The sequence below is a fragment of the Winslowiella toletana genome, from assembly GCF_032164335.1.
In the GTDB taxonomy this organism is placed as follows: domain Bacteria; phylum Pseudomonadota; class Gammaproteobacteria; order Enterobacterales; family Enterobacteriaceae; genus Erwinia; species Erwinia toletana_A.
Window position 1 is genome coordinate 922747 of the sequence record NZ_CP134152.1, and the last position, 57671, is coordinate 980417.

Annotated in this window: 52 protein-coding genes (2 of these 52 only partly in view); 20 read left to right on the forward strand and 32 right to left on the reverse strand. The window is 52.9% G+C overall.

Going from position 1 to position 57671, the window contains the following annotated elements; genetic code table 11:
• The 3 genes from gspE to nadC all read right to left on the reverse strand — a co-directional run.
• Positions 1-939 carry the 5' portion of a type II secretion system protein GspE gene (gene gspE, locus RIN69_RS04210; RefSeq protein ID WP_313855782.1) on the reverse strand. The gene continues 480 nt to the left of window position 1, outside the view, so the window shows 939 of its 1419 coding nt (coding positions 1-939); the start codon lies at positions 937-939; the stop codon falls past the left edge of the window.
• A complete protein-coding gene (ppdD, locus tag RIN69_RS04215) occupies positions 939-1385 on the reverse strand; it encodes a prepilin peptidase-dependent pilin (RefSeq protein WP_313855783.1) in 447 nt (148 codons plus the stop codon). Before ppdD ends, gspE begins: the two co-directional genes overlap by 1 nt.
• A 212-nt stretch (positions 1386-1597) precedes the next feature.
• Positions 1598-2497 carry a carboxylating nicotinate-nucleotide diphosphorylase gene (gene nadC / locus RIN69_RS04220; RefSeq protein ID WP_313855785.1) on the reverse strand — a complete coding sequence of 300 codons (900 nt, stop codon included), beginning with the start codon at positions 2495-2497 and terminating at the stop codon, positions 1598-1600.
• A 187-nt stretch (positions 2498-2684) separates the two neighbouring features.
• Between nadC and RIN69_RS04225 the strand changes: the two genes are divergently transcribed.
• From RIN69_RS04225 to ampE, 3 genes are read left to right on the forward strand one after another with little or no spacing between them, the layout of a single operon-like run.
• Positions 2685-3884 (forward strand): amino acid deaminase, encoded by a 1200-nt coding sequence (locus RIN69_RS04225; RefSeq protein ID WP_313855788.1) that lies wholly within the window; start codon positions 2685-2687, stop codon positions 3882-3884.
• A 59-nt stretch (positions 3885-3943) separates the two neighbouring features.
• Complete coding sequence (ampD, locus tag RIN69_RS04230; RefSeq protein WP_313855790.1) at positions 3944-4522, forward strand: 1,6-anhydro-N-acetylmuramyl-L-alanine amidase AmpD; 579 nt, start codon at positions 3944-3946, stop codon at positions 4520-4522.
• Positions 4519-5373: a beta-lactamase regulator AmpE gene (ampE, locus tag RIN69_RS04235; protein WP_313855792.1), complete on the forward strand. Its 855-nt coding sequence runs from the start codon at positions 4519-4521 to the stop codon at positions 5371-5373. Before ampD ends, ampE begins: the two co-directional genes overlap by 4 nt.
• Here ampE and RIN69_RS04240 read toward each other — a convergent pair whose 3' ends face one another.
• The 3 genes from RIN69_RS04240 to aroP form a co-directional block, all read right to left on the reverse strand.
• On the reverse strand, positions 5374-6324 hold the full coding sequence (locus RIN69_RS04240) for a glycoside hydrolase family 43 protein (RefSeq protein ID WP_313855793.1): 951 nt from the start codon (positions 6322-6324) through the stop codon (positions 5374-5376).
• A complete protein-coding gene (locus RIN69_RS04245; RefSeq protein ID WP_313855794.1) occupies positions 6324-7736 on the reverse strand; it encodes an MFS transporter in 1413 nt (470 codons plus the stop codon). Before RIN69_RS04245 ends, RIN69_RS04240 begins: the two co-directional genes overlap by 1 nt.
• Before the next feature lie 191 nt (positions 7737-7927).
• Positions 7928-9283, reverse strand: coding sequence for an aromatic amino acid transporter AroP (gene aroP / locus RIN69_RS04250; RefSeq protein WP_313855796.1), 1356 nt, complete (start codon positions 9281-9283; stop codon positions 7928-7930).
• Positions 9284-9807: 524 nt separating this feature from the next.
• On the opposite strand from aroP, the gene pdhR reads away from it, so the two are divergent.
• The 4 genes from pdhR to lpdA all read left to right on the forward strand — a co-directional run bounded on the left by pdhR (position 9808) and on the right by lpdA (position 16892).
• Entirely contained in the window at positions 9808-10572 is a 765-nt protein-coding gene (gene pdhR, locus RIN69_RS04255) for a pyruvate dehydrogenase complex transcriptional repressor PdhR (RefSeq protein WP_313857591.1), read from the forward strand.
• 183 nt (positions 10573-10755) lie between these two features.
• Positions 10756-13419, forward strand: a complete 2664-nt coding sequence (gene aceE, locus RIN69_RS04260; protein WP_313855797.1) for a pyruvate dehydrogenase (acetyl-transferring), homodimeric type — start codon at positions 10756-10758, stop codon at positions 13417-13419.
• A 13-nt stretch (positions 13420-13432) separates the two neighbouring features.
• Positions 13433-15328, forward strand: coding sequence for a pyruvate dehydrogenase complex dihydrolipoyllysine-residue acetyltransferase (aceF, locus tag RIN69_RS04265; protein WP_313855798.1), 1896 nt, complete (start codon positions 13433-13435; stop codon positions 15326-15328).
• 139 nt (positions 15329-15467) lie between these two features.
• A complete protein-coding gene (lpdA, locus tag RIN69_RS04270) occupies positions 15468-16892 on the forward strand; it encodes a dihydrolipoyl dehydrogenase (RefSeq protein ID WP_313857593.1) in 1425 nt (474 codons plus the stop codon).
• Between the two features lie 47 nt (positions 16893-16939).
• Here the strand turns inward: lpdA and RIN69_RS04275 are convergent, their stop codons facing one another.
• The 4 genes from RIN69_RS04275 to RIN69_RS04290 form a co-directional block, all read right to left on the reverse strand.
• Positions 16940-17338, reverse strand: coding sequence for a putative T6SS immunity periplasmic lipoprotein (locus tag RIN69_RS04275; RefSeq protein WP_313855801.1), 399 nt, complete (start codon positions 17336-17338; stop codon positions 16940-16942).
• Entirely contained in the window at positions 17335-17877 is a 543-nt protein-coding gene (locus RIN69_RS04280) for a hypothetical protein (protein WP_313855802.1), read from the reverse strand. Before RIN69_RS04280 ends, RIN69_RS04275 begins: the two co-directional genes overlap by 4 nt.
• Positions 17878-18065: 188 nt before the next feature.
• On the reverse strand, positions 18066-20750 hold the full coding sequence (gene mgtA / locus RIN69_RS04285) for a magnesium-translocating P-type ATPase (RefSeq protein ID WP_313857594.1): 2685 nt from the start codon (positions 20748-20750) through the stop codon (positions 18066-18068).
• A gap of 569 nt (positions 20751-21319) precedes the next feature.
• Positions 21320-21721 carry a hypothetical protein gene (locus tag RIN69_RS04290; protein ID WP_313855803.1) on the reverse strand — a complete coding sequence of 134 codons (402 nt, stop codon included), beginning with the start codon at positions 21719-21721 and terminating at the stop codon, positions 21320-21322.
• A gap of 429 nt (positions 21722-22150) precedes the next feature.
• Between RIN69_RS04290 and acnB the strand changes: the two genes are divergently transcribed.
• The gene (acnB, locus tag RIN69_RS04295) at positions 22151-24748 is read left to right on the forward strand and encodes a bifunctional aconitate hydratase 2/2-methylisocitrate dehydratase (protein ID WP_313855804.1); all 2598 of its coding nucleotides are present in this window, start codon (positions 22151-22153) and stop codon (positions 24746-24748) included.
• Between the two features lie 200 nt (positions 24749-24948).
• Positions 24949-25311, forward strand: a complete 363-nt coding sequence (gene yacL, locus RIN69_RS04300) for a protein YacL (protein ID WP_313855805.1) — start codon at positions 24949-24951, stop codon at positions 25309-25311.
• Between the two features lie 77 nt (positions 25312-25388).
• Here yacL and RIN69_RS04305 read toward each other — a convergent pair whose 3' ends face one another.
• The 6 genes from RIN69_RS04305 to RIN69_RS04330 all read right to left on the reverse strand — a co-directional run bounded on the left by RIN69_RS04305 (position 25389) and on the right by RIN69_RS04330 (position 31327).
• Positions 25389-26066, reverse strand: coding sequence for an SDR family NAD(P)-dependent oxidoreductase (locus RIN69_RS04305; RefSeq protein ID WP_313855806.1), 678 nt, complete (start codon positions 26064-26066; stop codon positions 25389-25391).
• Entirely contained in the window at positions 26063-26545 is a 483-nt protein-coding gene (locus RIN69_RS04310) for a YhcH/YjgK/YiaL family protein (protein ID WP_313855807.1), read from the reverse strand. The genes RIN69_RS04305 and RIN69_RS04310 overlap by 4 nt, the downstream gene beginning before the upstream one ends.
• Positions 26546-26595: 50 nt before the next feature.
• Positions 26596-27774 carry a sialidase family protein gene (locus RIN69_RS04315; RefSeq protein WP_313855808.1) on the reverse strand — a complete coding sequence of 393 codons (1179 nt, stop codon included), beginning with the start codon at positions 27772-27774 and terminating at the stop codon, positions 26596-26598.
• A 1-nt stretch (position 27775) separates the two neighbouring features.
• Positions 27776-29191 (reverse strand): sodium:solute symporter family protein, encoded by a 1416-nt coding sequence (locus RIN69_RS04320; protein ID WP_313855809.1) that lies wholly within the window; start codon positions 29189-29191, stop codon positions 27776-27778.
• Positions 29192-29278: 87 nt separating this feature from the next.
• On the reverse strand, positions 29279-30163 hold the full coding sequence (locus RIN69_RS04325; RefSeq protein ID WP_313855810.1) for a dihydrodipicolinate synthase family protein: 885 nt from the start codon (positions 30161-30163) through the stop codon (positions 29279-29281).
• A gap of 15 nt (positions 30164-30178) precedes the next feature.
• Positions 30179-31327 (reverse strand): iron-containing alcohol dehydrogenase, encoded by a 1149-nt coding sequence (locus RIN69_RS04330; protein ID WP_313855811.1) that lies wholly within the window; start codon positions 31325-31327, stop codon positions 30179-30181.
• Between the two features lie 182 nt (positions 31328-31509).
• Between RIN69_RS04330 and dtnK the strand changes: the two genes are divergently transcribed.
• The 3 genes from dtnK to RIN69_RS04345 are packed head-to-tail and all read left to right on the forward strand — an operon-like array spanning position 31510 to position 34567.
• Positions 31510-32826 carry a D-threonate kinase gene (dtnK, locus tag RIN69_RS04335; protein ID WP_390902497.1) on the forward strand — a complete coding sequence of 439 codons (1317 nt, stop codon included), beginning with the start codon at positions 31510-31512 and terminating at the stop codon, positions 32824-32826.
• Entirely contained in the window at positions 32819-33799 is a 981-nt protein-coding gene (locus tag RIN69_RS04340) for a D-threonate 4-phosphate dehydrogenase (protein WP_313855812.1), read from the forward strand. The genes dtnK and RIN69_RS04340 overlap by 8 nt, the downstream gene beginning before the upstream one ends.
• Before the next feature lie 6 nt (positions 33800-33805).
• Positions 33806-34567 carry a DeoR/GlpR family DNA-binding transcription regulator gene (locus RIN69_RS04345; RefSeq protein WP_313855813.1) on the forward strand — a complete coding sequence of 254 codons (762 nt, stop codon included), beginning with the start codon at positions 33806-33808 and terminating at the stop codon, positions 34565-34567.
• A gap of 50 nt (positions 34568-34617) precedes the next feature.
• Here the strand turns inward: RIN69_RS04345 and RIN69_RS04350 are convergent, their stop codons facing one another.
• Complete coding sequence (locus tag RIN69_RS04350) at positions 34618-35310, reverse strand: helix-turn-helix transcriptional regulator (protein WP_313855814.1); 693 nt, start codon at positions 35308-35310, stop codon at positions 34618-34620.
• Between the two features lie 41 nt (positions 35311-35351).
• Positions 35352-35657, reverse strand: coding sequence for a helix-turn-helix domain-containing protein (locus RIN69_RS04355; RefSeq protein ID WP_313855815.1), 306 nt, complete (start codon positions 35655-35657; stop codon positions 35352-35354).
• Between the two features lie 183 nt (positions 35658-35840).
• On the opposite strand from RIN69_RS04355, the gene RIN69_RS04360 reads away from it, so the two are divergent.
• Positions 35841-36227, forward strand: a complete 387-nt coding sequence (locus RIN69_RS04360; protein ID WP_313855816.1) for a cupin domain-containing protein — start codon at positions 35841-35843, stop codon at positions 36225-36227.
• Between the two features lie 62 nt (positions 36228-36289).
• Here the strand turns inward: RIN69_RS04360 and speD are convergent, their stop codons facing one another.
• The 3 genes from speD to RIN69_RS04375 form a co-directional block, all read right to left on the reverse strand.
• Complete coding sequence (gene speD, locus RIN69_RS04365; protein ID WP_313855817.1) at positions 36290-37099, reverse strand: adenosylmethionine decarboxylase; 810 nt, start codon at positions 37097-37099, stop codon at positions 36290-36292.
• 28 nt (positions 37100-37127) lie between these two features.
• Entirely contained in the window at positions 37128-37991 is an 864-nt protein-coding gene (speE, locus tag RIN69_RS04370; RefSeq protein ID WP_313855819.1) for a polyamine aminopropyltransferase, read from the reverse strand.
• 106 nt (positions 37992-38097) lie between these two features.
• Positions 38098-38445: a YacC family pilotin-like protein gene (locus RIN69_RS04375; protein WP_313855822.1), complete on the reverse strand. Its 348-nt coding sequence runs from the start codon at positions 38443-38445 to the stop codon at positions 38098-38100.
• Between the two features lie 196 nt (positions 38446-38641).
• On the opposite strand from RIN69_RS04375, the gene cueO reads away from it, so the two are divergent.
• Positions 38642-40231, forward strand: coding sequence for a multicopper oxidase CueO (gene cueO / locus RIN69_RS04380; RefSeq protein ID WP_313857596.1), 1590 nt, complete (start codon positions 38642-38644; stop codon positions 40229-40231).
• Between the two features lie 351 nt (positions 40232-40582).
• A complete protein-coding gene (locus tag RIN69_RS04385; RefSeq protein ID WP_390902528.1) occupies positions 40583-41206 on the forward strand; it encodes a hypothetical protein in 624 nt (207 codons plus the stop codon).
• A gap of 63 nt (positions 41207-41269) precedes the next feature.
• Here RIN69_RS04385 and RIN69_RS04390 read toward each other — a convergent pair whose 3' ends face one another.
• Positions 41270-42553 (reverse strand): cystathionine gamma-synthase family protein, encoded by a 1284-nt coding sequence (locus RIN69_RS04390; RefSeq protein ID WP_313855823.1) that lies wholly within the window; start codon positions 42551-42553, stop codon positions 41270-41272.
• A 262-nt stretch (positions 42554-42815) separates the two neighbouring features.
• On the opposite strand from RIN69_RS04390, the gene hpt reads away from it, so the two are divergent.
• Positions 42816-43352 carry a hypoxanthine phosphoribosyltransferase gene (hpt, locus tag RIN69_RS04395; RefSeq protein WP_313855824.1) on the forward strand — a complete coding sequence of 179 codons (537 nt, stop codon included), beginning with the start codon at positions 42816-42818 and terminating at the stop codon, positions 43350-43352.
• A 111-nt stretch (positions 43353-43463) separates the two neighbouring features.
• Here hpt and can read toward each other — a convergent pair whose 3' ends face one another.
• Positions 43464-44126: a carbonate dehydratase gene (gene can / locus RIN69_RS04400; protein ID WP_313855825.1), complete on the reverse strand. Its 663-nt coding sequence runs from the start codon at positions 44124-44126 to the stop codon at positions 43464-43466.
• 111 nt (positions 44127-44237) lie between these two features.
• Here can and RIN69_RS04405 point away from each other — a divergent pair, with 111 nt between their 5' ends.
• The gene (locus tag RIN69_RS04405) at positions 44238-45164 is read left to right on the forward strand and encodes an ABC transporter ATP-binding protein (RefSeq protein ID WP_313855827.1); all 927 of its coding nucleotides are present in this window, start codon (positions 44238-44240) and stop codon (positions 45162-45164) included.
• Positions 45161-45931, forward strand: coding sequence for an ABC transporter permease (locus RIN69_RS04410; protein ID WP_313855828.1), 771 nt, complete (start codon positions 45161-45163; stop codon positions 45929-45931). The genes RIN69_RS04405 and RIN69_RS04410 overlap by 4 nt, the downstream gene beginning before the upstream one ends.
• A gap of 48 nt (positions 45932-45979) precedes the next feature.
• Here the strand turns inward: RIN69_RS04410 and panD are convergent, their stop codons facing one another.
• From panD to thpR, 9 genes are all read right to left on the reverse strand, one after another.
• Complete coding sequence (gene panD / locus RIN69_RS04415; RefSeq protein ID WP_052901019.1) at positions 45980-46360, reverse strand: aspartate 1-decarboxylase; 381 nt, start codon at positions 46358-46360, stop codon at positions 45980-45982.
• A 67-nt stretch (positions 46361-46427) separates the two neighbouring features.
• The gene (gene panC, locus RIN69_RS04420; RefSeq protein WP_313855829.1) at positions 46428-47282 is read right to left on the reverse strand and encodes a pantoate--beta-alanine ligase; all 855 of its coding nucleotides are present in this window, start codon (positions 47280-47282) and stop codon (positions 46428-46430) included.
• Between the two features lie 15 nt (positions 47283-47297).
• Positions 47298-48092, reverse strand: a complete 795-nt coding sequence (gene panB, locus RIN69_RS04425) for a 3-methyl-2-oxobutanoate hydroxymethyltransferase (RefSeq protein ID WP_313855830.1) — start codon at positions 48090-48092, stop codon at positions 47298-47300.
• A 119-nt stretch (positions 48093-48211) separates the two neighbouring features.
• Positions 48212-48691 (reverse strand): 2-amino-4-hydroxy-6-hydroxymethyldihydropteridine diphosphokinase, encoded by a 480-nt coding sequence (gene folK / locus RIN69_RS04430; RefSeq protein ID WP_313855831.1) that lies wholly within the window; start codon positions 48689-48691, stop codon positions 48212-48214.
• Positions 48688-50109 (reverse strand): polynucleotide adenylyltransferase PcnB, encoded by a 1422-nt coding sequence (gene pcnB / locus RIN69_RS04435; RefSeq protein WP_313857598.1) that lies wholly within the window; start codon positions 50107-50109, stop codon positions 48688-48690. The genes folK and pcnB overlap by 4 nt, the downstream gene beginning before the upstream one ends.
• Before the next feature lie 58 nt (positions 50110-50167).
• Positions 50168-51076, reverse strand: a complete 909-nt coding sequence (gene gluQRS / locus RIN69_RS04440; RefSeq protein ID WP_313857599.1) for a tRNA glutamyl-Q(34) synthetase GluQRS — start codon at positions 51074-51076, stop codon at positions 50168-50170.
• Positions 51077-51149: 73 nt separating this feature from the next.
• The gene (gene dksA / locus RIN69_RS04445; protein ID WP_017800386.1) at positions 51150-51605 is read right to left on the reverse strand and encodes an RNA polymerase-binding protein DksA; all 456 of its coding nucleotides are present in this window, start codon (positions 51603-51605) and stop codon (positions 51150-51152) included.
• 181 nt (positions 51606-51786) lie between these two features.
• Positions 51787-52491 (reverse strand): DNA/RNA nuclease SfsA, encoded by a 705-nt coding sequence (gene sfsA / locus RIN69_RS04450; RefSeq protein WP_313855832.1) that lies wholly within the window; start codon positions 52489-52491, stop codon positions 51787-51789.
• A gap of 12 nt (positions 52492-52503) precedes the next feature.
• Complete coding sequence (gene thpR, locus RIN69_RS04455) at positions 52504-53031, reverse strand: RNA 2',3'-cyclic phosphodiesterase (protein WP_313855833.1); 528 nt, start codon at positions 53029-53031, stop codon at positions 52504-52506.
• Between the two features lie 114 nt (positions 53032-53145).
• Here thpR and hrpB point away from each other — a divergent pair, with 114 nt between their 5' ends.
• Both hrpB and mrcB read left to right on the forward strand, forming a co-directional pair.
• Positions 53146-55590, forward strand: coding sequence for an ATP-dependent helicase HrpB (hrpB, locus tag RIN69_RS04460; RefSeq protein WP_313855834.1), 2445 nt, complete (start codon positions 53146-53148; stop codon positions 55588-55590).
• Positions 55591-55697: 107 nt separating this feature from the next.
• Positions 55698-57671, forward strand: partial view of a bifunctional glycosyl transferase/transpeptidase gene (mrcB, locus tag RIN69_RS04465; protein WP_313857600.1) — the 5' portion only. It continues 543 nt past the right edge of the window; the window shows 1974 of its 2517 coding nt (coding positions 1-1974); it begins with the start codon at positions 55698-55700; its stop codon lies beyond the right edge, outside the window.

Sequence of the window (57671 nt, forward strand, 5' to 3'; positions counted from 1 at the left end):
TGCGGCTTTGATGGCAATTTCCGCAGTTTCACCATCGCGAATTTCCCCTAACATAATCACATCCGGATCCTGACGCAGCAGCGCCCGCAGCACGCGATGAAAATCCAGCCCGGACTTGCTGTTGATTTGCGTTTGATTAACGCCCGGCAAAGGGATTTCAACCGGATCCTCAACGCTGCAGAGGTTTTGCCCCGGATGATTTAACGCGCTTAACCCGCTGTAGAGCGTGAAGGTTTTGCCACTGCCGGTTGGGCCAGTGACTAAAATCAGCCCCTGCGGGCGTGCCAACGCCTCGCGATAACATTTAAGCGCTTCAGCGGGCATACCGAGTTTGTTAAGATCGATGGCGACGGTTTCACTCTGAAGCAGGCGAACCACCGCTTTTTCGCCAAAACGCGTTGGTAAAGTCGACAGCCGAAACGACTCGTTCTTCGCGTTCAGTTCAAGGGTAAACTGCCCGTCCTGTGGCATACGTCGCTCGGCGATATCGAGATTACCTAATATTTTCAGACGGGCGATCAGCGAGGCGGTTACGCCATCATAGTTGCCTTTTAGCGGATGCAGCACGCCATCAATTCGCAGCCGCACGCGTAAACCGCTGGCTTGTGGTTCAAAATGGATATCGGAAGCGCGTCGCTGAACCGCGGCCAGCAAGATCTGATTGACCAGATCTACCGCAGAGGCGCTGTAGGTTTCGTCAGGCGCGCTTTCGCGCGCCATCTGTCGGGCCGGGTCAATCTGGCCATACTGCTCGATACGTGCCTGCGGCCAGCAATCTACCGTCACTTCACACTGGCTGGCGAAGCGCAGTGCTTCAATCATCTGCGCATCCGCCGTTTCACTGACGGCCACATGCAGCCGTTGTGCGCTGTGCTCAAGAATGATCGCCTGATAACGCTGGCAGAGTGTCTGAATCGTGCGTTGGTTTTCACTGTTCATCAGTTTATCGCCGTTACGTCATCAAAACGGAACACATCATTACAGGCCTCCACCAGACTTGCCTGGCTGCTGCTACAGGCGCGCTGCCAGTTCATCCGGCCTTCAGTACTGTTCCATACCGGATTTAACACCACGCTCAGGCCTGTCAGGCTCTCCTGCCCGACCAGCGTAATCACTCCGGCGGTTACCGCAACGCTCAGCACATAGCGGGAGCCGATACCCACCGGCACGCCGTTACTGCCGGCGCTACAAGTGGTGGTTGCGCCGCGCTCGACAGTACAGAGCTCCACGGCAGTTTTGTACGGCATCATGGTTTGCAGCATGTCGGTCAGTGCGGCTTTTTGCAGATAGTTTTGATAAGCCGGTATGCCTATCGCGCTGAGAATGGCGACAATTCCCACCACAATCATCAGTTCAATCAGGGTAAATCCGCGTTGCTTGTCCATCGCTGTTGCTCTCCTTAAGTTGTCAGAGGGCACCTTAAGCAGCCTGGATCTGATGCACCAGCAGCAAAGCAGTACGCTGCGAGAGAACTCGACAACCATTTTTGTCAGCAAGCAGCAGGTGACAGACGAAATGGAAGCCACTTCGCAAATTAACGGCAGGGTATCAGCGAGACATCCGGGGGTGATCTGTCACTCCCGGATGACAAAAAGTATCAGGAGGCGGATTTGAAGCGCATGGAGAGATCCAGCGCGCGGATATGTTTAGTCAGTGCGCCAACGGAGATGTAGTCGATGCCGGTTTCCGCAAAGGTGCGCAGGGTTTCATCGGTTACATTGCCGGAAACCTCAAGCTGGGCGCGTCCTGCAGTTAATGCCACGGCTTCACGCATCTGTTCGACGCTGAAGTTATCCAGCATCACGATATCTGCTCCGGCGGCCAGCGCCTGTTGCAGCTCATCAATCGATTCGACTTCCACTTCGACCGGTACATCGGGATGCAGCCAGAAGGCTTTTTCTACCGCCTGACGAATCGATCCGGTAGCAATAATATGATTTTCTTTGATCAGAAAGGCATCAGAAAGCCCCAGGCGATGGTTGCTGCCGCCACCGCAGAGTACTGCGTACTTCAATGCGGTACGCAAACCCGGCAGTGTTTTACGCGTGTCCAGCAGCCGGGTATGGGTTCCCTGCAACAGGGCGACATAGCGACTGACTTCGGTTGCCACGCCAGACAGGGTTTGCACAAAGTTAAGCGCGGTGCGTTCAGCCGTGAGAATCAGCTGCGCCGGGCCATCAATTTCAAACAGCGTCTGATTGGCGCTGATGCTGTCGCCGTCCTCCACATGCCAGCCGATCCGGGTACGGTTGCCAAGCTGGATAAACACCTCTTCCACCCAGCGTTTGCCACAAAATATACCCGCTTCACGAGTAATAACGGTGGCGTGCGATTGAGTATCGGCGGGTAACAGGCTGGCAGTAATATCGTTGCAGGCATCGACTTCACCGCCTAAGTCTTCCCGCAGCGCATGGGCAACGGCGGCAGGAATATCATTTTCAATACGGCCCAGCAGTTCGGTACGGCGGCTATCAGAATCGTAGCGACGCGTCGTCATAATCAAGCTCCGAAAGTTCGGAATTAAGAGTCCGGACACTCTAGCGCGTTTGTTCAGGGCTTGCCATCTTGTGCGGGGGGTGAAAGCGCGTTTGCAAACAATTTTTGTTAAGCAGTTGACGCCATCATGGCAGAGAGCGAAGGTATCCACATCAATGTTATCAATAGCTAACAGACTAAGGAAAAGTATGCAGGTTACATCGATTCGGGATAAAGGCGTGCCGGTCAGCGGCAAACAACTGTTGCAGGACGTCTCACTGCCGGCGTTAGTGTTACACCGTTCCGCATTACTGCATAACCTCAGTTGGATGCAAGAGTACGCCTCCCGTCACGGTGCTGAGCTGGCACCGCATGGCAAAACGACCATGGCACCGCAGCTGTTCCAGCGCCAGATAGAAGCAGGAGCGTGGGGAATTACCCTCGCCACTGCGGCACAAAGCGCGGTCGCCGCGCAGCATGGCATTCGCCGCATTCTGATGGCTAATCAGCTGTTGGGGCAGGCCAATATGCAGATCGTGGCTGATTTATTGCGCGCAGGCGTCGAGTTTCACTGCCTGGTCGACAGTGCGGAAAATGTGCATCAGCTTGGGCAGTTTTTCACCGCGCAGGGGTTAACGCTGAATGTGATGCTGGAAGTTGGCGTGGTGAACGGGCGCTGTGGCTGCCGCAGCCAGCAGCAGATTGATGAGGTGATAGCGGCGGTGGCACAGTATCCCGCGCTGGCGCTCAGCGGCATTGAAGGTTATGAAGGGGTGATTAACAGCGACAGCGAGCAGCAGGAAGTGGAAGTATTTATCGCGCGGCTGGTAAAGATTGCCCTGGCGCTAAAAGCCTCTGGCCAGTTCAGCAGCGCGCGGCCAATTATTACCGCATCCGGTTCTGCCTGGTACGATCTGGTAGCCGAAGCCTTTGCGCGCGAGGATGCGCGTGATGCTTTTATCACGCTGATGCGTCCCGGTTGCTATCTGGTGCACGACCACGGAATTTATCAGCAGGCGCAGCAGGCCCTGCTGGAACGTCATCCTGAAATGCATCGGGCTTTATTACCGGCGATGGAAGTGTTCGCTTATGTGCAGTCTGTGCCAGAGCCGGGGCGGGTTATTGCCGCGTTGGGCAAGCGGGATATTGCCCACGACAGTATGCCAGTACCGCTACGAGTCTATCCGCAGGGTAGCAGCGATGCACAGGGGCTTGATGCAGGTTATCGGGTGCTCAGGCTGATGGATCAGCATGCTTTTCTTGAGGTGCCGGACGACCATCAGCTCACGCCGGGGGATATTATCGCGTTTGGTGCCTCGCATCCTTGCCTGACCTTTGATAAGTGGCGGCGCTTGTGTGTGGTGGACGATCGGTTGCAGGTGACTGAGACGCTGGAAACTTTTTTCTAAACTCGCCGCTAAAAAAACCGTGCTACTCTGAGGAAAAGTCGGTGACAGGAGGGAAGGGCATGCAGTTGCAAGATGGCTGGATAGTCGGTGTAAAACAGGTGCCATCGCCACATTTTAATTCGCGTCCGGCAGATGAAGAACCTTCGCTGCTGGTGGTACACAATATCAGTTTGCCGCCCGGTGAGTTTGGTGGCCCGTATATTGATGCGTTGTTTACCGGTCAGCTTGATGCCAGTGCACATCCCTTTTTCGCCGGAATTGCTCAGCTGCGCGTTTCGGCGCACTGCCTGATCCGCCGCGACGGAGAAATCGTGCAGTATGTTCCTTTCCATTTGCGCGCCTGGCATGCGGGAATTTCGCGCTGGCAGGGGCGTGAAAACTGCAACGACTTCTCCGTCGGTGTTGAGCTGGAAGGGACTGACATTCTGCCGTATACCGATGCGCAGTATCAGGCGTTGCAACAGATAACGGCGTTGCTGATGCAGCACTATCCGCTGACCGTAGAGCGCATTACCGGGCACAGCGACATCGCCCCCGAACGTAAAACCGATCCCGGACCGGCATTCGACTGGGAATTATTCCGTCACGGGCTAAGCCATCAGTCCAGGAACGCCATTTCGAAGGAGCGCAATGCATGACCTTATTTAGCCTGTTGCTGGTGTTAGGTTGGGAAAGATTATTCAAGTCAGGCGAACACTGGCAGTTGGATCATCGTCTGGAGCCGTTGTTTCGCGGGCGTCAGCGTTTTTCGCTGCTGCGCACGCTAATGATGATGCTGCTGGTGATGGCGGCAGTCCTGGTGATTCTCATCGCGTTGAAAGGATTGTTTTTCGGCGTGGTGCAGCTGATTTTCTGGATTTTGATTGGCCTGCTGTGTATCGGTGCTGGGTCGGTAAGGCTGCACTATCACGCTTATCTGAAAGCAGCCAGCCACAATGACAGCCATGCACGTGATGCGATGGCGGAAGAGCTGACGCTGATTCACGGCGTGCCGGTTGACTGTAGTGAAGGTGAATTTCTGCGTGAACTGCAGAATGCGCTGCTGTGGATTAACTTCCGTTTCTATCTGGCTCCGCTGTTCTGGTTTGTAGTCGGCGGCGCGTATGGCCCGGTATTGCTGGTGGGCTATGCGTTTCTGCGCGGCTGGCAAAGCTGGCTGGCGCGGCACCATTCGCCGCTGGAGCGCTCGCAGTCCGGCATTGATGCGATTCTGCATTGGGTTGACTGGATTCCGGTGCGCCTCGCCGGGGTAGCCTATGCGCTGTTGGGCCACGGTGAGCGCGCGTTACCGGCATGGTTCGCTTCGCTTGGCGATCGCCACAGTTCACAATATCAGGTGCTGACCCGCCTGGCACAGTTCTCGCTGGCACGCGATCCGCACCTGGATAAAGTTGAGACACCGCGCGTGGCGGTGGCTCTGGCGAAGAAAGTTTCATTAGTGATTGTGGTGGTGGTCGCCATTCTGACTATCTATGGCGCGCTGGTGTAATCACTGTTCCGCAGGCGGCACGCCGAACTCCGGCATGCCGTTCTGATCCCAGCTAAAGCGCTTAATACGCGTATGGCGGTTTGGGTCCCACAACGGATCGCCTTCAATTTCCGTATAATTACGCGCGTGATACACCAGCAGATCTTCGCCATTTTCGTCGACGGTAAAGCAGTTGTGACCGGGGCCATACTGGCGATGTTCCCAGTGAGTGGTAAATACCGGCCGCGCCGATTTTGACCAGTTGGCAGCCTGCATCGGATCGGCATCGGCATCTATCCACAACAAGCCCATACAATAGTTTTCATCAGTAGCGCTGGCAGAATAGCTGACGAACAGTTTGTCGCCATGGCGGATCACCGCCGGGCCTTCATTAACGCTAAAACCGGCACACTCCCACTGGTACTGCGGACGGCTGAGCATCACCGGCGGAGTTTTTAACGTCCAGGGATTTTCCAGCTCGGCTAAGTACAGGTTGGAGTTGCCGGGAATCGCCGGATCTTTCTGTGCCCATAAATACCAGTTTTTCCCCTGATGCTGAAAGGCGGTTGCGTCCAGCGCAAAGCTGTCGATTGGCGTTTGGATCTGACCGCGCTCCTGCCAGCTGCCATTGAGCGGGTCGGCATCGCGACACTCGAGGGCAAACATGCGGTGCTGAAACAGGCCGTCTTTAATCGCCCGCTCTGGTGCAGCAGCGAAGTAGATCATCCAGCTGTCGTCAATCAGGTGCAGCTCTGGTGCCCAGATCAGCTCGCTCATTGGGCCGCTGTCCGGTTTGCGCCACACCACCACCGGCGTGGCGTCGCGCAGACCGGTCAGAGTGCTGGCGCGGCGGATTTCCAGCCGATCGTATTCCGGCACCGAAGCGATAAAGTAGTAGTGATGGTTATGGCGCAGAATAAAAGGATCAGCGCGCTGTTCAATTAGCGGATTGGGCCAGCTCTGGTTACTCATTACGCCACTCCTTCTGGTTTTATCTCAATGGACTTTTCATCGCGATACTCGCTGAGTTCGCGATAGTTTTCACGCCGCTTTGCGAGATCGATCTGGATGGTTTGCATCAGCTGACGGTCAACTTTCATCAGGCGAACTACGCCAGCAGTAATCAGATATCCGACGCCAGGAATTACGGTGAACAGCAGCATAATACCGTTAATGGCGCTTGCGCTTTGCTGCTTCGCACCGGCGTCATAGCCGTACCACGACAGCAGGAAGCCCACCATCGCGCCAGCAACGGCCAGCCCGACCTTAAGAAAGAACAGATTGCCGGAGAAACTGATGCCGGTAATGCGTTTTCCGGTTTTCCACTCGCCGTAATCGTCGACGTCAGCCATCAGTGACCAGTGCAGCGGCGAGGGGATTTGATGGAAGATATTCAGCAGGAAGTACATCACGACAATCAGCACCGTAGCCTGCGGATCGAGGAAGTAAAAGCCGCTGGAGAAAATGGCCAGCACGATGTTGGTCCAGAAAAACACCTTCAGTTTGCACCAGCGGTCAGTCAGCACTTTTGCCAGCGTGCTGCCGATCATCATGCCCACGACGCCAAGGCTGATAAACAGCGTGGCAAAGCTGGTGGATTGTTGCATCACCCAGATAACGTAATACATGGTGGCCGCCATACGGATAAATCCGGGGCAGACATTGCATAAGGTCAGCAGCAAAATGCGCACCCACTGATCGTTTTTCCACACGTCCTTCAGGTCGGCTTTCAGCTGGTCATTACTCGGCACTGCCGGCTTAATGCGCTCGCGCACCGTGGCAAAGCAGAACAGAAACATGCACAGACCAATAATCGCCATTACGCCCATCGCCATTTGATAGCCGCGGGCTTTATCCTCTCCGCCAAACCATTCGGCCAGCGGCAGCAGCGAAAGCGACAGAATCAGCGTGGCGATGCCAACCATAACAAAGCGGTAAGACTGGCAAGAGACGCGTTCGCCGGGATCGTTAGTGATGACGCCGCCCAGTGAACAGTAAGGGATATTAATGGCGGTATAGGCCAGCGACATCAGGAAGTAGGTCACAAAGGCGTAGATGACCTTGCTCTCATAACTCCAGTCCGGCGTGGTAAACATCAGCACCGCGAACAGCACGTACGGCAGTGAAACCCACAGTAACCATGGCCGAAACCGTCCCCAGCGGCTGCGGGTTCGATCGGCAATCGCCCCCATAATCGGATCGGTGACCGCATCCAGCACCCTGACCGACAGCAGCAGCACCCCAACCAGAGCCGGAGCCAGACCGAAGACATCGGTATAGAAGTAGCTTAAAAACAACATGATGGCGCCACCAATCATATTGCAGCCTGCATCACCCATGCCGTAACCGATTTTTTCTTTAATCGAAAGCGCTGTTGCCTTCATCGTCTGTTCTCCCACCCCTGGACAGTAGCCTGCGTTGAGAACACATTATTAATGGTTATGTGTTCGCAACTGCAGCAGTAAACCGTCGCGCAGATGGACAAATTGACTGTAGGAGAGAAAGTGTGAGGAAGTTAACAATGGTCGCGGCAGGGAAATCATGGATAAGGGCGGCGATAAGCCGCCCCGACGTTTTATGCTTTTTGCGTTTTCTTCTTAATCGCGTAGCCGATTGCCAGTACCAGCACCCAGACCGGAATTAACCAGACGGAAATGGCCATCGACGGCGTCATCGCCATAATCACCAGAATACCGACCATAAATGCCAGGCAGACCCAGTTACCCAGTGGATAGAACAGGGCTCTGAAACGCGTAGTGACACCCTGCTGATCTTTCTTACGACGGAACTTCAGGTGCGCCAGGCTAATCATTGCCCAGTTAATCACCAGCGCGGAGACGACCAGCGACATCAGAATGCCAAAGGCTTCACCCGGCATCAGGTAGTTGACCAGAACACAGATAGCGGTCGCCAGTGCCGATACGCCAATCGCAATGATTGGAACACCGCGCGCGTCGACTTTCAGCAGCGCTTTTGGACCATTGCCTTGCTTCGCCAGGCCGTAAAGCATACGGCTGTTGCTGTATACGCAGCTGTTATAGACCGACAGTGCCGCCGTCAGAATCACCACGTTCAGCGCGTTCGCCACCAGGCTGTCGCCAAGATCGTGAAAAATCATTACGAACGGGCTACCGCCTTCTACCACTTTGGTCCACGGATAGAGCGAAAGCAGTACCGCCAGCGAGCCGATATAGAAAATCAGGATGCGATAGATCACCTGATTGGTCGCTTTAGGAATACTTCTTTCCGGATCGTCAGCTTCAGCAGCAGTAATCCCTACCAGTTCCAGCCCGCCGAAGGAGAACATGATCACCGCCATCGCCATAACCAGCCCGGAGACGCCATTCGGGAAGAAGCCGCCAATATCCCAGATATTGCTGACATGTGCTTCCGGCCCCCCCTTGCCGCTGAACAGCAACCAGCAGCCGAAGACAATCATGCCGATCACCGCGACCACTTTGATAATTGAGAACCAGAATTCCATTTCGCCATAGACTTTGACGTTGGAGAGGTTAATCGCGTTGATCAGTAAGAAGAACACCGCGGCAGAGACCCAGGTCGGGATTTCCGGCCACCAGTACTGCACATAGATGCCAACGGCGGTCAGCTCGGCCATCGCCACCAGCACGTAAAGCACCCAATAGTTCCATCCGGAAGCAAAGCCTGCGAAGTCACCCCAGTATTTGTAAGCGAAGTGACTGAATGAACCGGCAACCGGCTCTTCGACCACCATTTCGCCCAGCTGACGCATAATCATAAAGGCGATAAAGCCGCCAATGGCGTAGCCCAGCAAGACGGATGGGCCAGCCATCTTAATCGTCTGTGCAATACCCAGAAACAGGCCCGTCCCGACTGCGCCACCCAATGCGATTAGCTGAATATGGCGATTTTTCAATCCCCGCTTCAGTGCATCGCCCTGCACTTGTTCCATATAAACCTCGTTATGTCGTTATTTTTATTGGTGCCTTTCCGCCGTTTTAGTTGTTCGTGTAACTAAAACATTACATATAACGTATTGATTAATTTACAGTATCGGCGTCTTAAAAATAATGATGATGCTATCTCCGCGACAAGAATAGTGATAAGTGCAGACCATTGCACTTGGTTTCTCTTTTCGTGCGGCAGAATGAATAAAAAATCGACGTTTGCTCACACTCTGCGACAGATCTTTTCTGGCATGAAACGCAAAAAAAGACGAATAGCGTTACCTTATGGTTAAGGATGAGAAACCCCACTAACCACGTGTAAGGTTTGGTAAAAATTAGCCGTATTAATTTGGCTGTCTTAGGGTTTTTCCACTGTTTCTGGCACGATATCAGTATCTTTACAACGTGAGCCAGCCCCGGTTTCAGGCTGAAGCCATATAGACACAAGGTGAATACTTTGTTACTTTAGCGTCACCTTTTTGCAATTGGTATTACCAATTTACTCCGGCATTTGGCAGAAGAAGGGATGATGGCCTACAGCAAGATTCGCCAACCAAAGTTATCCGATGCAATCGAGCAACAGCTCGAGACTCTGATTATGGAAGGGACGCTGCGCCCGGGAGAAAAGCTGCTTCCTGAGCGTGAGCTCGCCAAACAGTTTGATGTCTCCCGCCCCTCCTTACGTGAAGCTATCCAGCGTCTGGAAGCAAAAGGCTTGCTGCTGCGCCGTCAGGGCGGCGGCACATTCGTACAAAAAAGCCTGTGGCAAAGCCTGAGCGATCCGCTCGTTGGACTGCTTGCCGACCATCCTGAATCTCAGTTCGACCTGCTGGAGACCCGTCACGCGCTGGAAGGCATTGCTGCTTACTATGCGGCGTTACGCGGCACTGACGAAGATTTGCAGCGCATTCGCGACTGCCACGTGGTGATTCAGCAGGCGCAGGACAGCGGCGATTTAGATGCCGAAGCGGATGCGGTGATGCAGTATCAGATAGCCGTCACAGAAGCGGCGCATAATGTCGTGCTGCTACATTTGCTACGCTGCATGGGGCCTATGCTGGAACAGAACGTACGACAGAACTTTGAACTGCTCTACTCGCGCCGGGAAATGTTGGCGAAAGTGAGCGGTCATCGCGCCAGCATTTTTGCGGCGATTGTCGCCCGCGAGCCTGAACAGGCCCGTGAAGCGTCACACCGCCATCTGGCGTTTATCGAGGAAATATTGCTGGACAGGAGTCGGGAGCAGAGTCGTAGAGAGCGCTCCTTGCGACGTTTACAGCAACGTAAGGAATAACGCGTAAATATAACGCGGCAACTATGCCTGATATCACTGGCGTGGCAGCGCACAGCGCCGCAGCGTCAGCGCTTGACGGTATACACGACGAGCCTGTCTCCATGTGTTTTGGCAATAAGCAGAGCACATCGAGGCAGGCTCCAGACAATTCAACGTATTAGACACAGATAAGGAATACCCCCCATGTCAGAACGTTTACACAATGACGTGGATCCGATTGAAACTCGCGACTGGCTACAGGCGATCGAATCGGTCATCCGTGAAGAAGGTGTTGAGCGCGCACAGTATCTGATTGATCAGGTAATGAGCGAAGCACGTAAAGGCGGCGTTAAAGTGGCGGCAGGCACCGGTGCCAGCCAGTACATCAACTCCATTGCCGTTGAAGACGAGCCGGAATACCCGGGCAACACCTCTCTGGAGCGTCGTATCCGTTCCGCGATCCGCTGGAACGCTATTATGATGGTTCTGCGTGCATCGAAGAAAGATCTGGAGCTGGGCGGTCATATGTCCTCTTTCCAGTCTTCCGCCACCATTTATGAAGTGTGCTATAACCACTTCTTCCGTGCGCGTAACGATAAAGACGGCGGCGATCTGGTCTATTTCCAGGGTCATATCTCTCCAGGCGTATACGCACGTGCTTTCCTTGAAGGCCGCCTGACTGAAGATCAGCTGAACAACTTCCGTCAGGAAGTGCACGGTAAAGGTCTCTCCTCTTACCCGCATCCAAAACTGATGCCTGACTTCTGGCAGTTCCCGACCGTCTCAATGGGCCTTGGCCCGCTGGGTGCGATCTACCAGGCGAAATTCCTCAAGTATCTTGAGCACCGTGGTCTGAAAGAGACCTCAGCCCAGACCGTTTACGCTTTCCTTGGTGATGGCGAAATGGATGAGCCAGAATCCAAAGGTGCGATCACTATCGCTACCCGTGAGAAGCTGGACAACCTGTGCTTTATCATCAACTGTAACCTGCAGCGTCTGGACGGCCCGGTCACCGGTAACGGTAAGATCATCAACGAACTGGAAGGCATCTTTGCCGGCGCCGGTTGGGAAGTGATCAAAGTGATCTGGGGCGGACGTTGGGATGAGCTGCTGCGTAACGACACCAGCGGTAAGCTGATTCAGCTGATGAACGAAACCGTTGACGGTGACTATCAGACCTTTAAATCTCGTGACGGCGCCTACGTGCGTGAGCACTTCTTTGGTAAATATCCGGAAACCGCAGCACTGGTTAAAGATATGACCGACGATGAGATTTGGGCGCTGAACCGTGGCGGCCACGATCCACAAAAAATCTATGCGGCACTGAAAAAAGCGCAGGACACCAAAGGCAAGCCGGTAGTGATTCTGGCACATACCATCAAAGGTTATGGTATGGGTGACACCGCAGAAGGTAAGAACATTGCTCACCAGGTGAAGAAAATGAACATGGATGGCGTACGCTATATCCGTGATCGTTTCAACGTGCCGGTTGACGATGCCAATATCGAAAAACTGCCTTATGTGACCTTCGAAGAGGGTTCTGAAGAGCATAAATATCTGCACGGTCAGCGTGAGAAGCTGGGTGGCTACCTGCCAACCCGTCAGGCGCAGTTTAGCGAGAAGCTGGAAATGCCAGCGCTGGAAGATTTCAAATCGCTGCTGGAAGAGCAGAACAAAGAGATCTCTACCACTATCGCCTTTGTGCGTGCCCTGAACGTGATGCTGAAAAACAAGTCGATCAAAGATCGCCTGGTGCCAATCATCGCCGATGAAGCGCGTACTTTCGGTATGGAAGGTCTGTTCCGCCAGATCGGTATCTACAGCCCGAATGGCCAGCAGTACACTCCGCAGGACCGTGAGCAAGTTGCTTACTACAAAGAAGACGAAAAAGGTCAGATCCTGCAGGAAGGTATCAACGAACTGGGCGCAGGCGCATCCTGGCTGGCGGCGGCAACGTCTTACAGCACCAATAACCTGCCAATGATTCCGTTTTACATCTACTACTCTATGTTCGGTTTCCAGCGTATCGGCGACCTGTGCTGGGCAGCAGGTGACCAGCAGGCTCGTGGCTTCCTGGTTGGCGGAACCTCTGGTCGTACTACGCTGAACGGTGAAGGTCTGCAGCATGAAGATGGTCACAGCCACATTCAGTCGCTGACCATACCTAACTGTATCTCTTACGATCCGGCTTACGCTTACGAAGTCGCGGTCATCATGCATGACGGTCTGGTACGTATGTACGGCGATGCGCAAGAGAACGTTTACTACTACATCACCACGCTGAACGAAAACTACCACATGCCTGCGATGCCGCAGGGTGCGGAAGAGGGTATCCGTAAGGGTATCTATAAGCTGGAAACGGTAGAAGGTAGCAAAGGTAAGGTTCAGCTGCTGGGTTCAGGCTCTATCCTGCGTCACGTTCGTGAAGCCGCACAGATCCTGGCGAAAGATTACGGCGTCGGTTCTGACGTTTACAGCGTAACGTCGTTCACTGAACTGGCACGTGATGGCCAGGATTGTGAGCGCTGGAACATGCTGCACCCAACCGAAGAAGCCCGCGTGCCTTACATTGCTCAGGTAATGAACGATGCACCAGCGGTCGCTTCCACCGACTATATGAAACTGTTTGCTGAACAGGTTCGCAGTTACGTACCGGTCAGCGATTATCGCGTACTGGGTACTGATGGCTTTGGCCGTTCTGACAGCCGCGAAAACCTGCGTCATCACTTCGAAGTGGACGCAACTTACGTGGTTGTTGCAGCACTGGGCGAATTGGCCAAACGCGGTGAAATCGATAAGAAAGTGGTAGCGGAAGCCATCACTAAATTCAATATCGATGCCGACAAAGTCAACCCGCGTCTGGCATAAGAGGTAGAGATTAATGGCAATCGAAATCAACGTACCGGATATCGGTGCAGACGAAGTTGAAGTTACCGAGATTCTGGTGAAAGTTGGCGACAAAGTTGAAGTTGAACAGTCGCTGATCACCGTTGAAGGTGACAAGGCCTCGATGGAAGTCCCTTCGCCAGAAGCTGGCGTAGTGAAAGAGATCAAAGTGGCCACCGGTGACAAAGTTGAAACCGGTAAACTGATCATGATTTTCGAATCCGCCGACGGTGCAGCTGATGCTGCACCTGCTCAGGCAGAAGAGAAAAAAGAAGCGGAAAAACCAGCTGCCGCCGCAGCTTCCAGCGAAAGCAAAGAAGTTGCCGTGCCGGATATCGGTTCTGACGAAGTTGAAGTCACCGAAATTCTGGTCAAAGTGGGCGACAGCGTTGAAGCTGAACAGTCACTGATCACCGTCGAAGGCGATAAAGCCTCGATGGAAGTTCCTGCGCCATTCGCGGGTACGGTAAAAGAGATCAAGATCGGCACTGGCGATAAAGTCAGTACCGGCTCACTGATCATGGTATTTGAGACTGCCGGTTCTGGCGCAGCGGCACCTGCTGCTGAGAGCAAAACCGAAGCGACTCCGGCAGCGGCTCCAGCGGCTGCCAGCGGTGCGAAAGACGTTAACGTGCCGGATATCGGCGGTGACGAAGTTGAAGTGACCGAAGTGATGGTGAAAGTTGGCGACAAAGTTGCCGCTGAACAGTCACTGATCACCGTTGAAGGCGATAAGGCCTCAATGGAAGTGCCGGCGCCATTCGCGGGTACGGTTAAAGAGATCAAGATCAATACCGGTGACAAAGTCAGCACTGGCTCGCTGATTATGGTGTTTGAAGTGGAAGGCGCTGCGCCTGCTGCTGCACCTGCTGCGAAGAAAGAGGAAGCGGCTGCCGCTCCTGCTAAGCAAGAAGCCGCTAAGCCAGCAGCGAAAGCTGAAGGCAAGAGCGACTTCGCGGAAAACGATGCTTACGTGCATGCCACGCCGGTTATCCGTCGTCTGGCACGCGAGTTCGGTGTTAACCTGGCGAAAGTCAAAGGCACTGGCCGTAAAAATCGCATTCTGAAAGAAGACGTGCAGGCTTACGTGAAAGATGCCGTGAAACGCGCCGAGTCTGCACCTGCTGCAGCCACCGGTGGTGGTATCCCGGGCATGCTGCCGTGGCCGAAAGTTGATTTCAGCAAGTTCGGTGAAATCGAAGAAGTCGAACTGGGCCGCATCCAGAAAATTTCTGGTGCTAACCTGAGCCGTAACTGGGTGATGATCCCGCACGTTACGCAGCACGACGAAGCCGATATTACCGAAGTGGAAAACTTCCGTAAGCAGCAGAACGACGAAGCGGCGAAGAAGAAACAGGATCTGAAGATCACCCCACTGGTGTTCCTGATGAAAGCGGCTGCCAAAGCGCTGGAAGAGTTCCCACGTTTCAACAGCTCGCTGTCTGAAGACGGTCAGAAACTGACGCTGAAGAAATACATCAATATCGGTGTGGCGGTTGATACGCCAAACGGTCTGGTGGTTCCGGTGTTCCGTGACGTCAACAAGAAAGGCATTGTTGAGCTGTCGCGTGAGCTGGCGGTGATTTCGAAGAAAGCGCGTGACGGTAAGCTGACGGCATCAGATATGCAGGGCGGTTGCTTCACCATCTCCAGCCTTGGCGGCATTGGCGGTACTGCGTTTACCCCAATCGTCAACGCGCCGGAAGTGGCGATCCTCGGCGTGTCTAAATCGTCGATGAAACCGGTATGGAACGGCAAAGAGTTTGTGCCGCGCCTGATGCTGCCGCTGTCACTCTCCTTCGACCATCGTGTTATCGATGGCGCAGCAGGTGCGCGTTTCGCTGCATATATCGGCACTATCATGGCAGATATCCGCCGTCTGGTGATGTAACAGTAATCAAGGCCGGCAATTGCCGGCCTTGTTGTAAGCATTCATGTTGCCGTGTGTTTGCAGTCTGTTAACAATTCTGTAAACTCTTGCGGTGAAAACGTCCGAGTGGATTAAGACGTTTAGCAAATAAGAGGTCATGATGAGTACAGAAATTAAAACTCAGGTCGTGGTACTTGGGGCTGGCCCTGCAGGCTATTCTGCAGCTTTCCGTGCTGCAGATTTAGGTCTGGAGACCGTCATTGTAGAGCGTTACAGCACCCTTGGTGGTGTTTGTCTGAATGTTGGCTGTATCCCGTCTAAAGCGCTGCTACACGTCGCGAAAGTGATTGAAGAAGCCAAAGCGCTGGAAGAACACGGTATCGTATTTGGTAAACCTACCACCGATATCGACAAAATTCGTACCTGGAAAGAAAAAGTCATCAATCAGCTGACCGGTGGTCTGGCTGGTATGGCGAAAGGCCGCAAAGTGAAAGTGGTCAACGGTCTGGGTAAATTCACCGGTGCTAACACGCTGGTGGTTGAAGGTGAAAATGGTGCCACCACCATTAACTTCGACAATGCGATTATCGCTGCCGGTTCTCGTCCGATTGAACTGCCATTTATTCCACATGAAGACCCACGCGTCTGGGATTCCACCGATGCACTGGAGCTGAAAGAAGTTCCTGAGCGTCTGCTGGTGATGGGCGGCGGTATTATCGGTCTGGAAATGGGCACCGTTTACCACGCGCTGGGTTCACAGATCGACGTGGTAGAAATGTTTGATCAGGTTATCCCTGCTGCCGATAAAGACGTGGTGAAAGTGTTCACCAAGCGTATCAGCAAGCAGTTTAACCTGATGCTGGAAACCAAAGTCACCGCAGTAGAAGCCAAAGAAGACGGCATCTACGTAACGATGGAAGGCAAAAAAGCCCCGGCAGAACCACAGCGTTATGATGCAGTGCTGGTGGCTATCGGTCGTGTACCTAACGGTAAACTGCTGGATGCTGGCCAGGCGGGCGTGGAAGTGGACGACCGTGGCTTTATCCGTGTCGACAAACAGCTGCGTACCAATGTGCCGCACATCTTCGCTATCGGCGATATCGTCGGTCAGCCAATGCTGGCGCATAAAGGCGTGCATGAAGGCCACGTGGCAGCAGAAGTGATCTCCGGTAAGAAACATTACTTCGATCCGAAAGTGATTCCATCAATTGCCTACACTGAGCCAGAAGTTGCCTGGGTGGGTCTGACCGAGAAAGAAGCGAAAGAGAAAGGCATTAGCTATGAAGTTTCCACTTTCCCGTGGGCAGCTTCTGGCCGTGCAATCGCTTCGGATTGTGCAGACGGTATGACCAAACTGATTTTCGACAAAGAGAGCCATCGCGTTATCGGTGGTGCGATTGTCGGGACTAACGGCGGCGAGCTGCTGGGTGAAATCGGTCTGGCGATTGAGATGGGTTGTGATGCAGAAGATATCGCGCTGACCATTCATGCGCACCCGACGCTGCATGAATCTGTTGGTCTGGCTGCTGAGATTTTCGAAGGTAGCATCACCGACCTGCCAAACCCGAAAGCGAAAAAGAAATAATTTTCGTTGGCTGGTTTGATAAAACGGCTCCTCAGGGAGCCGTTTTTTTATTCTGGCTTCAAATCTTGTAGCAAGAACTTTACGTCCCATGAGCGTTTAGTTTCTACTCTGTCAGGCGGAATAATTGTGTAAATAGTGACGTTGTACTTCACATTTGGTACAAAGTGGTAGTCGACGGGAATGCATTCACCGGGTACCACTACCTTAATTGGAAAAGGATGCTCGCGATGGCTCCATATCTCGCGCATATAGCCATCCTCAAACCTTTTATTGATAACTATACTTAGTATTCGTGACTGGTTTTTAGCGGTTACCGACTCTTTTTTTACCTTAAAGCAGGGTTGTCCGTCTGCTTTTAGCGAGACCGTTGCCGTTCTGAATGGCAGTGGATGTATAAAGCAACCATTTAACATAAAAAAGCTTAAAGCAACGGTGACTTTCTTCATTTCCACAAGGTTCTCCTGTCGGCAGGATCGTTTAGAAAATATATCAATACGCTTTGATATTTGTTAAGCAGGTCTGGCCCTATTAGTCCGCTAAAATACTTACCATCATTCCATTTGTTAAAGCCTAAATTTATAAGAATATAGTAGTCGGCAATTATCGATGCTTGCTGCTCCATAGGAAAGTCAGCAAGGGTATAATAAGGGGGTAAAGAATATTTGTATTCAACCGCCCAGCTTATCAGACCGCGAATTTTTACATTTACATCCATATGGTGCTGCCAGACATGAGCCATCTCATGGATAAATAACCATTGCTCTCTTGATTTACTCTCTGAGTAGTCATCTTGATAAAGTGATGTAGGATAGTACATCTCGCCATTTGGCGTAACTGCAGTATCTTTATTTTGCAAACCAAATGGAAAATAACTCCCGTGATGTACCCTCACACGATTGTATTCAATGGCAGTTTTAAATATCGACTTAGCCATTTCTAACTCACCCCGAGTCAGATGTCTGGAAGATCCTTCTTCGATAATCATCTTCTTTATCTCCATGAAGTGATTTAATATCGAAAAGATAGCATGGGGACGATTTATTAAAGAGTCTTAAACGAAGAATTTGTGAGGAGTATTTGAAAATAATAGAATAATAATTATTAAAGATATAATTTTAATGTGATGTAATTATACGGGAGAGTTCACTCTCCCGTAGTAATATTAAATGCTAATTAAAACCACTGGCCGAACTTACGCATATACAGCTGTTTCATGCCCTGGCTCAGCAGACAGTATCCCAGCAGAGTTGCCAGTAACCATGGGAAATAGCTTAACGGTAAAGCTTGCAGGCCAAACCATGAGTTAATCGGTGAGAATGGCAGACCTATGCCGATAATCACCACCAGCAGAGTGGTCAGCATAATGGGCCATGTGGCACGGGTCTGGATAAACGGAATCTTCTGGGTGCGCAACATATGCACCACCAACGTCTGCGACAGTAATCCTTCAATAAACCAGCCGGACTGGAACAGCGCCTGATGATCAACATTGTTGGCACCAAAGATGTACCACATCAGTGCGAAGGTGGAGATATCAAACACTGATGAGGTTGGCCCCATCCACAGCATGAAACGACCAATGTTTTTGGCGTCCCATTTGCGTGGTTTACGAACGAACTCCTTATCCATTTTATCCCATGGCAGTGCCAGTTGGGAGATATCGTAAATCAGGTTTTGCAGCAGCAGCTGAATCGCCAGCATCGGTAAAAAAGGAATAAATGCGCTGGCCACCAGAATCGAGAACACGTTACCGAAATTGGAACTGGCGGTAATATTGAGATACTTGATGATATTGCCAAAGGTCTGGCGACCCACCAGTACCCCTTGTTCCAGCACCATCAGGCTTTTTTCCAGCAGAATAATATCTGCGGACTCTTTAGCGATATCCGTGGCGCTGTCGACGGAAATACCGACATCCGCTGCCCGTAACGCTGCCGCATCATTAATGCCGTCGCCGAGAAAACCAACGGTATGACCGTTTTTCTGCAGCAACGTCACGACGCGCTCTTTTTGTGACGGCGTCAGTTTGGCAAAGATAGTGTGCAGTTCTATCCGCGGCTTCAGTTGCTCATCATCTAACTGTTCAATCTCATCGCCCAGCATTGGCACACCCGCATCAACGCCAAGATCGCGGCAGATTTTGGCGGTGATCAGCGGGTTATCGCCAGTAAGAATTTTAACCTGTACGCCATTGTGTTGCAGGGCCTGAATCGCCGCGGCGGCACTCTCTTTCGCCGGGTCGAGGAAGGTCAGCATGCCGCACAGGGTTAAATCACGCTCATCATCAATCTTCAGGCGCTGATACCAGTTGTTATGCTCCATGGTGCGGGTCGCCACCAGCAACACACGATAACCTTGCTGATTGAGCTCGGCTGCGCGTTGAGTGATCTCCTCACGCCACGCTGGCGTCATTTCCTCAACCTTGCCGTTAAGACTAAGGTGAGTGGTGATTGCCAGCATCTCTTCCAGCGCACCTTTGCAGATCAGCTGATGCTGACCCTGCTCATTACTGACGGTGACGGAGAGGCGACGACGGGTAAAATCAAACGGCAGTTCATCGACTTTGCGATAGTTGCGCGGCAGATCCTGACGATTACGCGCAAATTCCAGCACCGCGCGGTCCATCAGATTTTTTAGTCCGCTCTGGTGGTAACTGTTCAGCCAGGCCAGATCAAGTACCTGTCGGCTGGGACGTCCCTGTACATCCAGGTGCTGCTCCAGGGCAATATGATCCTGGGTCAGAGTGCCGGTTTTATCAGTGCACAGTACATCCATTGCGCCAAAGTTCTGGATCGCATTCAGGCGTTTAACCACCACTTTACGGCGTGCCATCGCCATCGCACCTTTCGCGAGATTGGTGCTGACGATCATCGGCAGCATTTCCGGGGTTAAGCCTACTGCCACCGCTACCGCAAACAGTGCCGCATCCAGCCAGTCGCCTTTGGTCATGCCGTTAATCACAAATACGATCGGCACCATAATGAACATAAAGCGGATCAGCAGCCAGCTGACGCTGTTCACTCCACGGTCAAAGGACGTGGGTGCGCGTTTACCGACAATGTTTTTTGCCAGCGAGCCAAACCAGCTCTGATTTCCGGTCGCTACCACCACCGCAGTGGCGTGGCCACTGACGACATTGGTGCCCATCAGGCAGACATTTGGCAAGCCGGGCAGGGCACCTTCACCAATTTCATGCGCAGTTTGTGGTTGATCGTTAAGACAAAATTTCTCCACAGGCAAGGCTTCGCCGGTCAGCGCCGCCTGGCTGACCAGCAGATCCTGCGATTCAATCAGTTTGATATCGGCTGGAATAATATCGCCTGCTGATATTGAAATAATGTCGCCCGGTACCAGCTGTTGCTGATTGACGTACATCCACTGCGGAGTGGAATTATCAGCGTGACGACGGCGAGTGGTCACTTGCGTGCGAACCAGTGATTTCAGCGCATCCGCCGCTTTATTAGTGCGAAACTCCTGCCAGAAACGCAGCAGGCCGCTCAGCCCAATCATTACTGACATAATGATCACGCCAGTCAGATCGGTTTCTTCACCCTGCTGAGCAGGTAACCAGTAGTCGGTGAAGAAACTGATGCTGGCGAGACCCATCAGCACAAAAATAAACGGATTTTTAAACGCCATCAGTAACTGAATTAGCGCGTGTGGGGCTTTCTCCTGCGCCACCTGGTTTAGACCAAATTGCTCAAGACGGACTTCGGCCTGCTGGCTGGTTAATCCCTGTTGACTGGTGTTAAGAGTGGCAAAGGTGCTGTCAATGCTGACCTGCGCCTCGTTGGCAATTGGCCAGCTTTTAGTTTGATACTTTTTCTGGCTGCGCGCTTGTTGCGCCATATCGATCATCTGAGTCATTTCTGCTTATTCCAAATAATACGCACGGCAATCTCTCTCAAGGTGAGATAGTCGTGAAAAAAATATGGCGTTGCAGGTGGGGAAAGAGCTAGCTCACTACTCCCACGCAACGCGTATTACGCTGCGTACTGGGGTGTTCGTCCATGGTAACTCCTTAATTATCACCGGGTGATAATAAGCTTAAAAACCTGAATAACAGGATCGATAACAGGCTGCTGTGCAGCAAAGGCGCAGCAGAAAACCGGCAGGGCTTCAGCCCGGAGGGAAAAGGGTATGGAAAAAAATCAGCATGATAAATACTCGTCTGTTTACAGGTTATCAAAGCAGACGAGCCGGAGGGATCGCTGCTTGCCAGGGTGGCAAGCAACAGGCTTGCCTTAATTAGATCGGTAACTGTCCAAAAAAGGTTTCTCCACAATAATTCGCGGGACGAACTATACTTCCGCCCCCGCAGGCTGTAAACCACGCTTTCTCAACCAAAGCTCAACGTCCAGCTTTTAATCTGTTAAGCGTCTGAAGGTTATCAGTTTGTTGAACTATGCATTTATCTCATTAGAGAATTATCTGCCGGATCCGGCCTTGTTGTCATCAACCCGGTGGGTGAGAGAGTGTTTCGACTCAACTTCGTGATTGATGCGGTACAGTTCAGAGATATTCAGATTGGGATGCAGTTCTCTGATGCGTACAGACCAGTCTTCAATATTTTCATCCTTACGCTGTGCATAATCACCGGGCGTGGCCGAACTGAATATTTGCTGAAATGCCTGAGCGTCACGGGACTGATATCTTTCGGGCCGGAAATATTGCCATGAGGTGGCGAGTCCCTCTGCCGCTGGCGGCGCCAGAGTCGCAGGACTTTGCGTCACTGTTAACAGGTTATGAGTTATTGTACGGATAGCAGGGGGCGCAGTCTGGCTGAGGCTGGATTGGGAAGTGGTGACAATTGCCGGTGCGATTTTCATTGATCAGATCCTTTATCTGAATTTTCACGCGATCATTCTTCAGTCAACAGCGCTTCTCTGCTTCTGTTTTTAGACCATTTTACGATTAGCCAGTTTTTTAGCTGCGTTTTAGATAACCGGTGGTTATAGATATTCCCTAACGATGCGACAACCGTTGTGCAAACCAGCGGATCGCGTGTTTGAAGCGCGGCTATCCAACTCAATCTGGCCGCTTCTGGACGGTGATATGCGCATTTATTCGGTGGGTGTTAAATCGCGCCAGATAATGTTGCTTTTTTGTAAACAGATTAACAAGCAAACGAAATCCTGATATGCTGCCCCACGCGAAACCGGGCACTTTTACCACTTACCCTACACAATGAGGGTTAATCACCCGACGTGAAAACAGGTGTCCGGAAAGCCAAATACAATGAGAGCGAGGAGAACGTCGTGCTAGAAGAATACCGTAAGCACGTTGCCGAGCGTGCTGCCGAAGGGATTGTTCCTAAACCGTTAGATGCTTCCCAAATGGCCGCGCTGGTTGAACTGCTAAAAACCCCTCCTGCGGGTGAAGAAGAATTCCTGTCCGATCTGTTAATTAATCGAGTTCCGCCAGGTGTTGATGAAGCGGCCTATGTAAAAGCCGGATTCCTGGCTGCTGTCGCCAAAGGCGAAGCGACCTCTCCTCTGGTTACTCCTGAAAAAGCCGTTGAACTGTTGGGCACTATGCAGGGTGGTTACAATATCCATCCGCTGATTGATGCGCTTGATGATGACAAACTGGCACCGATTGCCGCGAAAGCCCTGTCGCACACGCTGCTGATGTTCGACAGCTTCCATGATGTTGATGAGAAAGCCAAAGCGGGCAACCCGCATGCGCAACAGGTGCTGCAATCCTGGGCCGATGCTGAATGGTATCTGTCACGTCCTGAGCTGGCAGAAAAAATTACCGTAACGGTATTTAAAGTCACCGGCGAAACCAACACCGATGACCTTTCTCCGGCACCTGATGCCTGGTCACGTCCGGATATCCCACTGCATGCGCTGGCGATGCTGAAAAACCCACGTGAAGGCATCGAACCCGACGATGCGGGTAACGTCGGTCCGATTAAGCAGATTGAAGCGCTGGATAAGAAAGGCTATCCGCTGGCCTACGTCGGCGATGTCGTCGGTACCGGTTCTTCACGTAAATCCGCCACCAACTCGGTGCTGTGGTTTATGGGCGATGACATCCCCTACGTGCCGAACAAAAAAGGCGGCGGCGTGGTGCTCGGCGGTAAAATCGCGCCAATTTTCTTCAATACGATGGAAGATGCCGGTGCACTGCCGATCGAAGTAGACGTCGATAACCTGAATACCGGCGATGTGATTGATATCTATCCTTATAAGGGCGAAGTGCGTAACCATGATACCGATGAGGTACTGGCGAACTTCGAACTGAAAACCGACGTGCTGCTCGACGAAGTGCGTGCCGGTGGCCGTATTCCACTGATTATCGGCCGTGGACTGACCAGCCGCGCGCGTGAAGCGCTGGGTCTGCCACACAGCGATGTGTTCCGCGTGGCGAAGGACGTTGCCGAGAGCAGCCGTGGCTTCTCTCTGGCGCAGAAGATGGTGGGTCGCGCTTGCGGTACTGAAGGCGTGCGTCCAGGCCAGTACTGCGAACCTAAAATGACCTCAGTTGGTTCGCAGGATACCACTGGCCCGATGACGCGCGATGAGCTGAAAGATCTGGCGTGCCTCGGTTTCTCGGCTGACCTGGTGATGCAGTCCTTCTGCCATACCGCAGCCTATCCAAAGCCGGTTGATGTCAGCACTCACCATACGCTGCCTGACTTTATTATGAATCGTGGTGGCGTCTCACTGCGTCCGGGCGACGGTATTATCCACAGCTGGCTGAACCGTATGCTGCTGCCGGATACGGTCGGTACCGGTGGTGATTCCCATACCCGTTTCCCGATTGGCATCTCTTTCCCGGCAGGTTCTGGTCTGGTGGCGTTTGCTGCAGCCACTGGCGTGATGCCGCTGGATATGCCGGAATCAGTGCTGGTGCGCTTTAAAGGCAAAATGCAGCCGGGTATTACCCTGCGCGATCTGGTTCACGCCATTCCGCTGTATGCCATCAAAGCTGGCCTGCTGACCGTTGAGAAGAAAGGTAAGAAAAATATCTTCTCTGGCCGTATCCTGGAAATTGAAGGCTTGCCAGACCTGAAAGTTGAGCAGGCATTTGAATTGTCGGATGCATCGGCAGAGCGTTCTGCTGCCGGCTGTACCATTAAGCTCGGCAAAGATCCGATCATCGAATATCTCAATTCCAACATCGTGCTGCTGAAGTGGATGATTGCTGAAGGCTATGGCGACCGCCGTACGCTGGAGCGCCGTATCCAGGGCATGCAGAAGTGGCTGGACGATCCGCAGCTGCTGGAAGGTGATGCCGATGCGGAATACGCAGCGGTGATCGATATCGATCTGGCTGATATCAAAGAGCCAATCCTGTGTGCGCCAAACGATCCTGATGATGCGCGTCTGCTGTCTGACGTGCAGGGTGAGAAGATCGACGAAGTGTTTATCGGTTCCTGCATGACCAACATTGGTCACTTCCGTGCTGCCGGTAAACTGCTCGATGCGCATAAAGGCCAGTTGCCAACGCGTCTGTGGGTGGCACCGCCAACCAAAATGGATGCGGCTCAGCTGACTGAAGAGGGCTATTACAGTGTGTTCGGTAAGAGCGGAGCGCGTATTGAGATCCCTGGCTGCTCACTCTGTATGGGTAATCAGGCGCGCGTAGCCGATGGGGCGACGGTAGTATCTACCTCAACCCGTAACTTCCCGAACCGTTTAGGCAATGGCGCTAACGTGTTCCTTGCGTCAGCAGAACTGGCAGCTGTGGCTTCACTGCTGGGCAAATTACCCACGCCAGACGAGTATCAGCAGTTTATGGAGCAGGTAGATAAGACCGCGGTGGATACCTACCGTTATCTGAACTTTGACCAGCTGGGCCAGTATACTGATAAAGCGGACAGCGTGATTTTCCAGACTGCTGTCTAAATTCAGTTCAGTTACCGACTGAAAAGGAGCCTGTTAAGGCTCCTTTTTTATTGTCGTCATTATCTGGTCAGTGTTAAACGCTGCTTTTCCTTTCTGAGACTGCGATAATGCGAGTTAACCCCCATTAATTACCCGCTAAGCGCGGAAAATGCACAACAGCAGTGCATGAAAAGGCCGTCTGGCTGTCAGAGGAACGCAGTATGGAATACGAATTTTTGCATGATGTCACCGGGGTGGTGAAGGTTCGCATGTCGATGGGGCATGAGGTAGTGGGCCACTGGTTTAATGAAGAAGTAAAAGAGAACCTGGCGCTACTGGATGAAGTTGAAGCCGCAGTGTTGGCAATTAAAGGCAGCGAGCGTCAGTGGCAACGTGTCGGGCATGAATACACACTGTGGATGGATGACGAAGAGATCATTATCCGTGCCAATCAGCTGAACTTTGAAGATGAAGGGATGGAAGAGGGCATGAATTACTACGATGAAGAGAGCCTGTCGTTTTGCGGCGTGGAAGATTTTCTGGCGGTGATTGCGGCCTATCGTCTGTTTTTACAGGGTAAGTAGCGGCGGCGTTATTTCGCCGCCGGTGTCGGAATGGCATCCTGTATGTCATCGCGACGGGAGCCGTAAACGGCTCCTCCTTACAGTGAAGCTCCGCCACAAATCACCAGTTCCTGTCCGGTAATCGCCCCCGCCAGCGGAGACAGCAGATAACTCACCAGCTCCGCAACTTCCTGTGGCTGAATAAAACGTCCGATCGGCGGCAGCCTGGGCGGCGAGCTTTCGCGTCCCGGCTGGTTCAGCATGGGGGTTGCGGTGGCGCCCGGCGCGACAATATTGACCGTCACGCCTTTAGCTGCCAGCTCAGCGGCCCAGCTTCTGACCATCCCCTTCATTGCTGATTTAGTGGTGACATACTGACTGCGTCCGGCGGCACCGGTTGAGGTGCGGCTGCCAAGCAGAATAATGCGGCCACCGGGCGGAAGCTGTGGTGCCAGCCGGTTAGCCAGTATCTCAGCCACCCGGATATGCAGTTGCCACAGCTGTTCACTGACGGTTTCATCAAGCTCGCCCAGCGCGGCTGCTTTCATCATACCTGCGGCATGGATGATGGCATCAACCGGCTTCAGCGGGTCCAGCGCCTGCTTTAATGCGGCGCTGTCAAACAGGTCGACCGACAGTGAATGAAAAGCAGAGTTATCGTGCGTAATCAGCGTGCGGCTCAGGCCCGTTACCGTCCAGCCATCCTGTAATAATCGTTCGGTGATAGCTGCGCCAATTCCTGAACTGGCACCGGTCACCAGCGCATGGCGACTCATATCGTGGCCTCGGGATTAAGCAGCGCCAGTGGAATTTTAAAGACTGCTTTTCTGACCGTGGCGGGTTCATCGACTGCGCACAGCGCCTGATGCGCTTCACCAGGATAAAAAGTGACAAAATCACCGGCCCGCAGATGAATCGATTGCGTCAGCTGTGGATTTTCAAGGATAAACAGGTCGGGCTTACGCTCCTCTGCTGGCTGCTGTCGGGCATCAGCGCAGGAGAAATGAATTATCTCTTCGCCAGCGAGCATCACCTGAATATCAAGATATTGCCGATGAAACTCAGTATGGCGCGTTGCCCGTGGTGCGGTTTGCGCCGGGCCAATATGACAAAACCAGCTCTCATTGGGCGGCTGAATGCGTCCGTCATCATGAGCTTGCAGTGCGGCGAGACTGTATTCCGGGCGCGAAAGCAGTGACCAGAGCGAGTGGGGTAAGGTCGCCAGCGTCAGAGTGGTTAAATTACCTATGATCATACATTACCTCCTGTCAGCGCCCTGCCCGAGATCGGGCAGGGCTGGCTCGGTTAACCGGTTATCCACTGTTCGTTAATGCGAACGTATTTGATCGCCTGGCGATAATAGGTGTAGGCAATATGCAGCTCGCCATTAATCCCTTGTTTGATGGTCGGATAGGAGAATTCGCGATTCAGCTTCTGCTGTGAGTTATTGGTCATGCAGTAGCCGTCACCCTCATCAAGGTTGCGTTGATACGGCCAGCTTTTACCGCCATCGGTGGAAACCGCCACCGTCATTGGCGCACGTGGCGCACCCCAGAAAGCGCTACGCCCGGTGTGCACTGGCGGTTCAACTGCCACGGCAACATCATCTTCATCCTCAATTTCGTCATATAGCGAGGTACGACGTTCGGTCGCACCGGCGGCACTCATAGGGTTAAACACCAGCGCCAGATGACCATTTTTCAGCGTAGTTACCTGAATCGAGGAGTTATTATTCGGCAGCTCAGTAGCTTGCGGCTCAGACCAGCTCTGGCCACCGTCAGTGGAGCGGCTCTGATAAATGGCGTCAGCCCAGCGGCTGCGATACAGCGCCAGCAGTGTGCCGTCGTTCAGCAGGGTAATGTTCATGTGCACGCAGCCGGTACTGGCGGGTACGGCCACATCGCGCCAGCTTTTACCTTTATCGCTGGAAATTTTTACCGCGCTGTCGTCATTATTTCCCGTCCACTTTTCGCCCGGCTGGGTACGGCAATAAAATACCGGCAGCAGCCAGTCGCCATTGTTCAGCACCACTACCGGCTGGCGGATAAAAGTGCCGGGCTGATCGAGCAGTGTGGCAATCGGTCCCCAGCTGCGGCCAAAATCCGTTGACTGACGATAGCGGACAATCGCAGTGTCCTGATTGCCCGATTTCTGGGCGGTATACATCAGCCACAGCTGGTTGTCAGGATCGAGGAACAGCAGCGGATTTTGCTCGGATCGGGTGGGATCCTCGGATAATTTCACCGCTGGCGACCAGCGGTCGCTGCCTTTTTCCAGCCGGGAACAGTAAATAGAGATATCGGCGATCCCTTCCTGCGTGCCGGCGAACCAGCAGCAGAGCACATCGCCATCCGGCAACGGCAGCAGATTGGCGGCATGATTCTGCGGGCAGTCGGAAGGCAGCATCGCAGTCAGTTGCTGCGCATCCTCTCCGGCCTGGCCGAGTACGCCGCTGCGTTCAAGGGTGACGGTTTGCTGAGTCATATCAGGCTCCACTATTCTGAATTTGCTGTTTAGTTTTCTTGTTCCCTTCACGCGAAGGAATCAAACGATCGATTAGCATAATGATGGCTGGCGTAACCAGTGCGATATACATGTTGTTGATACCAAAAGGATCGCCCAGCAGATACCATACCGAGGTCATAACACAGGCACCAATCAGACCGGCGTTGGCACCGCGTGCGCTTTTGAAGAACGGCAGATAGAAGGCAATTACCGCAACCACCGAAATCGACAGGCGGATGGCACGGGTAAAGAAGGATAACTTCAGGACTTCCGGCACCAGCAGCACGAAGATCAGCGGCGCAAAGCCAATTGCCAGAGACAGCCAGCGGGTCATTTTAAACTCGCGTTCTGGCGTCGGGTTGCGGTAGGGCACATAGAAATCTTTTACGATCAGTGAGGCGATCGCCAGTGCTACGGTACTGACGCTGACAAAAATCGATGCCACCAGTGAGGTAGTGACAATGCCCGCCAGCCATGGACTCATATCCTGCAGGAACACCGGTAACGCATACAGACTATCAATATCCGGGTGCAGATACTTGGCAGCCACGCCGATAATGGCGATAGCAATGGCAATTGGCAGACAAAACAGGAAGGCAATCCAGGTGGCGCGTTTCGCCGATGCCGCATCTTTGGTGGATGAGATGGCCTGAATCACAAACTGGGTGCAGAAAATCGATCCGATGGTACCGATCAGCCAGGCAACGATGGTGCTGGCACCAATATTACCGTCCCAGGTCCAGTAGAAATCAGGCATTTCCTGCACCATTGGCGTAATGCCGCCGGTCATATGCAATGCCACGCCGAGAATCACCAGTATGCCGAAGTATTTAATCGCACTGTGCAGCAATGTCACCCATGCCATGCCTTTCATGCCGCCGAAGGCGAAATAGAAAGTACTGACGATGGCGGTAATAAACGCCGCCACCGGCAGATTCACTTTTAATACCGTAGAAATCGCCGCCGCACCGCTAACGTAGTTACCGACGTTTACCAGCAGCAGGGCATAAATCATAATCAGTGAGATAATATTTTTGGTTGAGGTGCCGTACTTTTCGGCAATCGCACCGGAAATCGTAATTTTTCCGGTGTTATAAATTCGTTTAACCAGCAGCAGGCCAAAAATCGGGAAACCAATCGCGGCACCAATAACTGACCATGAGGCGGCAAAGCCATTTTCAAATGCCGCCTGGGCAGTACCAATGGTCGATTTAGCACCGATATATTCCGACATCAGCATTACGCCGACAATAAAGGCCGGCATTGCGCGCGACCCTTCCATAAAATCGCCCGAACTTTTACTTCTTAAGCGATAAGTTAACCAGGTGGTCAGCAGGATATACGCAACGACAATACCAATAATTATCAGCGTATCTTCAGCGGTAAATTCTTTCATTTCAGCCTCTCAATGGACGTAATGAACCCTGGGGTGTTGGCAAGCAGCACCCGCTTCTCGTAATCGGAAAATGACTTGTTATGATTTTTATTGCAGATATTGATTCACAATCTGACGAATACGTTGTTCGTCTTCTGCACTGAACTGCACCGCGTAACGGCTTTCACCAACGTTATGTCCCATCAGCGTCAGGGCTTTTTTCACCGCCGCCGGTGAGAAGGCGACGCTGTAGAGATCGGTACGCAAGCCGGTGACGTTTTCCTGCGCCTGACGTGAACCCTCAATATCACCGGCGTTAAACCGTGCCCAGATGGCGTTTATCTGCTGCGGCGCAACGTTGGCCAGCCCGGAAATACAGGCTGAACAGCCGTCGATAAAGCCCTGGTGGATCAGCGAGTCTGGGCCATTCAGCACGTTAAAGTTATCGATTCCCTCTGCCGCCTGCAGAAAACCCTGCAGGCTTTCATAGCTGCCCGCGCTGTCTTTAATACCGATAATATTCGGGTGCGCGGCCAGCGTGCGGACGCTGTCTGGATGCAGCGTATTGCCGGTACGCGCCGGGATGTTGTAGAGGAACAGCGGCACTTCCAGCGCATCGGCGACCGCCTGATAATGCGCGATCAGTTCTGGCTGCTTTAACGGGACAAAATAAGGCGTGATAACCGACACGGCATCAACACCCAGTTTTGCTACCTGCTTCCCGAGGCGAATGGTTTCCCGGGTAGAAATTTCACCGATATGGGTAACAACTGCGGCGCGGCCCGCAACTTCATCGACGCAGGTCTCGGTGACCGCCAGCTTCTCCTGCTTGTTCAGCACAAAGAATTCGCCGTTGGTGCCGCCGCAAAAGATACCGTTACCGGCCTGCAACTGACGCTGAATCTGCAGGCGCATCGCGCTGGCGTTGTATGCACCGTCATTGTCGAAGGCGGTGACGATGGCGGTGAGTACGCCGTCAATTTTTCTGCTCATGAGATCCTCGTAGTATCAGTGATTCAGGGTCGGAAACAGTGTCAGATAGATGTTCCGCACATCATCAGCGCTGACCGCTGTCGGCACATTTTTCATCAGTCGCTGGACATCAAGTGCGGCTTCCACCAGATATGGCAGGTGATCGGCATTAATGCCCAGTTCATCCAGGCTGGCAGGCAGCTTCAGGCGTTTAACCAGCGCAACGAAGTAATCAACCAGCGCGTGGGATTTTTCTTCTTCACTCAGCGCCGGGTCTGCGTCGGGTAACAGGTCATAGGCCTGAGCAAATTTACTCACCGCTGCCGGGCGAACAAAGCGCATGCAGGGTGCCAGCAGAATGGCGTTGGCGACGCCGTGCGGAATGTGATATTTGCCGCCAAGTGGATAAGACATGGCGTGCACCAGATGCGTACCGGCGTGAGCAATCGCCGCGCCACCGTAGTAAGAAGCCCACAGCATATCGAGACGCGCGCGCAGATTTTCTGGTTGCGCGACGGTGGCTTCAAGGCTGGTAAACAGCTTTTTCATGCCGATTAACGCGTAGTTATCGCTAACCGGATTGGAGACGGTGGCAGTGAAGCACTCAATCAGATGGCAAAGTGCATCGATACCGGTGGAGGAAGCAATATGGGCCGGCATGCTGGTGGTCAGCTCCGGCAGCAGTGCAACGAAATCCGGCAGCATCACTGGAGAAATAATGCCGACTTTGGTCTCTTTCTCCGGGATGGCCAGAATGGCATTCGGGGTGGCTTCTGAACCGGTGCCTGCGGTGGTAGGAATCAGCAGTGTTGGCGTGCGCGTTTGCGGCTTTTCGCCTGCCAGCAGCTCCTGCAGCGTGGGTGCGTTTTCGATACACAGCACTGACAACAGTTTGGCGACATCCAGCACGCTTCCGCCGCCAATGCCGACCACCATATCAATACTGACAGCATCCAGCGGCGCAACAATCGCGGCGACATCATGCTGGCTTGGCTCGGGTGGCACGCTGTCAATGATGATCAGCTGCGCCACCTGTGCTTTAACACGGGTAATGATCGACTGTACCGCCGGAATCGCCACGATATTTTTGTCCGTCACCAGCAGTACGTTCTGCTTATCCTCCAGCAGGTAGCTGATGTCATTAAGTGCCTGGTAGCCGCTGATAACGGTGCTGTTGATATTCATTATTTATGCCTTTGCTCCTGACGACCGCAGTTTTCGATCGCTGATGATTTTAATTCGTCATTTCTGTCCGACATGCATCACATATGCTGGTTATTTTATAAGACATATTGATTTCAATTAATTTGATCTTGCTCACATATAATCAATCATGATTGAATATAATCATTATCGGGTTGTGTGGCATGATGGTAACAATCAATATCAATCCTGATGGAGAGCAGATGACGCAGTGGAATACACCGGTTTGGGTGATTGCTGATGATTTTACCGGTGCCAATGACGCTGGTGCCGGGCTGGCCCGGGCGGGTGCGCGGGTCAACGTGCTGTTCGACAGTGACAGCGCGATTGATCGCGAGCGGGCAGATGTGTGGGTGATTAACACTGACAGCCGCGCACTGGGTGCGCAGCAGGCGGCCGATCGCACCCGCAAAGCCGCAGAGATCGCCGCCAGATCCTCGCAGCACGGCTGGATTTTTAAAAAAATTGATTCCACCTTACGCGGTAATCCCGGTGCGGAGATTGAAGCGGCGTTGCTGGCCAGCGGTAAGCCGTTGGCGCTGGTAGTGGCAGCGGTGCCCAGGCTGGCGCGCACCACGCGTGATGGCCTGTGTCGGGTTGATGGACGCCTGCTGACGGAAACCGAATTTGCCAGCGATCCGAAAACGCCGGTCAGCGATGCCAGCATTCTCGCCCGACTTCAGGCGCAAAGCAGCCTGACGGGTGCCGTGCTGACGCTGGATAAGGTCAGGTCGGAGCAATTGCTCAGCTGTCTGCAACAGCAGATCGAACGGGGTACGCGCTTACTGGTGGTGGATGCCGAATCTGATAACGATATTAAGCGGGTGATGCAGGCAGCGGCGCAGCTGGCAGAAAAACCGTTACTGGCGGGTGCCGCCGGATTAAGCGATGCGCTGGCGGCGATGCTGAGCCGTCGTCCGGCTGCGCCGCTGCTGGCAGTGATTGGTTCGATGAGTGAGATATCCCGTCAGCAAATCGCCCGCCTTGAGGCGCAGCATCCGCTGGCACTGATCGATATTGACGTCCAGCAGCTGTTCCAGCAACCGGCCTGGCCTGACAGCTGCAGCTGGCTTAAGCAGGCGGTCAGCGCGCTGCAACTGGGCAGACATTGCGTAATGCGTACCGGCCAGCAGCCCGAACAGCGCCACAGCATTGCCGGGCTCTGCCAGCAACACCAGCTGTCGCGGGCACAGCTGGGTGAAAAAATTTGTCAGCAGCTGGCGGAACTGACGGCCGGGATTTTGCAGCAGGTGCAGCCGGCAGGACTTTATCTTTCTGGCGGCGATGTGGCGCTGGCGATTGCCCGACGCTTAGGTGCCAGTGGATTCCAGATTAACGGGCAGGTGGCAGGCTGTGTACCTTATGGCCACCTGCTTAATGCGTATCAAGACATGCTGGTGATGACCAAGGCCGGTGGCTTTGGCGATGAAAACACGCTGGTAGAAATTATTCGTTTTATTGAGGAGAAGTCGAGTGAGTAAAATTATCGCGGTGACCATGGGCGATCCGGCAGGTATCGGACCGGAAATTATTATTAAATCACTGGCTGAAGGCGAGCTGTCTGGGGCATCCGCGGTGGTAGTGGGTTGCGCCAGCACCCTGCGTCGGGTGCTGAGTTTAAATATCACGCCGCAGGTGGAGCTGCGGGTAATCGATAAGGTCACTGATGCTCATTTTGCTGCGGGTATTATCAATATTATTGATGAACCGCTGGCCGATCCTGAGTCACTACAGCCGGGAGTCGTGCAGTCTGCCGCCGGTGATTTAGCGTATCGCTGCATTAAGCGCGCGACCGAACTGGCGATGGCCGGTGAAGTTCAGGCGATTGCCACCGCACCGCTAAATAAAGAAGCGCTGCATTCCGCCGGGCATCTCTACCCTGGCCATACGGAATTGCTGGCGAAGCTGACTGACAGCAAAGATTACGCGATGGTGCTGTATACCGACCGTCTGAAAGTCATTCACGTCACGACCCATATCGCGCTGCGTAAATTCCTTGATACGCTGGGCCGCGAACGCGTGGAAACGGTAATTGGTATGGCCGATACCTTTATGAAGCGTGTCGGTTACCAGAACCCACGGATTGCGGTGGCGGGAGTCAATCCACATGCGGGCGAAAACGGTCTGTTTGGTGATGAAGAGATTACCATTGTCGGGCCATCAGTTGAGGCGATGAAGGCGCAAGGAATAAATGTTTATGGCCCGTGCCCGCCGGATACCGTCTATCTGCAGTGTTATGAAGGAATGTATGACATGGTGGTGGCGATGTACCACGATCAGGGGCATATTCCGTTAAAATTGCTGGGCTTCTACGATGGGGTAAATATTACTGCCGGGCTGCCATTTATTCGCACCTCGGCTGACCATGGCACGGCGTTTGATATTGCCTGGACAGGTAAAGCGAAGTCTGAGAGCATGGCGATTTCCATCCAACTTGCGATGCAGCTAGCATAGGGAAATATGAAGGGACAAAGTCGCCTCGATCAGATTATGGATTATCTGAAAAGTCATAATCTGGTCACTGTTGAACAGCTGGTTGCCGCGATTTCTGCATCGCCAGCCACTATTCGTCGTGACCTGATTAAGCTGGACCAGGAAGGGGTGATCAGTCGAACGCATGGCGGGGTGACGCTGAATCGCTTTATTCCGGCGCAGCCGACCACCATGGAGAAGTTGCAGCGTAACCTGATTGAAAAGCAGGCCATTGCCCATACCGCCGCCAGCTTTGTTAAAGCCGGTGATGCGGTAGTGCTGGATGCCGGTACGACTATGCTGGAGCTGGCGCGTCAGCTGACCCATCTGCCGTTACGCGTGATTACCGCCGATCTGCATATCGCGCTGTTTCTCTCTGAATTCAAACAGATCGAAGTGACTATCATCGGTGGCCGCATTGATGATTCCAGCCAGTCCTGTATTGGCGATCATGGGCGTCGCCTGTTACGCAATATTTATCCGGATATCGCCTTTGTCAGCTGTAACTCCTGGAGTCTGGAGAAAGGCATCACCACGCCAACGGAAGAGAAAGCCGGGTTAAAACAGGATCTGCTGATCAACTCACGGCGGCGCGTGTTGTTGGCAGACAGTAGTAAGTACGGCTCCTGGTCGCTGTTTTGCGTTTCACCGTTGCAGACCCTGACCGATATTGTGACCGACAAGCATCTGGAAGCGGATATCCGAGAGGAGCTCGATGCGCAGGCATTTCAGCTGACGCTGACCAGCTGACCAGGCGCGCAGGTGTGATACGACGTCCGATGCCTGCGCTGCTGTTCTGATTAATCACTAATCAGCGGCAGAGACTGGCAAATCTCAAAAAAACTCTGCGGTATATAATTGCTGATTTTATTATCGTGACAATATTCCACAATGCCCCGTTTGCAGTTGACCCCGGCTTTTTTATAGATACTTTGGGTGATATTACACACCGTTCGTGGCGATAAGTGCAGCTTGCTTGCAATCTCCATGCTGGAAAAAGCGTGCAGAATGTAAAACAGCACCTCCCATTCACGCTTACTGAATAGTGGCGAGGGAGGAGTGAATACCAGCGATTCGGGTAACTTGATCTTATTCAGGCTGGTCAGGATCAGATTGTCTACTGGCCTGCCATGAAAAATCGTTCCCTGGCAAACACCGTGTTCATCAATCAGCGGATACTTATCGAAAAACCACGGTTGCAGCCACGGTCTATTTTCAAAGGGGTGGATTTCTATTGAGGTCACACGGTCGAGCAGACGCTCGACCATACGGTCGTGATTCTGGAAGGCATCCTGAAAATCGGCGGTTGGGGCGGGCAGATCGCCATCCAGCCTGCCCTCAACCGAATATTGTGCCGGCAGTGCCAGTAAGCTGTAATATTTTTTATTGGCGTAAATAAATCTTGATTGGTTATCTTTCGCTCCCCAGGGCTCACAACTTGTTTCCCAAAAGCGAATTAACATCTGCAACGAATCCTTTAACGTTGTGCTCATTGCGATCCTTGCTCCATGACTGTCTTTTGCCGTACAGGGAATTACTCGGTGAGCAGCTCAGAGGCATCTATCTGCTGTTCCGGTTGATCCTTTTCCCGGACGCGCCGGCGAATCAGCCTGCCTTTAGGATCAAAAAAGCGACTTGGCCAGATTTCCTGCGGCGGAATACCAATGGCATTGGCAATGATGATTTCACCTCGCGGCCAGGGGCGAATCAGGGTATTGCCCAGCGTGCTGGCTGATAAGCCATTCTCGCGTGAGAGTCGTGCCAGTGAACCTTTCGCTTTGCGCACGGCAGCCAGAATATCCTGCCGGTGCCAGTCATGTTTAGCCGTTCTGACGTCCATATTTATTCCTCTTCCTGAAAAGATTTTTTTCTGAGGGCGATCTTTCCTCGATCGGTTTACGGTTGCTGTCACTCATGATAGCGTTTGTTGAGAGATCTTTTATTAAAGTTAATGTGATTTAATATCGATTTTTAGCTGACGTCTAGTTCAATAATTACTCTATCTGGAGAAGGAAGGGGCGCTATGATCATTTTTTCTGATTTCGCTGATGGAAAAGCGAGTAAAGATGCGTTAGTGGGAATTTCAATTACGCCAATGATTAACAAGCCGGGACTGAATGCTTATGGCACTACGCTGAAAAGTGGGGAACGGATAGGCTGCCACAGCCATGCTGAAGGAGAAGAGTGGTATGTCATGCTGTCAGGCGAGGGAGAGATATGGACGGCGGATGTGGTTGATAATAATCTGACAGACATCAGGACCGATAAAATCAGTAAGGGATCCGTTTTCTGTATTTATCCTGATACCGCGCATCAACTGCTGGCGAAAACCGATATCGAATTAATCTTTTTGTGTCCTGAGTCACATTTAACTACCGATCGGACATTATTTGCGGATTTAATTAATTAACTTGTGAATAATAACAACTCTACTCATTCACCCTCTCCCAACAACAGGAGAGGGTAAAAGAATTAAAGAGTTTTTAATCCTACCAGCGGAATATTTCGCGCATAGTAAATTTCACGCATCTCTTTCCACAGCAAATCGGTGATACGTTTGTGCTCTTGCGCTGACAAATCTTCCGGTTTGGTGTTAAACAGATAGTGTTTGAGATCGAACTCTTTCAGTAACATCTTGGTATGAAACATGTTTTCCTGATAGACATTGACATCCATCATGTCATACATCGACTTCATATCTTCCGACATAAAGTTCTGAATCGAGTTAATCTCATGATCGATAAAGTGTTTCACCCCGTTCACATCACGGGTAAAGCCGCGTACGCGATAATCGATGGTGACGATATCGGACTCCAGCTGGTGGATCAGATAGTTCAGCGCTTTAAGTGGTGAAATGACGCCGCAGGTTGAGACTTCAATATCGGCACGGAAGGTGCACAGTCCACCCTCGGGATGACTCTCCGGATAGGTATGGACGCAGATATGGCTCTTATCCAGATGCGCAACCACCGAATTAGGCAGCGGGCCAGGATGCTCGGAGTTATCGATATCACGCGGATCAATCGGCTCTTCACTCACCAGAATGGTGACGCTGGCACCCTGAGGTTCGTAATCCTGACGAGCGATATTCAGCACATTCGCGCCAATTATCGAGCAGGTTTCGCTCAAAATTTCAGTCAGACGATTGGCGTTGTATTGCTCATCAATATAGGCAATGTATCCGTCGCGCTCTGCAGCGGTATTCGCATAGCAAATATCATAGATACAAAAACTCAGGCTTTTTGTCAGGTTGTTGAAGCCATGTAGTTTCAGCTTTTGCAATTTAGTTCACCCCCTTATAAATGCCTGGTCAGCTTGCGTCTGACAGTGCATTCAGCAGATATTGTGGCAGGGCAAAGCTGCCAGTATGGATTGCCGAATTATAATAACGGCAGGTTAAACCCGCTGCATCAAGACGTGCTTGCAGCGTTGCGCTATCGAGCTGGCGCAAAGCGGGATTGTCGCTCGCCCAGGCAAAGGTCATGATGCCGCCGTAGTAAGTCGGTATCGCTGCCTGATAGAAACTGACATCGCTAAAATAATGACCCAATTTACGATGGCTGTTAATTGCCTCATCCTGTTGCAGGAAGCAAACGCCATTCTGCGCCACGAAGATGCCATTTTCATTAAGGCAGCGGTGGCAACCAGCATAAAATTCAGAGGTAAATAAACTTTCGCCAGGACCGATAGGATCGGTACAGTCGGAGATAATCACATCAAATTTTTCACTGGATTGATTAACGAAGTTAACGCCGTCATCAATTACCAGCTTAAAACGCGGGTCCTCATAGGCTCCGGCACTGTGATTCGGCAGATATTGCTTACAGAAGTTAACCACACCCGCGTCGATTTCGACCATGGTTATCTGCTCGATATTTTTATGACGGCTGACTTCGCGCAGCATTGCGCCATCGCCACCACCAATAATCAGCACCTTCTTTGCCGCACCGTGCGCCAGCAGAGGCACATGGGTCATCATTTCATGATAAATAAACTCATCGCGTTCGGTAGTTTGTACCACGCCGTCAAGCGCCATAACGCGACCCAGCGCTGCATTTTCAAAGATAATCAGATCCTGATGTTCGGTCTTTTCTCGATACAGTTCTTTATCGACAGAGAAGTACTGTCCGAAACCGGCATGAAGCGTTTCATACCACATTTCATTTTGGGCCATGGTGGGATCTCCAAAGTAATAGCCATGAAAAATGGGCGGCACATGATAGCTAACTCTGACCGTGGTTGCACGGTCAAATATTCAACAGAAAGGCAATGGCGGCGGGCTATTTCACGTAGGCAAGCAGGCTGAGAGAGTCACGCGCCAGAGATTTACACTTTTTGTCATTAGTGATGGCAATACCGCTCAGATCGCGGTAGCTATCCTCGCCAAGCGCTTTCATGTTGTAACTGGCGTAATTGGTTAAATCCCAACGGTTTTGTTGGGCAAAAAACATCAATGCTTTGCGAATCTGCGCATCAGGTAAATCCTGATAGCCGCAGTCATTTTTCAGATAGACAAAAACCGCAGTTAAATCAGCCAGATCTTCGGCTTCCGATTCGCTCAGAGCAAAGCTGGTGGAGGAGAAGCCAAGAAGCCCGGTAAGTAACAGGACCTTGATGCTTTTCTTCATAATTCGTCTCATAAAGTTGCAATTAACTGACGTTAGCACAGTTAGACTCAGCGTTCAGGCAATTTTAGCCACTAAATCTGTTCAACAGCCAATTTCATCCGTTTATGACACTATGGTCAGTCTGATTAAACTTGACCTTACCGCCGGGTGAAGGTTTAAGCTGCGCGATAACTTTTTGACTATAAAGGATGCGATGATGTTACGCCGTGATTTTCTCAAGCTGAGTGCCACACTCAGTGCTGCCGGTGCGCTGCCGCTCTGGAGTCGTTCGCTGATGGCGGCAACGCGCCCGATGCTGCCTGTTCCTGAGTTGCTGAGTGCCGACCCGCGTGGGGAGGTCACCTTAACCGCCCAAAGTGGTTTTTCGCTGTGGAATGGCAAGAAAGTGCCAAGCTGGGGCTATAACGGCAATCTGCTGGGGCCGGCGCTGCAACTTGAGCGCGGTAAACCGATTAGCGTAAATATCGATAACAAGCTGCCGCAGGCCACTACCGTGCACTGGCATGGGCTGGAAGTGCCGGGAGCCGTCGACGGTGGCCCGCATGCGCGAATCGAGCCGGGCCAGCAGCGCACGGTCAGCTTCACTCCCGATCAGCCCGCGGCAACCTGCTGGTTTCATCCACATCAACACGGACAGACTGGCTATCAGGTCGCGCAGGGACTGGCAGGGCTGGTGATTCTGAAAGATAAAGACAGTGAAGCACTGTTACTGCCTAAACTGTGGGGAATCGACGACATTCCACTGATTTTGCAGGATAAGCAACTGAGCGCCGACGGCAGTAAGATTGATTATCAGCTGGATGTCATGCGTGCGGCGGTAGGCTGGTTCGGCAATCTGATGCTGACTAACGGCGTACAGTATCCGCAGCATGCGGTGCCGCGCGGCTGGTTGCGCCTGCGCTTACTCAACGGCTGTAATGCCCGTTCGTTAACTATTGCTACCAGCGATCATCGTCCGCTGTATGTTATTGCCAGCGACGGAGGATTGTTAAGCGAACCGGTTAAAATCACTGAGCTATCGATGCTGCCGGGTGAACGCTTTGAAGTACTGGTTGATACCAAAGACGGTAAACCTTTCGATCTGGTGACGTTACCGGTGCGACAAATGGGCATGACATTGACGCCTTTCGATCAGCCGCTGCCGTTGTTAAACGTTATGCCACTGAATATCCAGGCCAGCGGTGAGCTGCCGGATAAGCTGGTGGATATGCCCGTGCTGCCTGCGGTGGAAGGCATCACCAATCGCTGGTTACAACTGATGATGGATCCGCAACTCGACAAGCTGGGTATGCAGGCGCTGATGCGCAAATACGGTAATAAAGCGATGGCCGGAATGGGCATGGATGCGCATCACGGCACAGATGACGCAGGATCTGCCGCCAGCCACGATCACAGCGCAATGCCGGTGAAAGAGAGTGATAAACAGGAAGCGGCGTATGACTTCCGTAATGGCAATAAAATCAACGGAATGCCATTTGATATGCATAAGCCGATGTTCGCTGCCAAATTAGGTGATTATGAAAAGTGGACAATTTCAGGTGAGGGCGACGCCATGCTGCATCCTTTCCATATTCATGGCACTCAGTTTCGAATCCTGTCTGAAAATGGTAAGCCGCCACAGCCGCACCGCAGCGGCTGGAAAGACACGGTGCGGGTTGAAGGCTGGCGTAGCGAGGTGCTGGTGCGCTTTAACTATGTCGCCAATGCTGAAAATGCCTATATGGCGCATTGTCATCTGCTGGAACATGAAGATACCGGAATGATGCTTGGGTTTACCGTCAGTTAACGTATAGTCTATTTTGCCCTTTATTAAGACGACGCTCTCAAAATATCGTCAGGATTAATAAAGGGTTTTCTTTATATAATTTTGAATTAAATATCGGCACTGCTTTATTTAACTTTCGTTTATGGTAAGTCTTATTTATGTGTTTTATTATCATTCCACCTGTAAGAATGTTTAACACGCTAACTAATAAGCTTGCAAGGCTAATAATATGGGTGTGGTATTCTGACAGGGCTATTTATTATTAACTCTATACGGAAATTATCGATGACTTTTGCAAGGGTTATTACTTTTACCTTGTTGCGTTAATAACGATAATTGTCAATTAAGACAGAGAAGGAAAGGATCCCAATGATGAAACATATTATTCCATCGTTGTTACTGACGATCGGGATTACTGGTGCCTCTTCAGCCAGTAGCTCCACAACAGAAATGTGGCGAGAGCCACAGCCGATGGTCAAAGAAGGAAAGCATTACAGTCTGATTATAGATCGTGGGGAGTTGCAAAAAGCGCTCAGGACTACAAAAAATGAATATCTGTTTTCCGAAAAAGGAGCTGGCGTTAAACCGCTGATTCTGGTGGGTACGCCAGTAGAAATTACCGAGTTTCTGCTTAAAAATGAAACTCGGGGTATTGAAAACGATATCACTGAATTGCCCGATATCTATATGGGGATCACTAAATATGTCCCGGGAAAGCGTTTTATCGGTTTATTTCCATTGAATGACTTACTGATAACGGCGGTGGAACAGATCCAGAAGTTTCATCCCGGTAGCATCGTTACGGATGCCGCGGGTATTCCGGGTGATCTCAAAGGGCTGTATGAAACTCTGGAAAAGCTACCGGAGAACCAAAAAGAGAGCGGTCAGATTCTTTATATAAAGTTCAGTTATCTGCCGGAGGATGGGATGACGAAAATCGGCAGTAAAACCATTAGTTTCAGCAATATCCTGAAAAAAATGCAGCAAACATCCTGACGTCATTCTGCCTGACGGCTATTCCGCTCGCGGCTTTATGCCGCGAGCGGATAGTGACAGGAATCAGGCAAGTTCCAGCGCCAGACGCAAATCCTCTATCAAATCATCTTTATTCTCAATACCAATCGACAGGCGAATGGTCGATGCGCTGATACCAATACGATCACGTACTTCAACCGGCACCCCGGAGTGGGTGGTGCTGGCCGGGTGACTGGCGAGAGACTCCGTGCCGCCGAGGCTGACTGCCAGCTTAAACAGCTGTAGTGCATTGAGGAAACGGAATGACGCCGCCTGACCGCCGCGTAAATCGAAAGAAAAGGTCGAACCTGCGCCACTGCACTGGCGGCTGAAGGTTTTACCGGCAGCTGACTGTGGATCAAGGAATGAGAGATAATGAATATTTTCTACTTTGGCGTGGTCGCGCAAAAAAGTCGCCACCGCTTCGGCATTGCTGTTAGCACGTTCCATGCGCAATGACAGCGTTTCCAGAGAACGTCCTATCATCCAGCAAGAGTGTGGATCAAGCTGGGTACCGATAGCTCCACGCAGCGATTTTATCTGACCGACCAGCTTTTTGCTGCCGAGTACCGCGCCAGCAATCAGATCCGAATGGCCGCCAACATATTTGGTCAGTGAGTAGATGGAGAGATCGGCACCGTGCTCAAGTGGGCGCTGAAACACCGGGCCCAGCAGGGTGTTGTCGCAGGCGATAATCGGGCGATAACCCTGCTGCTGCGCGATATTATCAGCAACGCGGCTAATCATCGCCACATCAACCAGACTGTTGGTCGGATTGGCCGGTGACTCAATCAGAATCACGGCAACCCGGCCCTTTTTGACCGCTTCATCCGCTGCCGCCTGCACTGACGCCTGATTGACGCCGTCGGAGAAGCCGACGCTGGCAACATTGAGATTGCTGAAGGTTTTACTCAGCAGGGTTTCGGTGCCGCCATACAACGGCTGCGAGTGCAGGATGACATCGCCCGGTTTTACCAGCGCCAGTAAGGTTGTGGAAATCGCAGACATTCCTGATGAGAACAGCGCGCCGCTTTCAGTGCGTTCATAGACCGCCAGCCGATCTTCAACAATCTCACTGTTGGGATGATTAAAACGCGAATAAACCAGCCCTGATGAACTGCCAGCCGGGGGTTCACGGCGGCCGGAAACATAATCGAAGAAATCACGCCCGTCTTCAGCGGTGTTAAACACAAAGGTTGAGGTCAGGAACACCGGCGGTTTAACCGCGCCTTCGGACAGCGCTGGATCATAGCCATAATTCAGCATCTGCGTTTCAGGCTGCAGTTCACGATTGCCGAGGTGGGTTTTTTTAGAGTGTGAAGAAGTCATTCGGTCTCCTGCCATGGCGGCATGTGTTAACTCGATATTTTGAGCATAAGCTAGCATGCAGGAGAAGTGACTGATAAATGAATTAATGGTCTAAGTTTAAAACCATTTTCACAATTTAATGTTATTTTTTATGGTTTTAGCAGTCCATCCATCTGGATGGCGCATCCGGCATCTCTGATCAATTGCCGTTGCGCAACAGCATGCTTCAGCGCTGAAATGTGATAGACTGCCTCGCTTTCCTGACGCAACCAATCTGAATGCTATGAAACATACTGTAGAAGTGATGATCTCCGAAGCTGAGATCAAATCCCGCATTGCCGAACTGGGCAAACAAATCTCTGAACATTACCGTGACAGCGGTAGCGATATGGTGCTGGTTGGCCTGCTACGTGGTTCATTTATGTTTATGGCCGATCTGTGCCGTACCATTGATGTCCCTCATGAGGTCGATTTTATGACCGCTTCCAGCTATGGCAGCGGCATGTCGACCACCCGTGATGTGAAAATCCTGAAGGATCTCGACGAAGATATTCGCGGTAAGGATGTGCTGATTGTTGAGGATATTATCGATTCAGGTAATACGCTGAGCAAAGTCCGCGAAATCCTTAGCCTGCGTGCGCCAAAGTCATTGGCTATCTGTACGCTGCTGGATAAACCGGAACGCCGTGAAGTGACGGTAGACGTCGAATACGTCGGCTTTTCCATTCCTGATGAGTTTGTTGTGGGTTACGGCATCGATTATGCCCAGCGTTATCGCCATCTGCCGTATGTCGGGAAAGTGGTGATTCTGGAGCAGTAATTCTCTCCGCTGGCGTAAGGCACACAGCATTATCTGGCAAGGCCGGACCAGCCGGCCTGTTATACCCTTCACCGTTGACGTTACAGTCGCCCCCTGATGGAAAAATTGGTGTCAGCAGGGGCTCGCCGGGTTGTTCAGCAGGTTGGAAATACCGTGGCGATAGCGCTGCTCAAGGATTTCGCGACTGGCGGCGGTGACTTCAAGGTCTCGCAGATAGCCATCGTGAATACCATAGACCCAGCCATGAATAGTGACTTGCTGGCCGCGCTTCCATGCCGACTGCATAATAGTGGAGTGTCCCAGGTTGTAGACCTGTTCGATGACGTTGATTTCACACAATTTATCAAAACGCTTTTCTGGCGGCAGTTCACCCAGCAATAGGCTATGTTTGTACCACAGGTCGCGGATGTGCAGCAGCCAGTTGTCGATCAAACCCAGTTCAGGGTTGTCAACTGCGGCTTCCACGCCGCCGCAGCCATAGTGGCCGCAGATAATGATGTGTTCAACTTCCAGCACTTCGACGGCGTACTGCACCACCGACAGACAGTTTAAATCGGTATGGATAACCAGATTCGCGACGTTGCGATGCACAAACAGTTCGCCAGGCTCAAGCCCGGTAAGACGTTCGGCAGGAACGCGGCTGTCAGAGCAACCAATCCAGAGAAAACGTGGTTTTTGCGCGTCGGCAAGTCGCTCGAAGAATCCTGGATCTTCTTCTACCAGCAGCCTGGACCATTGGCGATTGTTGCTGATAAGGGTATCTATGTCTTTCATGAAGTTATACGACCTGTAACAAGTCAAAGCGCGTTGCCGTACTATAGGGCAACGCCATAAGATTTAAAACGGCAAACAAGAAACCAAACAAAACAGGGTACGCTTTTACCTATGACTTATGCACTGGAACTTGAAAAACTGGCCAAGACCTATCCCGGCGGCGTTCAGGCGCTGAAAGGCATCGATCTTAATGTTGAAGCCGGTGATTTCTATGCGCTGCTCGGCCCGAACGGAGCCGGTAAATCCACCACCATTGGCATTATCAGTTCACTGGTCAACAAAACTGCCGGCAAAGTGCGGGTATTTGGTTATGACCTGCAACACGATATGGTCAATGCGAAACGCCAGCTCGGCCTGGTGCCGCAGGAATTTAACTTCAACCCCTTTGAGACGGTGATGCAAATCGTCGTCAATCAGGCGGGTTACTACGGTGTTGAGAAACCGGAAGCGATCAAGCGCGCAGAAAAATACCTGAAGCAGCTCGATTTATGGGAAAAGCGCAACGAACGTGCGCGGATGTTATCCGGCGGTATGAAGCGCCGACTGATGATTGCCCGTGCGCTGATGCATGAACCGAAGCTATTGATCCTTGATGAGCCGACCGCCGGCGTAGATATTGAACTGCGCCGTTCGATGTGGGTGTTTCTCAAAGATCTTAATGCTAAAGGCACCACCATTATTTTGACTACTCACTATCTGGAAGAAGCTGAGATGCTGTGCCGCAATATCGGCATTATTCAGAGCGGCGAGCTGGTGGAAAATACCTCAATGAAAGGGCTGCTGTCCAAGCTGAAATCCGAGACCTTTATTCTCGATCTGGCGCCGAAAAGCCCGCTGCCACAGCTGGATGGTTTCCAGTACCGGCTGGTTGATACTTCAACGCTGGAGGTGGAAGTGATGCGTGAGCAAGGGCTGAACAGCGTATTTAGTCAGCTTAGCGCGCAGGGTATTCAGGTGCTGAGTATGCGTAATAAAGCGAACCGACTGGAAGAGCTGTTTGTTGGCCTGACGCAGGGCAAGAAAGGAGAGAAGGCATGACACATTTGTACTGGGTAGCGCTGAAGAGCATCTGGGGTAAAGAGATTAACCGTTTCGCGCGTATCTGGATTCAGACGCTGGTGCCGCCGGTGATTACCATGACCCTCTACTTTATTATTTTCGGTAATCTGATCGGCTCACGTATTGGTGAGATGCATGGCTTCACCTATATGCAGTTTATCGTGCCCGGACTGATTATGATGGCGGTTATCACCAATGCTTACGCCAACGTCGCCTCGTCGTTTTTCAGCTCGAAGTTCCAGCGTAATATTGAAGAGCTGCTGGTCGCCCCGGTGCCGACGCATATTATTATCGCCGGCTATGTGGGTGGTGGTGTGGCACGCGGAATTTGCGTTGGGGTACTGGTGACGGCGATTTCGCTATTTTTTGTGCCTTTCCACGTTCATTCATGGTGGATGGTTGCCGTGACGCTGTTACTGACCGCGATTCTGTTTTCACTGGCTGGCCTGCTGAATGCGGTATTTGCGCGTACCTTCGACGATATCAGCCTGATTCCAACCTTTGTACTGACGCCGCTGACCTATCTGGGTGGGGTATTTTATTCGCTAACGCTGTTACCGCCGTTCTGGCAGGCAGTGTCGAAGCTGAACCCTATCGTGTATATGATCAGTGGTTTCCGTTATGGCTTCCTCGGTATTAACGATGTGCCATTGGTGTTTACCCTGTCGGTATTGATCGCCTTTATCGTGGTATTTTATGCGGTAGTCTGGGCATTGATTCAGCGCGGGCGCGGATTGCGTACTTAACGGTTTCAGATTTGGGCGGCGATAATGGACTGCCGCCCGCAGAGAGCATCAGGCAACCTGAACCGGTACTGCCTTTGCCAGACGCTTCATTTCATTATCACCTTCAAAGTAAGCAACTTTAGGTTGCCACTCGCGGGCTTGTTCATCTGACATCTGCACGTAAGAACAGATGATCAGTAAATCACCTGCGCAGGCACAGCGCGCTGCCGCGCCGTTAACCGAGATGATTTTTGAACCACGTTCGGCGGCGATGGCGTAAGTTGAGAAACGCTGGCCGTTATTAACGTTGTAGATATCGATCGCTTCATATTGAAGAATACCTGAAGCATCGAGGAAATCCTGATCGATGGCGCAGGAGCCTTCATAGTGCAAATCGGCCTGGGTCACTTTTACCCGGTGTAGCTTGCCTTGCAACATGGTGCGTACCATAACTCTGTTACCTTTGAGCATCTCATCAAAAAACGAACGACAGTATCTGTCGAACGCTGTGCCTTGTCTACTGCGTCAGATCAACCTGTTGGTTATCTATCAGGCGGGCATTGCCCAGCCATGCCGCCATCAGAATGACCGCACGCTGACTCTCGGTATCCAGTGGCAATAGCGTCTCTGCGTCACAAATCGCCAGGCCATCGGGACGGAAGCCTTTTTCCTCCAACTCTGTTTCAGCAGCGGCGATCAACTCTTCCACATGGCGCTCACCATTAGACAGCTTTTCGCCAATGCTGTTCATCACTTTACTTAGCGCCGGCGCCTGTTTGCGCTGGTCGGCGGTCAGATAACCGTTGCGTGAACTCAAAGCCAGCCCGTCTTTGGCACGCACCGTTGCGACCCCAACAATATCGATATCGTAGCCCATATCGGCCACCATCTTACGAATCAGGGCCAGCTGTTGGTAATCTTTTTCACCGAAGCAGGCGAGGTCTGGCTGCACCAGATTAAACAGCTTGCTGACCACCGTCGAGACGCCACGGAAATGGCCCGGGCGGCTGGCGCCTTCCAGCAGTGAAGAAAGGCCGGGAACTTCAACGAAGGTTTGCGTGTCCAGCCCGGCAGGATAGATATCGGCAGGGGACGGAGAAAACACCAGGTCTACGCCACGACGATTAAGCTTTTCGCAATCTTCCTGCAAGGTGCGCGGATAACGCGCCAGATCGTCGGCGCGCTCAAACTGCATCGGATTAACGAAAATACTCGCGACCACGATATCCGCGCGCGCGCGCGCTTCATCAACCAGCGTCATATGACCATCATGTAAATTGCCCATGGTTGGCACCAGCGCGATACGTTTTCCTTCCTGGCGCCAGCGACGAATCTCACGACGCAACATCGGCAACGTTTCAATAATCAGCACAGACTTTCTCCTGGTTTATTGGAAACTGTGTTCTTCTGCGGGATAGCTCCCGGCCTCAACTTCTGTAATATACTGACGAACGGCGCTACGAATATCGCCGCTGTCTGACAGAAAGTTTTTCGCGAATTTAGGAATATGTCCACCGGTAATCGCAAATGCGTCATGCATCACCAGGATCTGGCCGTCGGTAACATTGCCTGCGCCGATGCCAATCACCGGTATAGTCAGCGCCTCGGTGACGCGTTTGGCCAGCGTCACCGGCACACACTCCAGCACCAGCAGCTGTGCGCCTGCGGACTCTAATGCCAGCGCATCTTCCAGCAGACGATCGGCATCCGCCGCTTCGCGACCCTGAATTTTGTAGCCGCCGAAGATATTTACCGACTGCGGCGTTAACCCCAGATGACCACATACCGGCACTGCGCGTTCTGTCAGCTGTGCAACCGTATCAGCCAACCACTTGCCGCCTTCCAGTTTGACCATGTTGGCACCGGCACGCATCAGCTGTGCAGCATTGTCAAAGGTCTGTTCTGGGGTGGCATAGCTCATAAACGGCAGGTCGGAAAGCAGCAATATGTTCGGCGCACCGCGGCGCACCGCCTGAGTGTGGTAAACGATATCGGCGACGGTCACCGGCAGCGTTGAATCATGGCCCTGGACGGTCATTCCCAGCGAGTCACCCACCAACATGACCTGAATGCCTTCGTCAGCAAACAGTTTGGCAAAGCTGTAGTCATAAGCGGTAATCGAAGCGAATTTGCGGCCTGCCTGTTTCCACTGGCGCAATTGAGAAATACTGGTCGGTTTCATAACGGCCTCTCAGGAGGAAATTTCAGATGGCCGAAGTGTAATGGATCGCGAATCACAGAGGAACGTTTATCCGGTGGATGAAACGGCGGGGTGGTGGATTTTTATACTAAAATGACGCGCTACCAGCGCTGAATGTCTCGACTGTCGAGCAGGGCCAGCCGGCTGGCGACAGATTCACCGTCGGGAAAATGCAGTCCGGCAGCGATTTCCGCCAGTGGCAGCAGCATAAACGCACGGTTTTTCATATCGTAATGCGGTACGGTTAAGCGCTCGCTGTGGATCGTCAAATCGCCAAACAGCAGAATGTCGAGATCCAGCGTGCGCGGTCCCCAGCGCTGCTCTTTGCGTACCCGGCCCTGTTCCAGTTCGATACGCTGAGTGTGATCAAGCAGCGCCTCGGGTGCCAGCGTGGTCTCGAGAGCAATCACCGCATTAAGATAGTCGGGCTGATCGGCAGGGCCGTAAGGCGGAGTGCGATAGAGCGAAGAGGTGGCAATCAGCTGACTTTCAGGGATCGCCGCCAGTGCATCAAGCGCATTTTGCACCTGATGCAGCGGATCGGCGAGATTGCTGCCTAACGCGATATAGACGCGGGTCATGCGTTGCTGTTGCCGTCACGACGCGGTGCTGTACCCGGCGTGCGTTTACGCGGGCGGCGAGTGCGACGGCGTGGCACCGGATCGTCACCCAGCGTGTTCAGCATGGTTTTTTGCTGCGGTGGTGCGGCAACCTGGAACTCGCTCCACCAGGTAGAAAGGCGTTGCAGCTCGTGGTTATTTTCGACTTCAGCACGCAGCGCCAGCAGATCGTAAGCCGCACGGAATTTCGGATGCTCCATCAGCTTCCACGCGCGTTTGCCGTGGCGGCGTGACAGCCGCAGCTGCAATTGCCAGATATCGCGAATCAGCGTGGTGATGCGTTTTGGAATCGCCAGCGCACGGCAGGCTTCATCCAGCACGTCATTCATCGCCAGCGCAAAGGCGTCGTAGTAGGCCAGACCGCTTTCCTGGGCAATTTTCTGCGCGGCTTCAAGCTGCGGGTACCAGAACATGGCGGCAAACAGAAACGCCGGGTTAACGCGCATCTGATTGTGAATGCGGTTATCGGTATTTTTCAGTACCTGAACCACCATCCGCTCCATCGGGCTGTCACCCTGCTCGGTGAAGTAGCGGGTGATGATCGGGAACAGCGGCTGGAACAGTTGGTATTCGCGCAGTTGCAGATAGGTACTGTAACCGTAACCCGCTTGCAGCAGCTTTAACGTCTCTTCAAACAGACGTGCTGGCGGGATGTCCTGCAACAGCGTAGCGAGGCGGGGAATCGGCTCGGCGGTTTCGGCGGCAATGCTCATATCAAGCTTGGCGGAGAAACGCACCACGCGCAGCATGCGCACCGGATCCTCGCGATAACGCGTTTCCGGATCGCCGATCAGGCGAATAATGCCCTGTTGCAGATCGTTCAGGCCGCCAACGTAATCACGGACGGTGAAATCTGCCACGCTGTAATACAGGCTGTTGATGGTCAGATCGCGGCGCTGGGCGTCATCTTCGATCGAACCAAAAATATTGTCGCGCAGCAGCATGCCGTTCTGGCCGCGCTGGGAATTGTTGCGATCGTCCTGCTGCTCTTCAGCCAGGTGATGGCCACGGAAAGTGGCGACTTCAATCACTTCCGGACCAAACATCACGTGTGCCAGGCGGAAGCGGCGACCGACCAGACGGCAGTTGCGGAACAGCTTACGCATCTGTTCCGGGGTGGCGTTGGTGGTCACGTCAAAATCTTTCGGCTTTTTACCCAGCAGTAAATCGCGCACGCCGCCACCGACCAGATAGGCTTCATAACCGGCTTTATTCAGGCGATAGAGTACTTTGAGGGCATTTTCGCTGATGTCTTTCCGCGAGATATTATGGCGATCGCGTGGGATAATCGTCATATGACGAACTTCCTCGACCACAGTTGGCGCCTCATCTTCGCGACTCAGGACTTTTCGGCAAAAATTAGCAACTCGGGTAAAAATGGGACACCTCGATAGTGACTAAGAAACTTGGGTGGTAAAAACAGCGGCTAATCATAGCTTAGTGAGAACCATTTGAGAATGCTGATGTCATTCCAATGCTTCCTGCTGCGTCCTGACGTGGGATTTTTGTGAGATCCCACTGCTGGATTGCCTGTTTTAAGAGTGCATCCAGTGAATCATCCTGCCAGCCGATTGGCTGCGGCTGACCGAGAAACTGCAGAGCGCGCACCAGTACCGGTCGCGCATCGCCTTTCGCTAGCGCCGGCGCATGATTCTGCTTCGATAATTTATTGCCATCGCTATTCAGCACCAGCGGTAAATGCAGGTAGCCCGGCACCGGCCAGCCAAACTGTTGATACAGCGCAATCTGACGTACCGTCGGCTCAATTAAATCGGCACCCCGCACAATTTCCGTGATGCCCTGAAAATGGTCGTCGACCACCACCGCCAGATTATAGGCGAACAGGCCATCACGGCGATGAATGATAAAATCTTCCATCGCCAGCGCACGGTCGGCAATGATATTGCCACGCAGACCATCATAAAACTCGGTGACTGGCGCATGCTGACGTAAACGCAGGGCAGCATTTTCTGCGCCAAGCTGCAGGTCACGACAATGGCCGTCGTAATGCCCACCGGTTTGCTGAATGCGACGACGGGTGCAGCGGCACCAGTAACTTTGCTGATGCTGGCGTAACCAGCTGAGCGCTGCGCGATAGGCATCGTGGCGCTGTGACTGCCACAGCACATCGCCGTCCCAGTTCAGGCCGTAATGTTCCAGCTGACGTAAAATCTGTTGTGCAGCGCCGGGAATTTCACGTGGCGGATCGATATCTTCGATGCGCACTCGCCATTGACCCTGCTGCGCACGCGCCTGCAGATAACTGCCGAGGGCAGCAATCAGTGAGCCGAAGTGTAATTCACCGGAAGGAGAGGGGGCAAAGCGCCCAATATAGGATGATGGCATGATAGTCAGATACGGTGAGCAGTGAAGCGGGAGCATCGATTTGTCCCTGCTTCACTGCAACATCCGCGCGCCGTTAACCGGCCATTTGTTTCTCGCGAATTTCCGCCAGCGTTTTGCAGTCAATGCAAAGATCGGCAGTAGGACGCGCTTCAAGGCGACGGATACCAATTTCAACGCCACATGAATCACAGTAGCCGAAATCGTCGTCTTCAACCTTTTTCAGCGTCTTTTCGATCTTTTTGATCAGCTTACGCTCACGGTCGCGGTTACGCAGTTCAAGACTGAACTCTTCTTCCTGAGCGGCACGATCAACCGGATCCGGGAAGTTAGCAGCTTCGTCCTGCATATGAGTTACTGTACGGTCTACTTCATCCCTGAGTTGATTGCGCCACGCTTCAAGAATCTTCTTGAAGTGCTCCAGCTGGGCTTCGTTCATATACTCTTCGCCCGGCTTCTCCTGATATGGCTCCACCCCAGCGATGGCGAGAATACTCAGGGACGATGTTTTACGGTTTTGCCCTTCTTGCATGTTGTTTCTCCTGGATAACACGCACTATCGATCCCCAGTGGGGAAAAAAACAGGCCGCTATAAATAACAGAAGCGATTAAGGTTGGCAATTATTCCTGAACAAGTCTTGACAAGCCTGTGAGTAAAAGCGTATTTAGCACACCGCCAGCAACGATCCTGTCACAGCAAATTGCACCAAATATTATAGCGTTACTTCGAGAGACTGTTGCAGACTTAATCCGGTTGTTGAGAACTGCGCCTTATAACAAATAATTTCTGTTCCACTCTGTTGTGCCTGTGCCAGTAGTTCCGCGTACTGCGCATCAATATGACGCGCCGGGGAAACGTCCTCAATCCCCGAGTGCAAAACGGCAAAAAACAGCACCGCACGTTCGCCATTTTCAGCGATCTTAGCCAGTTCGCGCAGGTGCTTCTGGCCACGTACGGTTACCGCATCCGGAAAATACCCTTTGCCCTTGTCCAAGAGCGTAACGGATTTCACTTCAATATAGCAGTTTCGGCGATTATCTGCCTGTAACAGAAAATCTATTCGACTGCGTTCTGCACCATACTTCACCTCAGCCTGTATCGAGCTATAACCGGTGAGTGACGCGACGATATCCGCCTGTATCGCTTCGCGCACCAGTTGGTTTGCTCGCAGCGTGTTCACGCAAATCCAGTGGCCCTGCTGAGTCTGCGTCAGCTCCCAGCTGTGCGGATATTTACGCGTCAGGCTGTCGGAGGTGGAATACCATACGGTATCCCCTGGCGTGGCGCAGCCGGTCATCGCGCCGGTATTGGCGCAGTGAATGGTCAGGGTTTCACCTTGTGGCGTGATGACATCAGCCAGAAAACGTTTATAGCGCTTAATCAGGCGTGCGGGCTGCAGCGCCGGGAAAAATTCCATGGTTAATCCTGTTCAGGCGGTCAGCGGCCAGCTTTCCACGATGTTGTAACGGGTACGGCCCTGGCTAAAGGTCGACTGCCATAAAGAAAATTCTGTGACGTCGAACTGCCAGTGAAAATTACGCGGCGGCATCGCTACCGGGCGCGTGGCATTGCGCAACAGACTGATATGCGGATGAAACGGCAGCGGGCTTTGGTAACAACCGCTGCGTGCCGCCTGTGAACGTAACAGTTCTGCCAGTTGCACCAGACCACGGGGTGACTGGCGTGGACCAAGCCACACTACGCCGGGACGCGGCCAGTGTCCGGCATCATCAATCGCCAGGCTGAACGGCGGCTGACGAATGCGCCCGGCCAGACGGCTGATAGACGTGGCTTTTTCTGCGCTGATTTCGCCAAGAAATGCCAGTGTCAGATGCAGGTTGGCGGCGGCCACCGGACGACCCGCCTCCGCGTCAAAGGCCGTGGCGCGCCAGGCAATAATTTCCTGCTGTATCGTCGGCGGCAAACCGATGCCGAAGAATAAACGGCGCATGGACATGGCACCTCCGGTAATGAGTGCGGTTGAATGCTACAATGCCTGCCATTATATACCCGTCATCCTTCAGGCTGCATTTGTGTTGGCTATAAGACCACGTTATTACGGAGTTTTCCTGTGAGTTCATTACCGGTCAGTGCGGTACTGCCGCAGCTGTTAGCCGCACTACAGCAGGCACCGCAGGTGTTACTGGTCGCCCCTACCGGCGCGGGTAAATCCACCTGGCTGCCGCTGCAAATTCTGCATCAGACGGATTTTAGCGGGCGCATTTTGCTGCTGGAACCGCGGCGACTGGCGGCGCGCAATGTGGCACAGCGGTTGGCCGAACAGCTAAATCAGCAGCCGGGTGAAACCGTGGGTTACCGCATGCGTGCGGAAACGCGGGTTGGCCCAAAGACCCGGCTGGAGGTGGTTACCGAAGGGATTCTCAGCCGGATGTTGCAGCAGGATCCGATGCTGGAAGGGGTCTCGCTGGTTATTCTTGATGAATTTCACGAGCGCAGCTTGCAGGCCGATCTGGCACTGGCGCTGCTGCTCGATGTACAACAAGGTTTACGCGACGACTTAAAAATTCTGCTGATGTCAGCCACCCTCGACAATCAGCGGCTCAGCGCGCTGTTACCCGATGCTCCGGTGATTATCTCTGAGGGCCGCAGTTTCCCGGTAGAGCGGCGCTATGTCGCACTGGCAACTCATCTGCGCTTTGACGATGCGGTGGCGCGGGAGGTCACGCAGCTCCTGCGTGATGAAAGTGGATCGCTGTTGCTGTTTTTACCCGGGGTTGGCGAGATCCAGCGCATCAAAACGCTGCTGGAAGAGCGGGTAAGCCGTGATGTCGATCTCTGCCCGCTGTACGGTGCTTTACCGTTGAGCGAGCAGCAGCGCGCGATCCTGCCTGCCGCAGCGGGGCGGCGCAAAGTGGTGCTGGCAACTAATATCGCTGAAACCAGTTTAACCATCGAAGGTATCCGGCTGGTGGTAGATAGCGGGCTGGAGCGGATGGCCAGTTTTGATCTGCGCAGCGGGCTGACCCGTTTACAGACGCAGCGCATCAGCCAGGCATCAATGACCCAGCGTGCCGGACGCGCAGGACGGCTTGAACCCGGCCTGTGTCTGCATCTGTTGGGTAAAGAGCAGGCAGAGCGCGCGGCAACGCACGGCGACGCTGAAATATTGCAAAGCGATCTGTCGGCGTTATGGCTCGATGTATTGCAGTGGGGCTGTAATGATATTGATCAGCTGAACTGGCTCGATCGCCCGCCTGAACCTGCTTTGCGTGCGGCGGCGCGATTATTGCAACAGCTCGGTGCCACTGATCAACAGGGCAGGCTGAATGAGAAAGGGCGCAAGATGGCGCAGCTTGGCAGCGATCCGCGGCTGGCGGCACTGTTGATTGATGCCGGCAGTTCCGCTGAGCAGATCGCGACAGCGGCGCTGTTGGTGGCGATTCTCGAAGAGCCGCCGCGTCACGGCAGCGGCGATTTGCGTGACTGTTTTCAGCGCGTGCAGCCGCACTGGCAGCGGCGTGCCCGTCAGTTACAAAAGCGACTGGGTGCCCGCGATGCGCCAGCAAACATCGACGCTATTGCGCCATTACTGATGGCGGCTTTTCCCGATCGCCTGGCACGACGTCGCGGCCAGCATGGGCGCTATCAGTTAGCGAACGGCATTGGCGCGTTGCTGGATGACGATCACGCGCTGACGCGCTACGAATGGCTGATTGCTCCGCTGCTGTTACAGGGCAGCCTGCAAGCCGATGCGCGCATTTTACACGCTTTGCCGGTTGAGATTGATTTACTGATCCGCCAGTGTCCTGAGCGGGTTGAGTCAGTCACCGCAGTAGAGTGGGATGAAGAGAAAGGCACGCTACGCGCCTGGCGACGTGAGCAGATTGGCTCACTGATACTGAAAGCGCAGCCGCAGGCCCGGCCTGAACCCGAGGAGCTGCATCCGGCGATGCTGAACTGGATTCGTGAAAAAGGTCTCAGCGTGCTCAACTGGACGCCGGATGCGCAGCAGCTGCGGATGCGTTTAGCCTGTGCCGCTCAGTGGCTGCCGCAAGAATCCTGGCTGGCCTGCGATGATCAAAGCCTGCTCGACTCGCTGGAGCGCTGGTTGTTGCCAGTGATGACCGGCGTACGCGATCTGAAAGGGCTGCGCAACATCAATCTGGCCAACGCATTATTACAATTACTGACATGGTCTCAGCGTCAGCGGCTGGATACTGTGCTGCCAACTCATTACACTGTGCCGACCGGAAGTCGGCTGCCATTACGCTATGATGCAGTTTTACCGCCGGTGCTGGCGGTGCGCCTGCAGGAGATGTTTGGTGAGGCGCAAAATCCCTGCGTTGCCGAAGGGCGTGTGCCACTGGTGCTGGAGCTGTTGTCTCCCGCTCAGCGACCGCTGCAAATTACCCGCGATTTAGCGGGCTTCTGGCGCGGTGCTTATCCGCAGGTGCAGAAAGAGATGAAAGGGCGCTATCCAAAACATCTGTGGCCGGACGATCCAGCCAATACGCTACCCACGCGTCGCGTCAAAAAGTTTTCCCCGCCGTCCTGAGCGGCCGTTTAAGAGTAGCTATTTCGGAAGGTTCCACTTTTCCGAAATGCAGAGTAAGAACAGAGTAGTCGGCCTTGCCGACGGCAATCCCTGGAGAAATGAAACGAATGTCTGGCAACGATCGCGAACCTATCGGGCGCAAAGGCAAACAGCCTAAACCGCCGCGTAAGCCGGCAAAAGGTCGCCGCAGGGAAGACGAATATAATGAAGATTACGAAGATTATCAGGATGATACTGATGATGACTACGAGGAGACAGAATCGGTGCCACGTAAAGCAAAAGGGCGTTCAGCACGTAAGAAAAGAGGCTGGCTGGGGTTAATTATCAAGCTGCTGCTGGTCATCATTGTGCTGATGGCGATTTACGGCGTCTGGCTCGACTCGCAAATTCGCAGCCGCATTGATGGCAAAGTCTGGCAGCTGCCGGCAACGGTTTATGGCCGTATGGTCAGCCTTGAACCGGGCATGTCCTATAACAAGCAGGAGATGGTAGCACTGCTTGAAGGCACGCAGTATCGTCAGGTTACGCGCATGACGCGTCCCGGCGAGTTTACCGTGCAGGGCAACAGCATTGAGATGATCCGTCGTCCGTTTGATTTTCCGGACAGTAAAGAGGGTCAGATTCGCGCACGTCTGTCATTCAGTAATGGCACGCTGAGCGAAATCAAGAACCTCGACAGTGGTCGTGATTTTGGCTTTTTCCGCCTCGATCCTCGTTTGATCACCATGCTGCAATCGCCAAACGGTGAACAGCGCCTGTTTGTTCCGCGCGCTGGCTTCCCGGATCTACTGGTTGATACGCTGGTCGCTACCGAAGACCGTCATTTCTATCAGCATGATGGCATCAGTTTCTACTCGATTGGCCGTGCATTTCTCGCCAATATTACCGCCGGTCGCGCGGTGCAGGGCGGCAGTACTCTGACGCAGCAGCTGGTGAAAAACCTGTTCCTGACCAACGAGCGTTCACTGTGGCGTAAGGCGAATGAAGCCTATATGGCGCTGATTATGGACGCGCGTTACAGCAAGGATCGTATCCTTGAGCTGTATCTTAACGAGGTGTACCTCGGGCAGAGTGGCAGCGATCAGATTCGCGGCTTCCCGCTGGCCAGTCTCTACTACTTTGGCCGTCCGGTGGATGAGCTGAGCCTCGATCAGCAGGCGCTGCTGGTGGGCATGGTAAAAGGGGCGTCGCTGTACAATCCATGGCGTAATCCTAAGCTGGCGTTGGAACGTCGTAACCTGGTACTGCGTTTGTTGCAGCAGCAGAAGGTTATCGACCAGGAGCTGTATGAAATGCTCAGCGCCCGTCCGCTCGGCGTGCAGCCGAAAGGCGGCGTAATTACTCCACAGCCAGCCTTTATGCAGATGGTGCGTAATGAACTGCAGCAGAAGCTGGGCGACAAGGTAAAAGATCTTTCCGGCGTGAAGATCTTCACCACGCTGGATTCCGTATCGCAGGACGCGGCGGAAAAAGCGGTGGAAGAGGGGATTCCGGCGTTGCGTAAACAACGCGGCGTGAAAGATCTTGAAACGGCGATGGTGATCGTTGATCGCTTCAGTGGCGAAGTTCGCGCGATGGTCGGCGGTGCCGATCCGCAGTATGCCGGTTACAACCGTGCGCTGCAGGCGCGCCGTTCTATCGGCTCGCTGGCCAAACCGGCGACCTATCTGACAGCATTAAGCCAGCCGGATAAATATCGCCTGAATACCTGGATTGCCGATCAGCCATTAGCGCTCAAACAGCCGAATGGTCAGGTCTGGAAGCCGCAGAATGACGATCGTCAGTTCAGTGGTCAGGTGATGCTGGTGGATGCGTTAACCCGTTCGATGAACGTGCCGACGGTAAACCTCGGCATGTCATTGGGCTTGCCGGCAGTGACCGAAACCTGGACCAAACTGGGTGTGCCGAAAGACCAGCTGCATCCGGTTCCGGCGATGCTGCTCGGCGCGTTGAACCTGACGCCGATTGAAGTCGCGCAGGCGTTCCAGACTATTGCCAGTGGCGGTAATCGTGCTCAGCTCTCGGCGTTGCGTTCAGTGATTGCTGAAGATGGCTCAGTGCTGTATCAAAGCTTCCCGCAG

Excerpts from the sequence above, each read along its gene's own strand:
- dksA (WP_017800386.1), bottom strand. The coding sequence starts at position 51,605 with ATGCAAGAAGGGCAAAACCGTAAAACATCGTCCCTGAGTATTCTCGCC.
- RIN69_RS04315 (WP_313855808.1), bottom strand. The coding sequence starts at position 27,774 with ATGACTCAGCAAACCGTCACCCTTGAACGCAGCGGCGTACTCGGCCAG.
- RIN69_RS04350 (WP_313855814.1), bottom strand. The coding sequence starts at position 35,310 with ATGAGCACAACGTTAAAGGATTCGTTGCAGATGTTAATTCGCTTTTGG.
- RIN69_RS04305 (WP_313855806.1), bottom strand. The coding sequence starts at position 26,066 with ATGAGTCGCCATGCGCTGGTGACCGGTGCCAGTTCAGGAATTGGCGCA.
- RIN69_RS04240 (WP_313855793.1), bottom strand. The coding sequence starts at position 6,324 with ATGAGTAACCAGAGCTGGCCCAATCCGCTAATTGAACAGCGCGCTGAT.
- RIN69_RS04390 (WP_313855823.1), bottom strand. The coding sequence starts at position 42,553 with ATGACTTCTTCACACTCTAAAAAAACCCACCTCGGCAATCGTGAACTG.
- speE (WP_313855819.1), bottom strand. The coding sequence starts at position 37,991 with ATGGCCCAAAATGAAATGTGGTATGAAACGCTTCATGCCGGTTTCGGA.
- RIN69_RS04245 (WP_313855794.1), bottom strand. The coding sequence starts at position 7,736 with ATGAAGGCAACAGCGCTTTCGATTAAAGAAAAAATCGGTTACGGCATG.
- sfsA (WP_313855832.1), bottom strand. The coding sequence starts at position 52,491 with ATGGAATTTTTCCCGGCGCTGCAGCCCGCACGCCTGATTAAGCGCTAT.
- ampE (WP_313855792.1), top strand. The coding sequence starts at position 4,519 with ATGACCTTATTTAGCCTGTTGCTGGTGTTAGGTTGGGAAAGATTATTC.
- RIN69_RS04345 (WP_313855813.1), top strand. The coding sequence starts at position 33,806 with ATGAAGGGACAAAGTCGCCTCGATCAGATTATGGATTATCTGAAAAGT.
- pdhR (WP_313857591.1), top strand. The coding sequence starts at position 9,808 with ATGGCCTACAGCAAGATTCGCCAACCAAAGTTATCCGATGCAATCGAG.
- RIN69_RS04225 (WP_313855788.1), top strand. The coding sequence starts at position 2,685 with ATGCAGGTTACATCGATTCGGGATAAAGGCGTGCCGGTCAGCGGCAAA.
- folK (WP_313855831.1), bottom strand. The coding sequence starts at position 48,691 with ATGACCCGCGTCTATATCGCGTTAGGCAGCAATCTCGCCGATCCGCTG.
- can (WP_313855825.1), bottom strand. The coding sequence starts at position 44,126 with ATGAAAGACATAGATACCCTTATCAGCAACAATCGCCAATGGTCCAGG.
- lpdA (WP_313857593.1), top strand. The coding sequence starts at position 15,468 with ATGAGTACAGAAATTAAAACTCAGGTCGTGGTACTTGGGGCTGGCCCT.
- RIN69_RS04410 (WP_313855828.1), top strand. The coding sequence starts at position 45,161 with ATGACACATTTGTACTGGGTAGCGCTGAAGAGCATCTGGGGTAAAGAG.
- RIN69_RS04320 (WP_313855809.1), bottom strand. The coding sequence starts at position 29,191 with ATGAAAGAATTTACCGCTGAAGATACGCTGATAATTATTGGTATTGTC.
- RIN69_RS04355 (WP_313855815.1), bottom strand. The coding sequence starts at position 35,657 with ATGGACGTCAGAACGGCTAAACATGACTGGCACCGGCAGGATATTCTG.
- thpR (WP_313855833.1), bottom strand. The coding sequence starts at position 53,031 with ATGTCCATGCGCCGTTTATTCTTCGGCATCGGTTTGCCGCCGACGATA.
- aceF (WP_313855798.1), top strand. The coding sequence starts at position 13,433 with ATGGCAATCGAAATCAACGTACCGGATATCGGTGCAGACGAAGTTGAA.
- RIN69_RS04330 (WP_313855811.1), bottom strand. The coding sequence starts at position 31,327 with ATGAATATCAACAGCACCGTTATCAGCGGCTACCAGGCACTTAATGAC.
- RIN69_RS04360 (WP_313855816.1), top strand. The coding sequence starts at position 35,841 with ATGATCATTTTTTCTGATTTCGCTGATGGAAAAGCGAGTAAAGATGCG.
- RIN69_RS04290 (WP_313855803.1), bottom strand. The coding sequence starts at position 21,721 with ATGAAAATCGCACCGGCAATTGTCACCACTTCCCAATCCAGCCTCAGC.
- panB (WP_313855830.1), bottom strand. The coding sequence starts at position 48,092 with ATGAAACCGACCAGTATTTCTCAATTGCGCCAGTGGAAACAGGCAGGC.
- ampD (WP_313855790.1), top strand. The coding sequence starts at position 3,944 with ATGCAGTTGCAAGATGGCTGGATAGTCGGTGTAAAACAGGTGCCATCG.
- RIN69_RS04275 (WP_313855801.1), bottom strand. The coding sequence starts at position 17,338 with ATGAAGAAAGTCACCGTTGCTTTAAGCTTTTTTATGTTAAATGGTTGC.
- panD (WP_052901019.1), bottom strand. The coding sequence starts at position 46,360 with ATGGTACGCACCATGTTGCAAGGCAAGCTACACCGGGTAAAAGTGACC.
- cueO (WP_313857596.1), top strand. The coding sequence starts at position 38,642 with ATGTTACGCCGTGATTTTCTCAAGCTGAGTGCCACACTCAGTGCTGCC.
- aroP (WP_313855796.1), bottom strand. The coding sequence starts at position 9,283 with ATGGAACAAGTGCAGGGCGATGCACTGAAGCGGGGATTGAAAAATCGC.
- dtnK (WP_390902497.1), top strand. The coding sequence starts at position 31,510 with ATGATGGTAACAATCAATATCAATCCTGATGGAGAGCAGATGACGCAG.
- yacL (WP_313855805.1), top strand. The coding sequence starts at position 24,949 with ATGGAATACGAATTTTTGCATGATGTCACCGGGGTGGTGAAGGTTCGC.
- nadC (WP_313855785.1), bottom strand. The coding sequence starts at position 2,497 with ATGACGACGCGTCGCTACGATTCTGATAGCCGCCGTACCGAACTGCTG.
- RIN69_RS04280 (WP_313855802.1), bottom strand. The coding sequence starts at position 17,877 with ATGATTATCGAAGAAGGATCTTCCAGACATCTGACTCGGGGTGAGTTA.
- RIN69_RS04385 (WP_390902528.1), top strand. The coding sequence starts at position 40,583 with ATGAAACATATTATTCCATCGTTGTTACTGACGATCGGGATTACTGGT.
- mgtA (WP_313857594.1), bottom strand. The coding sequence starts at position 20,750 with ATGATCGATATGGCGCAACAAGCGCGCAGCCAGAAAAAGTATCAAACT.
- RIN69_RS04405 (WP_313855827.1), top strand. The coding sequence starts at position 44,238 with ATGACTTATGCACTGGAACTTGAAAAACTGGCCAAGACCTATCCCGGC.
- ppdD (WP_313855783.1), bottom strand. The coding sequence starts at position 1,385 with ATGGACAAGCAACGCGGATTTACCCTGATTGAACTGATGATTGTGGTG.
- RIN69_RS04325 (WP_313855810.1), bottom strand. The coding sequence starts at position 30,163 with ATGAGCAGAAAAATTGACGGCGTACTCACCGCCATCGTCACCGCCTTC.
- RIN69_RS04375 (WP_313855822.1), bottom strand. The coding sequence starts at position 38,445 with ATGAAGAAAAGCATCAAGGTCCTGTTACTTACCGGGCTTCTTGGCTTC.
- gluQRS (WP_313857599.1), bottom strand. The coding sequence starts at position 51,076 with ATGCCATCATCCTATATTGGGCGCTTTGCCCCCTCTCCTTCCGGTGAA.
- hpt (WP_313855824.1), top strand. The coding sequence starts at position 42,816 with ATGAAACATACTGTAGAAGTGATGATCTCCGAAGCTGAGATCAAATCC.
- aceE (WP_313855797.1), top strand. The coding sequence starts at position 10,756 with ATGTCAGAACGTTTACACAATGACGTGGATCCGATTGAAACTCGCGAC.
- RIN69_RS04310 (WP_313855807.1), bottom strand. The coding sequence starts at position 26,545 with ATGATCATAGGTAATTTAACCACTCTGACGCTGGCGACCTTACCCCAC.